Annotated in this window: 53 protein-coding genes and 1 tRNA gene (1 of these 54 only partly in view); 36 read left to right on the top strand and 18 right to left on the bottom strand. The window is 68.2% G+C overall.

Annotated elements, in window-relative coordinates; genetic code table 11:
- The 5 genes in view from ACJH6H_RS17525 to ACJH6H_RS17505 are tightly spaced (at most 48 nt apart) and all read left to right on the top strand, a layout consistent with a single transcriptional unit that may run on beyond the window.
- Positions 1-4,364: the 3' portion of an amino acid adenylation domain-containing protein gene (locus ACJH6H_RS17525; RefSeq protein WP_406775445.1), read on the top strand. The gene continues 730 nt to the left of window position 1, outside the view; only the last 4,364 of its 5,094 coding nucleotides appear in the window; its start codon lies beyond the left edge, outside the window; its stop codon occupies positions 4,362-4,364.
- The gene (locus tag ACJH6H_RS17520; RefSeq protein ID WP_212812254.1) at positions 4,361-8,722 is read left to right on the top strand and encodes a non-ribosomal peptide synthetase; all 4,362 of its coding nucleotides are present in this window, start codon (positions 4,361-4,363) and stop codon (positions 8,720-8,722) included. Before ACJH6H_RS17525 ends, ACJH6H_RS17520 begins: the two co-directional genes overlap by 4 nt.
- On the top strand, positions 8,719-10,011 hold the full coding sequence (mbtG, locus tag ACJH6H_RS17515) for a SidA/IucD/PvdA family monooxygenase (RefSeq protein ID WP_212812253.1): 1,293 nt from the start codon (positions 8,719-8,721) through the stop codon (positions 10,009-10,011). Before ACJH6H_RS17520 ends, mbtG begins: the two co-directional genes overlap by 4 nt.
- The gene (locus tag ACJH6H_RS17510) at positions 9,989-10,201 is read left to right on the top strand and encodes an MbtH family protein (RefSeq protein ID WP_020102099.1); all 213 of its coding nucleotides are present in this window, start codon (positions 9,989-9,991) and stop codon (positions 10,199-10,201) included. The genes mbtG and ACJH6H_RS17510 overlap by 23 nt, the downstream gene beginning before the upstream one ends.
- 48 nt (positions 10,202-10,249) lie before the next feature.
- A complete protein-coding gene (locus ACJH6H_RS17505) occupies positions 10,250-10,537 on the top strand; it encodes a hypothetical protein (RefSeq protein ID WP_406775444.1) in 288 nt (95 codons plus the stop codon).
- Between the two features lie 7 nt (positions 10,538-10,544).
- On the opposite strand, the gene ACJH6H_RS17500 is transcribed toward ACJH6H_RS17505, so the two are convergent.
- Positions 10,545-10,874 carry a type II toxin-antitoxin system VapB family antitoxin gene (locus ACJH6H_RS17500; RefSeq protein WP_064860908.1) on the bottom strand — a complete coding sequence of 110 codons (330 nt, stop codon included), beginning with the start codon at positions 10,872-10,874 and terminating at the stop codon, positions 10,545-10,547.
- Between the two features lie 190 nt (positions 10,875-11,064).
- On the opposite strand from ACJH6H_RS17500, the gene hrcA reads away from it, so the two are divergent.
- From hrcA to ACJH6H_RS17485, 3 genes are read left to right on the top strand one after another with little or no spacing between them, the layout of a single operon-like run.
- Positions 11,065-12,096, top strand: a complete 1,032-nt coding sequence (gene hrcA, locus ACJH6H_RS17495) for a heat-inducible transcriptional repressor HrcA (protein WP_212812251.1) — start codon at positions 11,065-11,067, stop codon at positions 12,094-12,096.
- A gap of 41 nt (positions 12,097-12,137) precedes the next feature.
- On the top strand, positions 12,138-13,289 hold the full coding sequence (gene dnaJ / locus ACJH6H_RS17490; RefSeq protein ID WP_212812250.1) for a molecular chaperone DnaJ: 1,152 nt from the start codon (positions 12,138-12,140) through the stop codon (positions 13,287-13,289).
- A 15-nt stretch (positions 13,290-13,304) separates the two neighbouring features.
- Positions 13,305-14,060, top strand: a complete 756-nt coding sequence (locus ACJH6H_RS17485; protein WP_406775443.1) for a 16S rRNA (uracil(1498)-N(3))-methyltransferase — start codon at positions 13,305-13,307, stop codon at positions 14,058-14,060.
- Positions 14,061-14,120: 60 nt separating this feature from the next.
- On the opposite strand, the gene ACJH6H_RS17480 is transcribed toward ACJH6H_RS17485, so the two are convergent.
- The 3 genes from ACJH6H_RS17480 to ACJH6H_RS17470 are packed head-to-tail and all read right to left on the bottom strand — an operon-like array spanning position 14,121 to position 16,715.
- Positions 14,121-14,711: a hypothetical protein gene (locus tag ACJH6H_RS17480; RefSeq protein ID WP_406775442.1), complete on the bottom strand. Its 591-nt coding sequence runs from the start codon at positions 14,709-14,711 to the stop codon at positions 14,121-14,123.
- A gap of 3 nt (positions 14,712-14,714) precedes the next feature.
- On the bottom strand, positions 14,715-15,029 hold the full coding sequence (locus ACJH6H_RS17475; protein ID WP_064980653.1) for an ESX-1 secretion-associated protein: 315 nt from the start codon (positions 15,027-15,029) through the stop codon (positions 14,715-14,717).
- 30 nt (positions 15,030-15,059) lie between these two features.
- Entirely contained in the window at positions 15,060-16,715 is a 1,656-nt protein-coding gene (locus ACJH6H_RS17470) for an EspA/EspE family type VII secretion system effector (protein ID WP_406775441.1), read from the bottom strand.
- A gap of 273 nt (positions 16,716-16,988) precedes the next feature.
- Here ACJH6H_RS17470 and ACJH6H_RS17465 point away from each other — a divergent pair, with 273 nt between their 5' ends.
- From ACJH6H_RS17465 to era, 5 genes are all read left to right on the top strand, one after another.
- On the top strand, positions 16,989-17,204 hold the full coding sequence (locus ACJH6H_RS17465) for a hypothetical protein (protein ID WP_029105369.1): 216 nt from the start codon (positions 16,989-16,991) through the stop codon (positions 17,202-17,204).
- Positions 17,205-17,354: 150 nt separating this feature from the next.
- Positions 17,355-18,416 carry a PhoH family protein gene (locus tag ACJH6H_RS17460; protein WP_212812246.1) on the top strand — a complete coding sequence of 354 codons (1,062 nt, stop codon included), beginning with the start codon at positions 17,355-17,357 and terminating at the stop codon, positions 18,414-18,416.
- Between the two features lie 4 nt (positions 18,417-18,420).
- Positions 18,421-18,957 (top strand): rRNA maturation RNase YbeY, encoded by a 537-nt coding sequence (ybeY, locus tag ACJH6H_RS17455; RefSeq protein WP_020102089.1) that lies wholly within the window; start codon positions 18,421-18,423, stop codon positions 18,955-18,957.
- On the top strand, positions 18,954-20,294 hold the full coding sequence (locus ACJH6H_RS17450; RefSeq protein ID WP_212812245.1) for a hemolysin family protein: 1,341 nt from the start codon (positions 18,954-18,956) through the stop codon (positions 20,292-20,294). Before ybeY ends, ACJH6H_RS17450 begins: the two co-directional genes overlap by 4 nt.
- Positions 20,287-21,201: a GTPase Era gene (era, locus tag ACJH6H_RS17445; protein WP_212812244.1), complete on the top strand. Its 915-nt coding sequence runs from the start codon at positions 20,287-20,289 to the stop codon at positions 21,199-21,201. The genes ACJH6H_RS17450 and era overlap by 8 nt, the downstream gene beginning before the upstream one ends.
- Before the next feature lie 171 nt (positions 21,202-21,372).
- Here the strand turns inward: era and ACJH6H_RS17440 are convergent, their stop codons facing one another.
- Complete coding sequence (locus ACJH6H_RS17440) at positions 21,373-22,809, bottom strand: amidase (RefSeq protein ID WP_406775440.1); 1,437 nt, start codon at positions 22,807-22,809, stop codon at positions 21,373-21,375.
- 80 nt (positions 22,810-22,889) lie between these two features.
- Between ACJH6H_RS17440 and recO the strand changes: the two genes are divergently transcribed.
- Genes recO through ACJH6H_RS17420 form a run of 4 tightly spaced genes read left to right on the top strand, consistent with a single transcriptional unit; the run spans position 22,890 to position 25,415 of the window.
- Positions 22,890-23,735, top strand: a complete 846-nt coding sequence (gene recO / locus ACJH6H_RS17435) for a DNA repair protein RecO (RefSeq protein WP_406775439.1) — start codon at positions 22,890-22,892, stop codon at positions 23,733-23,735.
- The gene (locus ACJH6H_RS17430; protein ID WP_406775438.1) at positions 23,680-24,564 is read left to right on the top strand and encodes a decaprenyl diphosphate synthase; all 885 of its coding nucleotides are present in this window, start codon (positions 23,680-23,682) and stop codon (positions 24,562-24,564) included. Before recO ends, ACJH6H_RS17430 begins: the two co-directional genes overlap by 56 nt.
- Before the next feature lie 25 nt (positions 24,565-24,589).
- A complete protein-coding gene (locus ACJH6H_RS17425; RefSeq protein WP_133427302.1) occupies positions 24,590-25,003 on the top strand; it encodes a hypothetical protein in 414 nt (137 codons plus the stop codon).
- Positions 25,004-25,010: 7 nt separating this feature from the next.
- A complete protein-coding gene (locus ACJH6H_RS17420) occupies positions 25,011-25,415 on the top strand; it encodes an NUDIX domain-containing protein (protein WP_138248463.1) in 405 nt (134 codons plus the stop codon).
- A gap of 3 nt (positions 25,416-25,418) precedes the next feature.
- Here ACJH6H_RS17420 and ACJH6H_RS17415 read toward each other — a convergent pair whose 3' ends face one another.
- Positions 25,419-25,814: a Fur family transcriptional regulator gene (locus ACJH6H_RS17415; RefSeq protein ID WP_064860170.1), complete on the bottom strand. Its 396-nt coding sequence runs from the start codon at positions 25,812-25,814 to the stop codon at positions 25,419-25,421.
- Entirely contained in the window at positions 25,811-26,167 is a 357-nt protein-coding gene (locus tag ACJH6H_RS17410) for a metalloregulator ArsR/SmtB family transcription factor (protein ID WP_061006768.1), read from the bottom strand. Before ACJH6H_RS17410 ends, ACJH6H_RS17415 begins: the two co-directional genes overlap by 4 nt.
- A 149-nt stretch (positions 26,168-26,316) precedes the next feature.
- Between ACJH6H_RS17410 and ACJH6H_RS17405 the strand changes: the two genes are divergently transcribed.
- From ACJH6H_RS17405 to ACJH6H_RS17390, 4 genes are all read left to right on the top strand, one after another.
- On the top strand, positions 26,317-27,702 hold the full coding sequence (locus ACJH6H_RS17405) for a glycine--tRNA ligase (RefSeq protein WP_061006767.1): 1,386 nt from the start codon (positions 26,317-26,319) through the stop codon (positions 27,700-27,702).
- 150 nt (positions 27,703-27,852) lie between these two features.
- Complete coding sequence (locus ACJH6H_RS17400) at positions 27,853-29,052, top strand: EspA/EspE family type VII secretion system effector (RefSeq protein WP_406775437.1); 1,200 nt, start codon at positions 27,853-27,855, stop codon at positions 29,050-29,052.
- A gap of 83 nt (positions 29,053-29,135) precedes the next feature.
- On the top strand, positions 29,136-29,486 hold the full coding sequence (locus ACJH6H_RS17395) for a hypothetical protein (protein ID WP_234880586.1): 351 nt from the start codon (positions 29,136-29,138) through the stop codon (positions 29,484-29,486).
- A 69-nt stretch (positions 29,487-29,555) separates the two neighbouring features.
- The gene (locus ACJH6H_RS17390; RefSeq protein ID WP_406775436.1) at positions 29,556-30,395 is read left to right on the top strand and encodes an SDR family oxidoreductase; all 840 of its coding nucleotides are present in this window, start codon (positions 29,556-29,558) and stop codon (positions 30,393-30,395) included.
- A gap of 7 nt (positions 30,396-30,402) precedes the next feature.
- Here ACJH6H_RS17390 and ACJH6H_RS17385 read toward each other — a convergent pair whose 3' ends face one another.
- Positions 30,403-32,361 carry a TPM domain-containing protein gene (locus ACJH6H_RS17385; protein WP_406775435.1) on the bottom strand — a complete coding sequence of 653 codons (1,959 nt, stop codon included), beginning with the start codon at positions 32,359-32,361 and terminating at the stop codon, positions 30,403-30,405.
- A gap of 63 nt (positions 32,362-32,424) precedes the next feature.
- Here ACJH6H_RS17385 and ACJH6H_RS17380 point away from each other — a divergent pair, with 63 nt between their 5' ends.
- The 3 genes from ACJH6H_RS17380 (at position 32,425) to ACJH6H_RS17370 (ending at position 35,970) form a co-directional block, all read left to right on the top strand.
- Positions 32,425-33,693 (top strand): deoxyguanosinetriphosphate triphosphohydrolase, encoded by a 1,269-nt coding sequence (locus ACJH6H_RS17380; protein WP_346414413.1) that lies wholly within the window; start codon positions 32,425-32,427, stop codon positions 33,691-33,693.
- A gap of 25 nt (positions 33,694-33,718) precedes the next feature.
- The gene (dnaG, locus tag ACJH6H_RS17375; RefSeq protein ID WP_212812230.1) at positions 33,719-35,608 is read left to right on the top strand and encodes a DNA primase; all 1,890 of its coding nucleotides are present in this window, start codon (positions 33,719-33,721) and stop codon (positions 35,606-35,608) included.
- An 80-nt stretch (positions 35,609-35,688) separates the two neighbouring features.
- Entirely contained in the window at positions 35,689-35,970 is a 282-nt protein-coding gene (locus ACJH6H_RS17370; RefSeq protein ID WP_212812229.1) for a hypothetical protein, read from the top strand.
- A gap of 38 nt (positions 35,971-36,008) precedes the next feature.
- Here the strand turns inward: ACJH6H_RS17370 and ACJH6H_RS17365 are convergent, their stop codons facing one another.
- Positions 36,009-36,251, bottom strand: a complete 243-nt coding sequence (locus ACJH6H_RS17365) for a hypothetical protein (protein ID WP_212812228.1) — start codon at positions 36,249-36,251, stop codon at positions 36,009-36,011.
- A 158-nt stretch (positions 36,252-36,409) separates the two neighbouring features.
- Here ACJH6H_RS17365 and ACJH6H_RS17360 point away from each other — a divergent pair.
- From ACJH6H_RS17360 to ACJH6H_RS17350, 3 genes are all read left to right on the top strand, one after another.
- Positions 36,410-36,482: transfer RNA gene (locus ACJH6H_RS17360), tRNA-Asn, on the top strand.
- Between the two features lie 182 nt (positions 36,483-36,664).
- A complete protein-coding gene (locus tag ACJH6H_RS17355; RefSeq protein WP_133427281.1) occupies positions 36,665-36,895 on the top strand; it encodes a hypothetical protein in 231 nt (76 codons plus the stop codon).
- 176 nt (positions 36,896-37,071) lie between these two features.
- Positions 37,072-37,923: a DUF2382 domain-containing protein gene (locus ACJH6H_RS17350; RefSeq protein ID WP_406775434.1), complete on the top strand. Its 852-nt coding sequence runs from the start codon at positions 37,072-37,074 to the stop codon at positions 37,921-37,923.
- 5 nt (positions 37,924-37,928) lie between these two features.
- Here the strand turns inward: ACJH6H_RS17350 and ACJH6H_RS17345 are convergent, their stop codons facing one another.
- The 3 genes from ACJH6H_RS17345 to ACJH6H_RS17335 form a co-directional block, all read right to left on the bottom strand.
- Positions 37,929-38,399: a GNAT family N-acetyltransferase gene (locus ACJH6H_RS17345; RefSeq protein ID WP_406775433.1), complete on the bottom strand. Its 471-nt coding sequence runs from the start codon at positions 38,397-38,399 to the stop codon at positions 37,929-37,931.
- A gap of 30 nt (positions 38,400-38,429) precedes the next feature.
- Entirely contained in the window at positions 38,430-38,825 is a 396-nt protein-coding gene (locus ACJH6H_RS17340; protein WP_406775432.1) for a hypothetical protein, read from the bottom strand.
- A gap of 87 nt (positions 38,826-38,912) precedes the next feature.
- Entirely contained in the window at positions 38,913-40,568 is a 1,656-nt protein-coding gene (locus tag ACJH6H_RS17335; RefSeq protein WP_406775431.1) for a cellulase family glycosylhydrolase, read from the bottom strand.
- 257 nt (positions 40,569-40,825) lie between these two features.
- Between ACJH6H_RS17335 and ACJH6H_RS17330 the strand changes: the two genes are divergently transcribed.
- Complete coding sequence (locus ACJH6H_RS17330; RefSeq protein ID WP_406775430.1) at positions 40,826-41,326, top strand: LppP/LprE family lipoprotein; 501 nt, start codon at positions 40,826-40,828, stop codon at positions 41,324-41,326.
- Between the two features lie 3 nt (positions 41,327-41,329).
- On the opposite strand, the gene ACJH6H_RS17325 is transcribed toward ACJH6H_RS17330, so the two are convergent.
- The gene (locus ACJH6H_RS17325) at positions 41,330-41,773 is read right to left on the bottom strand and encodes a MarR family winged helix-turn-helix transcriptional regulator (RefSeq protein ID WP_212812223.1); all 444 of its coding nucleotides are present in this window, start codon (positions 41,771-41,773) and stop codon (positions 41,330-41,332) included.
- A 100-nt stretch (positions 41,774-41,873) separates the two neighbouring features.
- On the opposite strand from ACJH6H_RS17325, the gene ACJH6H_RS17320 reads away from it, so the two are divergent.
- Positions 41,874-43,901: an ATP-binding cassette domain-containing protein gene (locus tag ACJH6H_RS17320; protein ID WP_318985292.1), complete on the top strand. Its 2,028-nt coding sequence runs from the start codon at positions 41,874-41,876 to the stop codon at positions 43,899-43,901.
- Positions 43,898-44,734 (top strand): CbiQ family ECF transporter T component, encoded by an 837-nt coding sequence (locus tag ACJH6H_RS17315; protein ID WP_406775429.1) that lies wholly within the window; start codon positions 43,898-43,900, stop codon positions 44,732-44,734. Before ACJH6H_RS17320 ends, ACJH6H_RS17315 begins: the two co-directional genes overlap by 4 nt.
- Here the strand turns inward: ACJH6H_RS17315 and ACJH6H_RS17310 are convergent.
- From ACJH6H_RS17310 to ACJH6H_RS17300, 3 genes are read right to left on the bottom strand one after another with little or no spacing between them, the layout of a single operon-like run.
- Positions 44,731-46,053, bottom strand: a complete 1,323-nt coding sequence (locus tag ACJH6H_RS17310; protein ID WP_406775428.1) for an ABC transporter substrate-binding protein — start codon at positions 46,051-46,053, stop codon at positions 44,731-44,733. The two genes, ACJH6H_RS17315 and ACJH6H_RS17310, sit on opposite strands and share 4 nt — an antisense overlap.
- On the bottom strand, positions 46,050-46,862 hold the full coding sequence (locus tag ACJH6H_RS17305; RefSeq protein ID WP_212812219.1) for a carbohydrate ABC transporter permease: 813 nt from the start codon (positions 46,860-46,862) through the stop codon (positions 46,050-46,052). Before ACJH6H_RS17305 ends, ACJH6H_RS17310 begins: the two co-directional genes overlap by 4 nt.
- Positions 46,849-47,721 carry a carbohydrate ABC transporter permease gene (locus ACJH6H_RS17300; protein WP_406775427.1) on the bottom strand — a complete coding sequence of 291 codons (873 nt, stop codon included), beginning with the start codon at positions 47,719-47,721 and terminating at the stop codon, positions 46,849-46,851. Before ACJH6H_RS17300 ends, ACJH6H_RS17305 begins: the two co-directional genes overlap by 14 nt.
- A gap of 38 nt (positions 47,722-47,759) precedes the next feature.
- Here ACJH6H_RS17300 and ACJH6H_RS17295 point away from each other — a divergent pair, with 38 nt between their 5' ends.
- The 3 genes from ACJH6H_RS17295 (at position 47,760) to ACJH6H_RS17285 (ending at position 51,748) form a co-directional block, all read left to right on the top strand.
- A complete protein-coding gene (locus ACJH6H_RS17295) occupies positions 47,760-49,277 on the top strand; it encodes a TldD/PmbA family protein (RefSeq protein ID WP_406775426.1) in 1,518 nt (505 codons plus the stop codon).
- Positions 49,277-50,647 carry a metallopeptidase TldD-related protein gene (locus tag ACJH6H_RS17290; RefSeq protein WP_406775425.1) on the top strand — a complete coding sequence of 457 codons (1,371 nt, stop codon included), beginning with the start codon at positions 49,277-49,279 and terminating at the stop codon, positions 50,645-50,647. The genes ACJH6H_RS17295 and ACJH6H_RS17290 overlap by 1 nt, the downstream gene beginning before the upstream one ends.
- Positions 50,648-50,770: 123 nt before the next feature.
- Entirely contained in the window at positions 50,771-51,748 is a 978-nt protein-coding gene (locus ACJH6H_RS17285; protein ID WP_406775424.1) for a hypothetical protein, read from the top strand.
- 137 nt (positions 51,749-51,885) lie between these two features.
- Here the strand turns inward: ACJH6H_RS17285 and ACJH6H_RS17280 are convergent, their stop codons facing one another.
- Positions 51,886-52,911 (bottom strand): threonine aldolase family protein, encoded by a 1,026-nt coding sequence (locus tag ACJH6H_RS17280; RefSeq protein WP_406775423.1) that lies wholly within the window; start codon positions 52,909-52,911, stop codon positions 51,886-51,888.
- Between the two features lie 14 nt (positions 52,912-52,925).
- Here ACJH6H_RS17280 and ACJH6H_RS17275 point away from each other — a divergent pair, with 14 nt between their 5' ends.
- Positions 52,926-53,768 (top strand): carboxymuconolactone decarboxylase family protein, encoded by an 843-nt coding sequence (locus tag ACJH6H_RS17275; RefSeq protein ID WP_406775455.1) that lies wholly within the window; start codon positions 52,926-52,928, stop codon positions 53,766-53,768.
- Between the two features lie 118 nt (positions 53,769-53,886).
- Positions 53,887-55,284: a DUF222 domain-containing protein gene (locus ACJH6H_RS17270; RefSeq protein WP_406775422.1), complete on the top strand. Its 1,398-nt coding sequence runs from the start codon at positions 53,887-53,889 to the stop codon at positions 55,282-55,284.
- 79 nt (positions 55,285-55,363) lie between these two features.
- On the opposite strand, the gene ACJH6H_RS17265 is transcribed toward ACJH6H_RS17270, so the two are convergent.
- The gene (locus ACJH6H_RS17265; protein ID WP_406775421.1) at positions 55,364-56,167 is read right to left on the bottom strand and encodes an acyl-CoA thioesterase; all 804 of its coding nucleotides are present in this window, start codon (positions 56,165-56,167) and stop codon (positions 55,364-55,366) included.
- Positions 56,168-56,290: 123 nt separating this feature from the next.
- On the opposite strand from ACJH6H_RS17265, the gene ACJH6H_RS17260 reads away from it, so the two are divergent.
- Positions 56,291-56,773, top strand: a complete 483-nt coding sequence (locus tag ACJH6H_RS17260; RefSeq protein ID WP_406775420.1) for a hypothetical protein — start codon at positions 56,291-56,293, stop codon at positions 56,771-56,773.
- Positions 56,774-56,985 lie beyond the last annotated feature (212 nt).

The following is a 56,985-nucleotide window of genomic DNA, read 5'->3' as shown; positions in this document are numbered from 1 at the left end:
CGCACGGCTCCCTCGTGCCGACCGGTCACCGCTCGCAGCGGGTCACCCGGCGCATCGACGCCGACACCGTGGCCCGGATTTCCGAGCTGGCGCGCCAGACGGGCTCCACCCCCTACACCGTGCTGCTGGCGGCGTTCGGGACCTTGCTGCACCGCTACACCCACGCCGACGACGTCCTGGTCGCCACGCCGGTCCTCAACCGCAGCGGTGGCACCGAGGAGGCGCTGGGGTACTACGGCAACACCGTGGCGCTGCGGCTGCGCCCCGACGCCCGGCAGAGCTTCGGGGAGTTCGTCAGCCATGCCAAGGACACCACCCAGGGGGCCTTCGCCCATCAGCAGATCAACCTGGATCGCGTGGTACGCGAGCTGAACCCGGACCGCCGGCACGGTGTGGAGCGGTTGGCCCGGGTCTCCTTCGGCGCCCGCGAGGCCGACGGCCGGGGCTTCTGCCCGTCCGGGATCACCTGCCGCCGGGCCGAGTACCGGGGTCACCAGACCCAGTTGCCGCTGGGCTTCATGGTGGAATTCGACGACGCCGGGGCAATCGTCGAGGCGGAGTACCTGACCGAGATCCTCGACGCCACACTGGCCGACCAGATGCTGCGGCACTACGCGGTGCTGCTGGAATCCGCGCTGACCGACCCGGGCCGGGCCCTCGCCGAGCTGGACCTGATGGACGAGCACGACGCCGACTGGCTGCGCCGGATGGCCACCGGCGAGCAGTTCAGCACCCCGGACACGACGCTGGCCGCGCTGATCGAAGCCCAGGCCGAACGCACCCCGGACTCGGTCGCCGTCGCGTACGAGGGCCGGTACTACACCTACCGCGAGCTCAACGCCGAGGCGAACCGGTTGGCACACTGGCTGATCGGGCAGGGCATCGGTACCGAGGACCGCGTCGCGGTGCTGCTGGAGAAGTCGCCCGAGCTGGTGATCACGGCGCTGGCCATCGTCAAGGCCGGCGGTGTGTACCTGCCGGTCGACCCGACCTATCCCGAGGACCGGCTGTCGTTCATCCTGAGCGACGGTGACCCGAAACTGGTCATCCGCGAGCCGATCACCGACCTCGACGGCCTGCGGGACGACAACCCGACCGATGCCGATCGGATTCGGCCGCTCACGGCGGCCAACACCGCCTACCTGATCTACACGTCAGGTTCGACGGGGCTGCCCAAGGGCGTGCCGGTGCCGCACCGTCCGGTCGCCGAGTACTTCGTGTGGTTCGTCGACGAGTACCAGATCGACGCCGACGAACGCCTGCTGCAGGTGGCCTCGCCGAGCTTCGACGTGTCCATCGCCGAGGTGTTCGGCATGCTGGCCTGCGGTGCGCGCCTGGTCATTCCGCGCCCGGGCGGGCTCAACGACATCGGGTACCTGACCGAACTGCTGCGCACCGAAGGCATCACCTCGATGCACTTCGTGCCGTCGCTGCTGGGGCTGTTCCTGTCCCTGCCCGGCGTCAACGAATGGCGCAGCCTCAAGCGGGTGCCGATCGGCGGCGAAGCGCTGCCGGGCGAGGTCGCCGACAAATTCCACGCCACGTTCGACGCGCTGCTGCACAACTTCTACGGGCCGACCGAGACCGTCATCAACGCCAGCCGGTACCGCGTCGAGGGCACGCAGGGCACGCGCATCGTGCCGATCGGCAAGCCGAAGATCAACACGCAGATGCACCTGCTGGACGACGCGTTGCGCCCCGTCCCGGTCGGCGTCATCGGTGAGATCTACATCGGCGGAACCCATGTCGCGCACGGTTACCACCAGCGCCCCGGCCTGACCGCCGAGCGTTTCGTCGCCGACCCGTTCACCCCGGGCGGTCGGCTGTACCGCTCCGGCGACCTGGCCCGGCTCAATGCCGACGGTGACATCGAGTTCGTCGGCCGCGCCGACGAGCAGGTCAAGATCCGCGGCTTCCGCATCGAACTCGGTGAGATCGCCGCCGCCATCGCGGTGGATCCCAGCGTCGGCCAGGCGGTCGTCGTGGCGAGCGATCTCCCCGGGCTGGGCAAGAGCCTCGTCGGCTATCTCACCCCGGCCGAGCGCGGCGACCTGGAATCGGTCGACGTGCCACGGATCAAGGCGCGGGTGGCGGCAGCGCTGCCCGAATACATGGTGCCGGCCGGGTACGTCGTGCTCGACGAAATCCCGATCACCGCGCACGGCAAGATCGACCGCCGCGCGCTGCCTGATCCGGACATCCAGTCCCGCACCGCATTCCGGGAACTGACGACCGACACCGAGCGGAAGGTTGCCGAGCTGTTCGCCGACCTGCTCGGCGTCGAGCAGGTCGGTGCCGACGACTCCTTCTTCGAACTCGGCGGACACTCGCTGCTGGCCACCAAGCTGGTCGCGGCGATCCGGGCGCGGTGCAACGCCGACATCGGGGTGCGTGAGGTGTTCGAGTTGGGCACCGTGGCCGAGATCGCCGCGCGGGTCGACACCGGCGCGCCGCGCAACCGGCCGCCGCTGCTCGCCATCGAGCACACCGGCCCGCGCCAGATGTCGGCATCGCAGCTGCGCCAATGGTTCCAGTACCGCATCGACGGTCCCGGACCGGTCAACAACATCCCGTTCGCGGCCCGGATCACCGGACCATGTGACGTCGACGCCTTCGTCGCGGCGCTCGGTGACCTGGTCGAGCGGCACGAGGTGCTGCGCACCACGTACACCGAAATCGACGGCGTGCCATACCAGGTCGTGAACGACCCGGCGCCGCTGCCGGTGCGCCGCGCGCGCGGCGCCGACGAGGAGTGGCTGCAGGCCGAACTCGACGCGGAACGTCGCTACGTGTTCGACCTGGAAGCTCAGTGGCCGATCCGGGCTGCGGTGCTGTCCATCCCCGGGCAGCACGTGTTGTCGATCATGGTGCACCACATCGCCGCCGACCACTGGTCGGCCGGCGTGCTGTTCACCGACCTGGTCACCGCCTACCGGACGCGCCTCGAGCAGCGGGCGCCCGAGTTCGCGCCGCTGCCGGTGCAGTACTCGGATTACGCGGCCTGGCAGGCCACCCTGCTGGCCGACGAGTCGGGAACGCTCGCCGCGCAACGGGACTACTGGCGCAGCCAGCTGGCCGAACCGCCCGCCGACCCGGGTCTGCGTCCCGATTTCACGCGGCCACCGGTGCTCTCGGGTGAGGGCGCGTCGGTGCCGTTCGTCGTCGACCCAGAGGTGCGGACCAAGCTGACCGCGCTGACCCGAGAACTCGGTATCACCGACTTCATGCTGCTGCAGTCCGCGGTGGCGGTGGCGCTCGCGAAATCGGGTGAGGGGCTGGATATTCCGCTCGGCACCCCGGTGGCCGGGCGTACCGAGGCCGAACTCGACGCACTGGTCGGCTTCTTCATCAACATCCTGGTCCTGCGCAACGACCTGAGCGGGGATCCGACACTGCGCGAGATTCTGGTCCGGTCCCGAGACACCGCACTGGCCGCCTACGCGCACCAGGACCTGCCGTTCGATCACGTCGTCGACGCGGTGAGCCCGGCCCGGTCGCTGTCACGCAACCCGCTGTTCGGTGTCGTCGTGCACGTGCGCGAGGACCTGCCCACCGACCACGTCATCGATTCCCGGGCCGACGGCGACACCACGTTCACCGCGCTCGAGCCGACGTTCGACGTGGCGCACGCGGACCTGTCGGTGAATTTCTTTGCCACCCAGGACAGTTACCGTGGCCACCTGATCTACCGCACCGATCTGTACACGGCGGAGACCGCGCAGCGGCTCGCCGACCGGTTGGTCCGGGTGATCACGGGCATCGCCGAGGACGCCGATCAGCGGCTGCGGGACCTGCGGGTCGACGAAGCCGTCCGAGGCAACGACGGGGTGCAGGTGCTCGATGAGTGGCAGCAGCCCGTGGGCGTCGGCGTGGTGGGCGACATCTACCAGGAGTCGGCACCCACCGGCGAACGCGGCAGGTGGCTGGCCGACGGACAGCTCGAGCGCATCGAGGCCGTCCAGTTGCGCGCCGTGCGCACCGGGTCGGCGGTGGCAGAGCCCGCGCGTACCGACACCGAACGCGCCCTCATCACCCTGCTGACCGAGGTGCTCGACGCCGAAGGCGAGATCGGCCGGGGCGACGACTATTTCAGCCTGGGCGGCGACAGCATCAAGGCGGTCCAGCTGGCGGCGCGGGGCCGCGACGCGGGCATGAAGCTGACGGCCCGCATGGTCTTCGAGTACCCGACGGTGCACGAGCTGGCCGCGGCGATCGACGCCCGGTCGTCGGCGGAAACCCAAGGGGCACCAGGTGAGGACCGCGAACACGCGCCGATGACGGTCTCGGGCCTGTCGGCCGACGAACTCGCCGAGCTGACCGCATCGTTCGCGTCATCGTGGAACGCACCGCAGGAGCCGCAGTGACAACGGTGCAGCCGGCGCCGGTCATCGAGGACGTCCTGGCGCTCAGCCCGCTGCAGCAGGGGCTGTACTCGATGGCGCAACTCGATCAGGCGGACGACCCGTATCTGATCGCGATGTCCGCCGACATCGACGGCGACGTGGATGCGGCGCTGCTGCGGGACTGCGCGGCCGCATTGCTGGTGCGTCACCCCAACCTGCGGGCCAGCTTCGTGCAGGCCGGAGCCCGCACGGTGCAGGTGATCCCGAGTGCGGTCGACCTGCCGTGGCGGCAGCTGACCGCCGCGTCGCCCGATGCCGCCGATGACCTCGAAGCGCAGGAACGGCGCCGGCCCTTCAGCCTGGAGCGCGGCCCGGCGATCCGGTTCCTGCTCATCGAAATGCCGCAGCAGCGTTGGCGTTTCGCGGTCGTCGCGCACCACATCGTCATCGACGGGTGGTCGCTGCCGTTGTTCGTCGGTGAACTGCTCGCGCTGTATGCCGCCGGCGGCGACATCTCCGTGCTGCCTGCCGCGCCACGCCCGTACCGCGACTACATCGGCTGGCTCGCGGCCCGTGACCCCGAGGCCAGCCGCGGGCTGTGGCGGCAACACCTGGCCGGGCTCGACGGCCCCACGATGCTGGCTCCGGCCCTCGGCTCCGGTGAACTCGGCGACGACCTGCCGCACACCACCGAGATCAAGGCACCCCGAGACGAGACGCACCGTCTGGTCGAGGCCGCGCGGGCCCGCGGTGTCACGCTCAACACCCTCACCCAGATGGCCTGGGCGGCAATCCTGTCGGTGCTCACTGACCGCCGCGACGTCGTCTTCGGCGTCACGGTCTCGGGCCGGCCGGGCGAGCTCGCCGGCGTCGAGACCATGGTCGGTCTCTTCATCAACACCGTGCCGCTGCGAGTTCGCCTGGACCCGCAGCGCCGCGTCGGCGAGCAGTGCCTGGCCCTGCAGCGGGACGCCGCCGAGCTGCGCGAGCACAGCTACCTGTCGCACACCGAACTGCGCTCGCTCGGCGGTGTCGGCGAACTGTTCGACAGCCTCCTGGTCTATGAGAACTTCCCGCCGGGCGGCCTCGTCGGCAGTGGCGAATTCGACGTCCGCGGAGCCACATTCCGGCCCCGGGCACTGCAGAGCCTGGCGCACTTCCCGGTCACTGTCGCAGCGCACCTGACCGATGGCGAACTGACCGTCCTGGTCGAGACGAAAGACGGTGCCACCGGGCTCGTGCCACCGGAGAGCCTCGGCCGGCAGGTGCTCGCGGTGATGCAGCGCCTCGTCGACGGTTGGGACCGCCCGTTGCGCGACGTCGGTATCCATCTCGCCGCGCCCACGGTGGCAGCACATCCCGCCAGTACCGAAACCGGTGGCATCCATGAGAAGTTCACCACTACCGCGCGCAGCAAGCCGGGTTCGGTGGCACTGAGCTATGACGGCGGCGCGCTGACCTTCCGCGGTCTCGACGAGGCGTCCGACCGCGTCGCCACCGAACTGCGGCGCCGCGGCGTCGAGACCGAGACGCCGGTGCCGGTGCTGTTGCGCCGGGGACCCGACTACGTGGTGGCGATGCTCGGCGTGCTCAAGGCCGGTGGGTTGGTCGTGCCGCTGGATCCGTCGATGCCCGCCGACCGGATCGAGGAGATCCTCGGCCAGACCAATGCGTCGGTGGTCGTGGACGACGCCCTGCTGGCGGCTGCGGGCAACCACCCCGCCGGCGAATTCACGCCGCTGCCAATACATCCCGGCCAGGGCGCCTACATCGTGTTCACGTCGGGTACCACCGGCAAGCCCAAGGGCGTCATCGGTACCCATGACGCGGTGCTGGCCTATGCCGCAGACCATGCCGCCCGGGTGCTGCGGCCCGCGGTGGCGAAAGCCGGTCGGCCACTTCGGGTTGCGCACGCCTGGTCGTTCACGTTCGACGCGGCCTGGCAGCCGCTGGCCGCGCTGCTGGACGGCCACGGTCTGCACATCGTCGGTGACGAGGTGCAGCGTGATGCCGAGGCACTGGTGGCGACCATCGGGCAGTACGGCGTCGACCTGATCGACACCACACCGTCGATGTTCACGCAGCTGCAGGCCGAAGGTCTCCTGACGACGGTGCCGCTGACCGCGCTGGCGCTGGGCGGCGAAGCCGTCGACCCGAACGCGTGGGCGGCCATCCGCAACGAGTGCGACCGCACCGGCATGTCGGCCTACAACTGTTACGGCCCAACCGAAACCACGGTCGAAGCCGTCGTGGCCGCATTCACCGAGCACGGCACCCCCTCGATCGGGCACCCGACCACAGCGACGCGCGCCTACGTCCTCGACGCCTGGCTGCGCCCGGTGCCGGACGGCGTCACCGGTGAGCTCTACCTGGCCGGTGGACAGCTCACGCGCGGCTATCTGGGCCGCGCCGCCGAGACCGCCGCGCGATTCGTCGCCGACCCATTCGTGGCCGGCGCGCGGATGTACCGCACCGGCGACGTGGTGCGCCGCGACCCCGGCACCGGTGGCCTGCAATTCCAGGGGCGGTCCGACGATCAGGTGAAGATTCGCGGATTCCGGGTGGAACCCGGTGAGGTCGCCGCGGTCCTGCACGCGCACCCGGGTGTGCGGCATGCGCACGTCACCGTCCGGCGGCACGGCAGCGGGCCGCGGTTGGTCGCGTACGTCGCCGGGGCGGCAGGGGCCACCGAGTTGCGGCGCATGCTGGCGGCCCGGCTGCCCAGATACCTGGTGCCGCACCACATCATCGCCGTGGACGAGATTCCGCTGACGGTCAACGGCAAAGTGGACGACGCGGCACTGGCCGCGATCGATGCTGCCGCCGGCACCGGGCAGGCGGCGGCGCCGGCGACCGCAACGGAACTGGCCGTGGCCGAGTTGTTCGCCGACGTGCTGGAGGTGGCCGATCCGGCCGGACTCGACGTCACCGCCGATTTCCTCGATCTGGGGCTCGACAGCATCGTCGCGCTGTCGGTGGTCCAGGCCGCGCGCCGCCGCGGCCTGGCGCTGCGTGCGCGGATGATGCTGGACTGCAGCAGCATTCGCGAACTGGCCGACGAACTGGACGCCGAGGACGAATTGGCCGCGACGGCGGTCGAGGAGGCGGGCCCGGTACCCGTGCTGCCCAACGTGCATTGGCTGTATCAGTACGGCGACGGCCGCCGCCTGGCCCAGACCCAGGCGGTGCGGCTACCGGATGCCATCACCGCCGAGCACCTGACCACGTTGCTGCACAGCGTCATTGCCGCGCACCCGGCCCTGCGAAGCCGCTTGGACCGGGCCACCATGACTCTGGTCGACCATCCGGTGGGCGACGTCCTGTCCGAGGTCACCGTCGACGGTGACGTCGTGGCCGCGGTGGCCGAGCAGACCGATCTCGCGGTCGAACGCCTCGATCCCGAGCAGGGGCGCCTGCTGCAGGCGGTGCTGCTGAACACCACGTCCAGCGGCAAGGTGCTGGTCCTCAGTGCTCACGTGCTGGCTGTCGACCCGGCATCCTGGCGAATTGTGCTCGGCGAGTTGGAGAATGGCTGGCACGCGCTGGCCTCCGGTGCCCGGCCCGCAGTCATCCGCGAGCACACCAGCTACCGGGCCTGGTCACGGCTGGTCGCCGAACGGGCGCAGCGCCTCGACACCGTGGACTTCTGGGAGGCACAGGTCGCCGGCCCGGATCCCGCGCTCGGCCGTCGCCGCGTGCAGCCCGAGACCGACTGTGCCGCAGACGTGGTGGTCGCCATGTCGATCATCGACACCGACCTGACGGCGCGCGTACTGGGGGCCGGCCGGCCGGTCACCGATCTGCTGGCCGCGGCGACCGCGCGCACCATCACCCGGTGGCGGCAGCGTCGCGGCCAGGACACCCCGGCGCCGCTGGTGGCGCTGGAGACCCATGGCCGCGCGGACACCGTCGTCGCCGGTGCTGACGTCGACACCGGCGACACCGTCGGACTGTTCAGCGCCATCTACCCGGTGCGTATCAGTTCCGAAGCGCCACAACAGGTCAGCGCCGAGATCGCCGCGGTCCCCGGCCACGGCATCGACTTCGGGCTGCTGCGGTATCTGCGCGCGGACACCGCGGAGCGGTTGGCGGCCTACCCGGAACCACAGGTGCTGCTGAACTATCTGGGCCGGGTACACCTCGGGGCGAGTGGGGCCGCACTGCAGCTCGACGGTGCGCTCCTGGCCGGTGCGTCACCGGTGCCCGAACCGAACTACGCGGTGCACCACGACCTGACCCTCCTGGCGGGAATCATCGACCATGACGGCACCGCGGCGCTCGGTGTCCAATGGCGCACGGTGCCAGACATTTTCAGCGCAGACGACATTGCCGAATTGCAACAGCTGTGGGAATCACAGCTCAGGGAAGTGATGAAATGACCGACACCCGAAATACCCTGGCCGTCATCGGCGCCGGCGCCAAGGCGGTCGCCGTGGCCGCCAAGGCCGCCGAGCTGCGGGCCATGGGCGTGGACGCGCCCGACGTCATCGCGGTGGAGCGCCTGGGCGTCGGCGCCAACTGGCAGGCCGCAGGCGGCTGGACCGACGGCCGGCACCGGCTGGGCACCGGCCCGGAAAAAGACGTCGGCTTCCCGTACCGGTCGGCGCTCGTGCCGCGCCGCAACGTCGAACTCGACGAACGGATGATGCGGCACAGCTGGCAGTCGTACCTGATCTCGACGGGACAGTTCGCCGAGTGGATCGACCGCGGCCGGCCCGCACCCACCCACCGGCGCTGGAGCCAGTACCTGGCGTGGGTCGCGGAAAGCGTTGCCATGCAGGTGGTCACGGGTGAGGTCACGAAGCTGTCGGTCGACGGCGACCAGTGGGTGCTGCACTGCCGCGATCAGCAGGTGCGCGCCGACGGCGTGATGATCACCGGGCCGGGACAGGCCGAGCGGTCCATCCTGCCGGGGCATCCGCGGGTGCTGTCGATCGCTCAGTTCTGGCACCGCGTCGCCCAGGACGAGCGCATCAACGCCGAGCGGGTCGCCGTCATCGGCGGTGGGGAAACCGCCGCCACCATGCTCGACGAGCTGTTCTCGCACCGGGTTTCGACCATCACGGTGATCTCCCCGGGTGTCACGCTGTTCACCCGCGGCGAGGGCTACTTCGAGAACACCCTGTTCTCCGACCCCACGGGCTGGGCCGGGCTCAGCATCTCCGAGCGCCGAGATGCCATGGCCCGCACCGACCGTGGCGTGTTCTCCGCCCGCGTCCAGGACTCACTGCTGGCCGACGACCGCATCCGGCACCTGCGCGGCCGCGTCGCCCATGCCGTGCCCCGCGAAGACCGGATCCGGTTGACCCTGCAGACCGAACGCGACTCCGGCTGCCTGGAGACGGTGCACGGCTTCGACCTGGTGATCGACGGTTCCGGCGCCGATTCGATGTGGTTCGCCCCGCTGTTGAGCCAGGACGCGTTGGACGTGCTGGAGCTCGGTATCGGTGCGCCGCTGTCGGCCGACTCCCTGCAGCGTTCCATCGGCTACGACCTCGCCGTCAGCGGCGTCACACCGAAGTTGTTCCTGCCCAGCCTGTCCTGGCTCACGCAGGGCCCCGGATTCCCCAACCTCAGCTGCCTCGGTCTGCTCAGCGACCGCGTGCTGGGGGCCGAATATGCCACACCATCCGTGAGGAGAAGCGATGAGCAGCAATCCGTTCGATGACGAGAACGGCGCGTTCTACGTCCTGATCAACGACGAAGAGCAGCACAGCCTGTGGCCGGTGTTCGCCGACGTGCCCGCCGGCTGGCGGGTCGTGTTCGGTGAGAGCACGCGCGCCGACTGCCTGGCCTACGTCGAAGAGACCTGGACCGACATCCGGCCGAAGACGCTGCGGGAGACCCTGGCCGGCTGAGCCCGGGTAAAGTCGCGGAAGCCAGAGCTGACCAGGGGGAGTGCAGCAATGACGTATCCGGATCCGCGATATCCGCAGCGGCCGCCGCCGGGGCCGTATCCCGCACCACCGGCCTACCCGCAGCCCTACGGCTACCAGCAGCAACCGCCCGAGCCGAAGACCAATGGCAACTCCGCGGGCTGGCACGCCGCGAGCATCGCGATGGCCACGTTGTTCCGTGGCACCTACCGGCTGGGTGGCGACGCCCGCAGCCGCGTCGTCACAGCGCTGATGTGCCTGGGCATCGGGCTCGTCGCGCTTTTGCTCGTGGTGCTGGTCGGCACGTACCTGCGTTAGCGCGCGCTCATTCGCCGGCCGGCGAAAGCTGCTGCGACAGCGGCACATCCATGTCGTACACCCTTGCGTGCAGCACCACCCGGTTCCGCAGCGCCGACCGCACCGCACGGTGCAGGCCGTCTTCCAGGTAGATGGTGCCCTGCCAGCGCACGGCGTGCGGGAACAGATCGCCGTAGAACGTCGAATCCTCGGACAGCAGCCGGTCCAGGGCGAGCACCGTCGTCGTGGTGACGATTTCGTCGAGACGCAACTGGCGCGGCGGAATCTGGGCCCATTCGCGGTAGCTCAGCCCATGCTCCGGGTAGGGCTTTCCGTCGCGTACCCCTTTGAAAATCATGAGTAGATCACTCTGCAAAGCTCCCCGTGAGCCGAGCGGGTCCGCGGTGACAGCGTCGGCATACAGGTGACCCTAGCGGGTCGACTCGGCGTTTGCCGAGGCATCCGACCACCAGATGCTGCCGAATGACGTCTGTCGACCGCCCGAATCCATCGTCACCGTAAAATGGCGGTGAAACTGGAGGTGACGAATGGGTAGTGCCGACGACCGTCGCTTTGAAGTGCTGCGTGCCATCGTTGCCGACTTCGTCTCCACGAAGGAGCCCATCGGCTCCAAGACGCTTGTCGAGCGCCACAACCTCGGCGTTTCGAGCGCCACGGTGCGCAACGACATGGCTGTGCTGGAGGCGGAGGGCTACATCACGCAGCCGCACACCAGCTCGGGCCGGGTGCCCACCGAGAAGGGCTATCGCGAGTTCGTCGACCGGATCGACGACGTCAAGCCGCTGTCGTCCAGCGAGCGCCGGGCCATCCTGAGTTTCCTCGAATCCGGCGTCGACCTGGACGACGTGCTGCGCCGTGCGGTGCGCCTGCTCGCGCAGCTCACCCGGCAGGTCGCCATCGTGCAGTACCCCACCCTGTCGCGCTCCACGGTGCGCCACCTCGAGGTCGTGGCGCTCACCCCGGCCCGGCTGTTGCTGGTGGTCATCACCGATACCGGACGCGTCGACCAGCGCGTCGTCGAGCTCGGCGACGCCATCGGTGAGCACGAGCTGTCGCAGCTGCGGGAGCGGCTCGGCGCGGCCCTGGAAGGCAAGCTGTTGTCGGCCGCGTCGGTCGCGGTGGCCGACCTGGCATCGCAGATGGACGGTCACGGCGGCCTGGGCGACGCGGTGGGCCGCGCGGCGACGGTCTTGGTCGAGACGCTGGTCGAGCACCAGGAGGAGCGGCTGTTGCTCGGCGGCACCGCCAACCTGACGCGCAACACCGCCGATTTCGGCGGGTCCCTGCGGTCGGTGCTGGAGGCGCTGGAGGAGCAGGTCGTGGTCCTGCGGTTGCTGGCCGCCCAACAGGAGGCAGGTAAAGTCACGGTACGCATCGGCCACGAAACCGAGGCCGAGCAGATGGCTGGGACGTCCGTCGTGAGCACCGCCTACGGCAGTTTGGGCAAGGTTTACGGCGGCATGGGCGTGGTGGGGCCCACCCGGATGGACTATCCGGGCACCATCGCCAACGTCGCGGCTGTCGCCCGGTACATAGGCGAGGTACTGGGCACCCGATGAGGGTGCCCAGCAGTTCGAGAGATTAGGCAAGGTTCTTAGGCGTGGCACGCGATTACTACGGCCTGCTCGGCGTGAGCAAGGGCGCCAGCGACTCGGAGATCAAGAAGGCCTACCGCAGGCTGGCCCGGGAGCTGCACCCCGACGTCAACCCCGACGAGGGCGCACAGCAGCGGTTCGCCGAGATCAGCACCGCCTACGAGGTCCTCAGCGACCCGGAGAAGCGGCGCATCGTCGACCTCGGCGGTGATCCCATGGAGAGCGGCGGCGGCGGCGGCGGTGCCGGTGGCTTCGCCGGTTTCGGTGGCCTCGGCGACGTGTTCGAGGCCTTCTTCGGTGGCGGCGCGTCCGCGCGCGGTCCGATCGGCCGCGTGCGCCCGGGCTCGGACTCGCTGCTGCGCCTGCGGCTGAACCTCGAGGAGTGCGCGACGGGCGTCACCAAGCAGGTCACCGTCGACACCGCGGTGCTGTGCGACCTGTGCCAGGGCAAGGGCACGCACGGCAATTCGCAGCCCGCCCGCTGTGATACCTGCCACGGCCAAGGCGAGGTGCAGACGGTCCAGCGCTCGCTGCTCGGCAACGTCATGACGTCGCGCCCTTGTCCCGTGTGCGGCGGTGTCGGCGAGGTCATCCCCGACCCGTGTCACCGCTGCGGCGGCGACGGCCGGGTGCGCGCACGGCGCGACGTCAGCGTGAAGATTCCGGCCGGCGTCGGCGAGGGCATGCGGGTGCGCCTGGCGGCCCAGGGCGAGGTCGGCCCGGGCGGTGGCCCCGCCGGCGACCTGTACGTCGAAGTCCACGAGCAGCCCCATGAACTGTTCCTGCGCGACGGCGACGACCTGCACTGCACCGTCTCGGTGCCGATGGTCGACGCCGCGCTGGGCACCACCGTCACCGTCGACGCCATCCTCGATGGGCCCACCGAGATCACCATCGCGCCGGGTACCCAGCCCGGTTCGATCACCACGCTGCGCGGCCACGGTATGCCGCACCTGCGGTCCGGGGTCCGCGGCAACCTGCACGCGCACATCGACGTCGTGGTGCCGACGCGGCTCGACAACCGTGACCTCGAACTGCTGCGCAAGTTCAAGGAGCAGCGGTCCCGCGACGTCACCGAGGTGCGCTCGACGCAGGCCGTCGCCGGCGGCGGGGGCGGCCTGTTCAGCCGCCTGCGCGAAACCTTCAGTGGCCGTTAGCCTTCGGGGCTATTGGTGAGCCGGGCGCTGTTCTACGTCGACGCGGTACCGGAGGTCGGCGGTCTCGCCGTCGTCGACGGCGACGAGGGCTTCCACGCGGCGACGGTGCGACGCATCCGTCCGGGCGAGGAACTCGACCTGTCCGACGGTGCCGGGGCGCTGGCGCACTGCGTCATCGAAGACGCCGTGAAGGGCCGGTTGACAGCACGGGTGCTGTCGATCACCGACGTCCCGGCCGCGGTGCCGGCGGTGACGGTGGTGCAGGCCCTGCCCAAGTCCGAACGCTCCGAGCTGGCCATCGAATTGGCCACCGAGGCCGGTGCCGACGCGTTCGTCGCGTGGCAGTCCGAGCGCTGCGTCGCGCGCTGGGACGGTACGGCCAAGGTGGAGAAGGGTCTACGGCGCTGGAGTGCGGTGGCCCGGTCGGCGGCGCGGCAGTCCCGTCGCCCGTACGTACCTTCGGTCAGTGGCCCGGTGTCGACGGCTGAGTTGGTCGCGTCGATCGGCGAGGGCAGCGCCGGGACGGGTCACGTCACGCTCGTGTTGCACGAATCCGCGGAAGTTCCTGTGCGCGAGGTGGTTTCGGCAGCCACCGAGGCGGTGACGCTGATCGTGGGTCCGGAAGGCGGCATCACCGACGGCGAGGTGGCGGCGTTGGTGGACGCCGGCGCCGTCGCCGTTCGGCTGGGGCCGTCGGTGTTGCGCACGTCGACCGCGGCCGCGGTTGCCTTGGGTGCCCTGGGTGTGCTGACGCCGCGCTGGCAGGTCTAGAACCAGCGCGGCCGGTCACGGCGGGCGAACCTCTCAGTCGCCCAACCATGTTCGGGCCGGCTATCGATGCTCACCGCGCAGGTATGCCGCCTCTGCCTCGGCGACCGCGTCGTCGGCCTGTCGCGGTGTCGGCAGGTCGGGCGCGTTCATCTCGATGATGGTCTCGACGCGCTCTTCGTCGAGCCCTTCGGCCGCGAGGACGCCTTCGATGAGTGCCCGTTGCACCGCACGGCCCTTCATGTTCGCGAGCTTCGCGGTCGCCAGGATGCTGCGGGCGAGTTCGGCCTCGGGCATCGAGGCCGCCTTGGGCGCCAGCTTGATCCGCTGGATCGACCCGGCGATGGACGCCTCGGCCGTGACGTTTCCGGCGGGATCGGAGACCGCGAACACCACCACCCGGGGTGCGTCGTCGTCCGGCGTTTCGTCGTCGGCGTCGTCCACCGCGCCACCGACATTGGGCGCCATGGCGTCCGCATAGGAGCCCGCCGTCTCGTCGTCGTACGTCTCGTGATCCGACGTCACCAGGTGGTCGAGACCCGAATCGCCCGGGTCCGGGTCGTCACTGCCGTCGGTGGTGAAGTAGTCGAGCGAGCTCTCGGGTTCGGCGAGATGCTCGTCGTCGTCGTGGTCGTCCCAAGAATGGTCTGACATCGATCAGATCTGCATCTGCTTGCCGAGGTTGGAACCTTCCTGCGCATCCGTCTGGTCGTATTGCGCCGCGGCCTTGTTCAGGTTCGAGGCCAGGTTGCGCGACTTGTTCATCATCTGCTCGCAGGCGGCCTTGCGCGCGTTGTTCGCAGCACTCAGTGCCGATTGCGTCGACATGCACAGCGGCCCGTGGGTCGCGAGCACCTTGACCTCGACGTAGGACGTGGTGTTGCCGGCGGCGCTGAACGTCGCGGCCGCATCGGTCTGCTTGGTGGAGAGCGCCTGCAACTCTGAGGTCTCCACGGTGAGCTTGCCGCCCATGTGTTGCTCCTTTCGGGAAAGCCGGAAAAACTAGGTTTCGGTCGTGATGCGCGGGGGCGCAGTGGGATTCGACGGGTCCAGGCTCACGTGCACGGGGCCTTTGGCGGTGTCGGGATCGACGGCCACCTCGACGTGGTGCGCGCCGTCGTCGAACGACACCTGGATGGGCGCCCGTCCCGCGGGCGACTCCGTCCCGGCTGCCGCGCCCGGCGGATTCGCTTCCGCGGGTTGGGCATTGGGGTCGGCGGCCGGATCGTCCGGCTTGCCGTCGCCGTCTTTGTCTTCGCCGAGCGCGTTGGGGTCCTGTGCGTTCGGATCCTGCTTGCCCTGCTGGGCGGCCTGGGCCGCCTGCGCCGCGGTCTGTGCCGCCTGGCCGGCCAGGCCGGCGAGGGTGCCGAGGAGACCGCCGCCTCCGCTGCCGGAGCCACCGCCGCCCATCTGCGGCAGCGACGGCATACCGCCCATACCGGACCCGGCGCCGGTGCCGGCACCCGATGCCGCTGGGGCGGACGGCATCTCGGGTACCTCGGGCATCTTCGGCATGCTCGGGGTGCCGCCGCCGGCGCCCGAACCGCCACCGGAGCCTGAGCCGCCACCGGAGCCTGAGCCGCCGCCGGAACCTGAACCGCCACCGGTGCCCGTCGGGCTGCCGGTGCCGGGCGGGTTGCCCGTGGGCGGACCGGACGGCGTGCCCGTTCCCGGCCGCCCGGGCTGGTTGGGATTGCCCGGCGCGTTCGGGTCGGCATTGCCGAAATCGGGTCCGTCGCCCGGCTTCTTCGCGGGCGGCGGCATGGTGCTCAGTGGCGGAGCGTGCGAGGCGCTCTGGTACATGCTCGTCGCCTGGCTCAATTGCGCCGCGTTGCTCGATGACTGCGCCATCATGTTGTTCATCGTCACGGCCGAAGCCGCGGCGGCGACGGCGACGGATGCGGCCTGCAGCGCGAGCGACTCGGGGGCGCCGATGACCGTCGCCTCCAGGGCCAGACAGACGGGGATCATCGCGCCCAGGCAGGTGGCGATGTTGTCCATCTGCTGGCGGCCCGCGTCGACCTGTTCGGCTTCGGCGCTCAGGATCTGCACGACGAAATTGTCGGCCTGCAGCAGCTGTTCGGCGCTGCCGATCTGTTCGGCGTTCCGGTTGGAGTAGGCCGTGGAGGACGTGCCTTGCCACACGGTCGGATAGGCGCTGCTGAGTCCGTCGCCGGCGGCCTGGAAGAGTTCGGCGCCGTCGGAGAACGATTCCCCGGTGTCCGGATCGCCGATGCCGAAACCGAGCCCCGCGAGGTCCAGGGCCCACAAGCCGCCCTCGATGATGGGCGTGCCGGCGGCCGCGGGCATCAGCATCTTGGCGATGTCGCCGGCATCGCTGATGAGCCCGACGGCGCCCATCGGATCGCCTTCCATCAGCTTCTTGACGTTGTCGGCGATGTCCGAGGCGGTGTCCAGGACGTCGTTGGCCTTGTCGAGGATGTCGTTGATCTTCTCGCCGAGGCTCGGGCTGTCACCGCCGTCGTGGTCACGCCGGTGCGAGTTGCCGTCGTGATCGTCGTGGCGCCGCGGGTTGTGGTCGTTGCGGTCGTTGTGGTTCGGCCGGGGGATGCGCACGGTGGGCTCGTCGTCGTGGCGCGGATGGCGGTTGCTCGGCGAATTGTGCGAACCGCCGTGATGACCGCGACCCCTACCCATGCAGAACCCTCCCCGATTCCTCATCGCCCCGGCGGACCCTCGCCGGTGAATCGAGCGTAACAGCGGCCGGCGCCCCTCCAATGCGCTAATTCCGAACTCCGCGACGTGGCCTTCCGGGCCAATCCTGTGGCCTGGGTTACAGCAATTCCTGCCAGTAAACACTAATTTCCTGCCAGCGGAATTAATCCTTTGACCTGCCTGTTTACATGGATGTCACAGCGGCTCGGGCCGCCAGGGGACAAAGACGGACAGAAGACGCGAAGGGAACACTCCATGAAGAATTTCGGAATTGCAGCAGTTATCGCCGGTGCATTGGCCGCCGGTGCCATGGGGTTCGCCGTTCCCGCCGTAGCCGCCACCGGACCGGCCCCGACAGGGGTGCAGGCAACTGTGGTGCCGACGGGAGTTGATCACCTGAACTGGCTGGACGACGTGCACCAGGGCGCCAAGTCGCCCAAGGTCGACACCAACGTCCACCAGAGCCGGTAATCGGCGACCCAACTACTACGCAACCCGCGGGCGGTACCGAAAGGTGCCGCCCGCGGCTTGCGTGACCAGCCAACTCGTTGGGCGTGCCTTCGGCCCGGCGGTAGAATGTGCTCCTCAGCTCGACACCAGAAAGCAGGCATCGAAAACCACGTGACGCCCCGCGATACGAACGCCGCCGCGTCGCGCTCCCCGGAGCTCGACCCGTCGGTTCGAAGCAGCATCACTGTTCCGCCTGATCTTGTCGTGGGCCTGCTCGGCTCGGCCGACGAGAATCTGCGAGCTCTCGAGAACCTGCTCGCGGCCGACATCCACGTCCGCGGCAATTCGCTCTCGATATCCGGCTCGCCCGCCGACGTGGCGAAGGCCGAGCGCGTGGTCAGTGAGCTCATCACCATTGCCGCCGGCGGGCAGACACTGACCCCGGACGTCGTGCGCCGCAGCGTCGGCATGCTCGACGGCGCCGACGCCGAGTCGCCGGCACAGGTGCTGACGCTCGACATCCTGTCGCGCCGCGGCAAGACCATCCGGCCCAAGACGCTCAACCAGAAGCGCTACGTCGACGCCATCGATGCCCACACCATCGTCTTCGGCATCGGCCCCGCCGGCACCGGCAAGACCTACCTGGCAATGGCCAAGGCCGTCAGCGCTTTACAGACCAAACAGGTCAGCCGGATCATCCTGACGCGTCCCGCCGTCGAAGCGGGCGAGCGCCTCGGCTTCCTGCCGGGCACGCTCAACGAGAAGATAGACCCGTATCTGCGGCCGCTGTACGACGCGCTGCACGACATGATGGACGCCGAGATGATCCCGAAGCTGATGGCAGCCGGGGTGATCGAGGTCGCGCCGCTGGCATACATGCGCGGCCGTACGTTGAACGACGCCTTCATCATCCTCGACGAGGCGCAGAACACGACCGCCGAACAGATGAAGATGTTCCTGACCCGCTTGGGTTTCGGTTCGAAGATCGTCGTCACCGGTGACGTCACACAGGTCGACCTGCCCGGCGGATCGAAGTCGGGTCTGCGGTCGGCCATCGAGGTCCTGGACGGTATCGACGACATCCACATCGCTGAGCTCACGAGTGCAGACGTGGTGCGCCACAAGCTGGTTTCGGAGATCGTCGACGCATACGAAGCGGCGGAAGCCAAAGTGAGCGAGCACGGTCTGGCCAACCGCGCGCACCGTCGAGCCACCGGCCGGACGAGGCGGTGACGCAGTGACGGTCGAGGTTTCCAACGAGTCGGGAATCGACGTATCCGAAGACGAGCTGATCAGCGTCGCGCGGTTCGTCATCTCCAAGATGGACGTCAACCCCGCCGCTGAACTCTCGATGGTCCTGGTGGACCAGTCGGCCATGGCCGATCTCCACATGCGCTGGATGGACCTGCCGGGCCCCACCGACGTGATGAGCTTCCCGATGGACGAGCTCGAGCCCGGCGGCCGGCCGGATGCGCCCGAGCCCGGGCCGTCGATGCTCGGGGACATCGTGCTGTGTCCCGAGTTCGCCGCGAATCAGGCTGAGGCCGCCGGACATTCACTGGGTCACGAGCTGGCGCTGTTGACCGTGCACGGCGTGCTGCACCTGCTGGGCTACGACCACGCCGAGCCGGACGAGGAAAAAGAAATGTTCGACCTGCAGCGTCAGCTGCTCGAGGAGTGGGTCGCCGACCAGGTGCACGCCTACCACAAGGATCGGCAGACCGAGAAAGACCGCCGGCTGCTGGACAAGTCGCGGTACTTCGACGAACCGTGACCGGGTTGACGCCGTTGATCGGCGCCATAGTGCTCGTCGTGATCGGCGGGGTGTTCGCGGCGATCGATGCCGCCATCAACACCGTCTCGATCGCCCGGGTCGACGAGCTGATCCGCGATGAGCGGCCCGGTGCGGTGCGGCTGGCCAAGATCGTCCGGAACCGGCCGCAGTACGTCAATCTCGTTGTGCTGCTGCGGGTTGTCTGCGAGGCTTCGGCGACCGTCCTGCTGGTCGACTACCTCGACGAGCTGATGACGCGCGGGTGGGCCCTGGTGTCCGCCGCGGCCATCATGGTTGTCGTCAGCTTCGTCGCCATCGGTGTCGGCCCCCGCACCGTGGGGCGGCAGAACGCCTATTCCATCTCGCTGCTGTCGGCGCTTCCGCTGCAGGTGATCGCGGTGCTGCTGACCCCGATCAGCCGGCTGCTGGTGCTCATCGGTAACGCCCTGACGCCGGGGCGGGGTTTCCGCAACGGACCCTTCGCCTCGGAAATCGAACTGCTCGAGGTCGTCGACCTCGCGCAGCAGCGGGGTGTCGTGGCCGCCGAAGAGCGGCGAATGATCAAGTCCGTCTTCGAACTCGGTGACACCCCGGCACGCGAGGTCATGGTGCCCCGCACCGAGATGGTGTGGATCGAGAGCGACAAGTCGGCCGGGCAGGCGACCTCGCTGGCGGTCCGCAGCGGACACTCCCGCATCCCGGTGATCGGGGAGAACGTCGACGACGTCGTCGGCGTCGTCTATCTCAAAGACCTTGTGGAGCAGACCTACAACTCCACCAACGGCGGTCGCGAGACCAAGGTGGCCGCGGTGATGCGTCCCGCGGTGTTCATGCCGGACTCCAAACCGCTCGACGAGCTGCTCAACGAGATGCAGCGCACCCGCAACCACATGGCGTTGCTGGTCGACGAGTACGGCGCGATCGCCGGCCTGGTGTCCATCGAGGACGTGCTCGAGGAGATCGTCGGTGAGATCGCCGACGAATACGACACCGACGAGGTGCTGCCGGTAGAAGAACTGGGCGACAACCGGTTTCGGGTGTCGGCGCGGCTACCGCTGGAGGACCTGGCCGAACTGTGTGGCTTCGAGGTCGACGGCGACCTGGACGTGGACACCGTCGGCGGGCTCCTGGCGCACGAACTGGGGCGCGTGCCGCTGCCGGGCGCCGAGGTCCGGGTGTCGTTCCCGTCGCATCGATCGCAGTACCCGGCGACCCTCCAGCTGCGGGCCGAGGGCGGCCGGGACCATCGCGGCCGGGTCCGGATCGGCACCGTCCTGGTGACGCCGGTCGAGCCGGAACGCACTGATGACGTGGAAGAAGGAGAACCCGATGAGTGACGAATTCCGTTCCGGCTTCGTCTGTTTGGTCGGCCGGCCGAACACCGGCAAGTCGACGCTGACCAACGCGCTCGTCGGCACCAAGGTCGCGATCACGTCGAATCGCCCGCAGACCACGCGGCACACCATCCGCGGCATCGTGCACCGCGAGGACTTCCAGATCATCCTGGTGGACACGCCCGGTCTGCACCGGCCGCGCACGCTGCTCGGCCAGCGGCTCAACGAACTGGTCAAGGACACGTATTCCGAGGTCGACATCATCTGCCTGTGCATCCCGGCGGACGAGGCCATCGGGCCCGGCGACCGCTGGATCTACCAGCAGATCCGTGCTGTCGCACCGCGAACCACGCTGCTGGTGGTCGTTACCAAGACCGACAAGGTGCCGCGCGACAAGGTGGCCGCGCAGCTGCTGGCGGTCAGTGAGCTCACCGAGGGCAAGGCCGAGATCGTGCCGGTGTCCGCGGTGGCCGGCGAACAGGTCGACGTCCTGATCGACGTGCTGGCCGGCAAGCTGCCGCCGGGGCCGGCGTTCTACCCGGACGGCGAACTGACCGACGAACCCGAGGAAGTGCTCATCGCCGAGCTCATCCGCGAAGCCGCGCTGGAAGGCGTCCGCGACGAACTGCCGCACTCATTGGCGGTGGTCATCGAGGAGTTCACCGAGCGCGAAGGCCGCACCCCCGAGCAGGGCGAGATGTGCGACATCCACGCCATCATCTACGTCGAGCGCGACAGCCAGAAGGGCATCGTGATCGGCAAGGGCGGCTCCCGCTTGCGTGAGGTCGGGACGGCGGCGCGGACGCAGATCGAGAAGCTGCTCGGCACCAAGGTGTACCTGAACCTGCGGGTCAAGATCGCCAAGAACTGGCAGCGTGACCCGAAACAGCTTGGCAAGCTGGGCTTTTAATCACCCGCGAGCGGCCGTGTCTGTACGCGACACGCGGGTCTTGGTGTGCCGTCCGCGCACGCTCGCGGCCGGCGAGCGCGACGATAGTGCTCGGTTCACGCGGCGTGTCGCGGGCAGACACGCACGCTCGCGGAAAATGAATGGACAGGGCCTCGGGGCAATGGCCAGGGCCTAGGGCTGAGTCCACCAGTTGTCGGGCTGCTTGGTGGCCCAGCCGGTGATCGCCTCCAGGCTGGCGGCTAGCGAGATCAGGAGCAGCTCGCTGCCTTCCGGGCCCATGAGCTGCACACCGATGGGCAGCCCGTCGGCGGTGAAGCCGGCCGGGATGTTGATCGACGGCCAGCCGAGTGCGTTCCACGGCCAGCACACCGGGCAGGCCGCGATGATCGCGCGGTCGGTGGCGGTGCTGCCCAGCCGGTCGAAGGCATCGATCAGCGGTGGCGGCTGCGCCGTGGTCGGCGCCAGCACGACGTCGACGAGGTTGAAAATCCAGCCGATGCGGCGCGCCAGCGTCTTCTCCCGCTGCCGTGCCTGCCGGAGGGCGTGTTCCGACATCAGCCATCCGGTCCGGATGTTGCTGCGGGTGCGCGGGTCCAATGCCACACCGGGTCCGACGCGGTCGCGCCATTCGGCGAGTCCGGAGGTGGAGCGGGCCAGGAAGTCCAGGGACAGCCGCAGCCCGTACTCGGGATCGGCCGGCCGGACCGTGTGTCCGAGCTCTTCCAGTTGTCCCGCAACGGTGTTCAGCGCGGCCCGGATCTCCGGATGCAACCGGGCCGGGAACAGCGTGAACGGAAACTTGGTCGACAACGCGACGCGCAGGGGCCCCGGCGCCCGGCCGACGGCCTCGGCCGCCGCGATGGGCGCCGGCTTGTGCAGATCACCGTCGACGTTGCCGGCGGCGGCGTCGAGAACCAGCGCCGCGTCGGCGACGGTGCGGGCCAGCACCCCGTTGACCGTGATGCCGTTGAAGGCCTCGGGCAGCGGCCAGGTGGAGATGCGTCCGCGCTGCGGTTTGATGCCGACCAGATGCGTCCATGCAGCGGGGATGCGGACGCTGCCCGCACCGTCGGATCCGATTGCGGCGGTGACCAATCCGGCTGCGACGGCCGCGGCGCTACCGCCCGACGACCCGCCCGGGGTGTGCGCGCGCGACCAGGGGTTGCGGGTGTGCCCGAAACCGGGCCCGCTGGTGAACGGCCACTGGCCGAGCTCGCAGGTGTTGGTCTTGCCGACGATCACCGCGCCGGCCGCCTTCAGCCGGCGCACCACCTCGGCATCCGCGGTGGCCGGTGGCACGTCGCCGTCGGTGCCGAACCGGGTGGGCACGCCCGCGACGTCGACGTCGTCCTTGATCGCGATGGGTACGCCGAGTAGCGGAAGATGTTGTCCGGCAGCGCGTTTGCGGTCTGCTTCGGCGGCGTCGGCGAGCGCCTGTTCGGTGAAGACCACCCGGAAGGCGTTCAGCTCGAGCTGACTGGCCGCGATGGCATCCAGCGACTGCCGCACGATCTGCTGTGACGTCACCGTGCCGCTCGCGAGGCGGTACAACTGCTGCGTCAGAGTCGGGAATCGGGACGGAGCGGATGGTTCGGGAAGGCTGGCCATGTCGATTTCGAGGATAGATTGACGACATCGCCCGGCGCTGCCTAACCCGAGTTGTCGGTGCGCGATGGGACAATCTCCCGATGCGGTTGTACCGGGATCGAGCGGTCGTGCTGCGCCAGCACAAGCTCGGCGAGGCCGACCGGATCGTCACGCTGCTCACCCGCGACCACGGGCTGGTCCGCGCGGTGGCCAAGGGCGTGCGGCGGACCCGCAGCAAGTTCGGCTCGCGGCTGGAGCCGTTCGCCCACATCGACGTGCAGCTGCATCCCGGCCGCAACCTCGACATCGTCACCCAGGTGGTGTCGCTCGACGCGTTCGCCGCCGACATCGTCAACGACTACGGCCGCTACACCTGCGGCTGCGCCATCCTGGAGACCGCCGAGCGGCTGGCCGGTGAGGAACGCAACCCCATGCCGGCGCTGCAGCGGCTCACCGTCGGCGCGCTGCGGGCCGTCGCGGACGGCAGCCGGTCCCGTGAACTGGTGCTCGACGCCTATCTGCTGCGGGCCATGGGGATCGCCGGCTGGGCGCCGGCCATCACCGAGTGCGCGCGTTGCGCCGCACCCGGTCCGCATCGCGCGTTCCATGTCGCGGCGGGCGGCAGCGTGTGCGTGCACTGCCGGCCGTCGGGGTCGGTCACCCCGCCGCAGGGTGTGCTGGATCTGATGGCCGCGCTGCACGACGGTGACTGGGAGTTTGCGAACGGCTCGCCGGCGGGGCATCGCAGCCAGGCCAGTGGGCTGGTGGCCGCGCACCTGCAGTGGCATCTGGAGCGCAAGCTGCGGACATTGCCGCTCGTGGAGCGAGCGTATAGACCCGATAGCGCACTCATCGAGCAGCGCGTAACCACGTTCAGGCAGGATATGGCCCATGGCACTCAACCGGGCGCGCAAGAACAGCTATCCGCAGCTGCCTCAGGCGCCTGACGACTATCCGGTTTTCCCGGACGTTTCGACCTGGCCGGTGGTCTTTCCGGAACTCCCACCGAACACCAACGGCCGCTTCGCGCGGCCGCCGCAGCATCCGTCCAAGGCCGTGGCGCCGCGGATTCCCGCCGACCAGGTACCCAACCACGTCGCCGTCGTCATGGACGGCAACGGCCGCTGGGCCACCCAGCGCGGGCTCGGACGTACCGAAGGCCACAAGATGGGTGAGGCGGTGCTGATCGACATCACTTGCGGAGCCATCGAACTGGGCATCAAACACCTTTCGGTGTATGCGTTCTCCACCGAGAACTGGAAGCGCAGCACCGAAGAAGTGCGGTTCCTGATGGGCTTCAACCGCGAGGTGGTGCGCCGCCGCCGGGAGAACCTCAACGCGATGGGCGTCAACATGCGCTGGGTCGGGTCCCGGCCGCGCATGTGGAGCAGCGTCATCAAGGAGTTCGACATCGCCGAGCAGATGACGGTCGGCAACGACGTCATCACCGTCAACTACTGCGTGAACTACGGCGGCCGCACGGAGATCGTCGAAGCTGCGCGTGAGCTCGCCGAGCAGGCGGTCGCGGGCAAGATCAACCCGAGCCGCATCTCCGAGGCGTCGGTGGCCAAGCACCTGCACCGCCCCGACATTCCCGACGTGGACCTGTTCATCCGCACCTCGGGCGAACAGCGCGCCAGCAACTTCATGCTGTGGCAGGCGGCGTACGCCGAGTACGTCTTCCAGGACAAGCTCTGGCCGGACTACGACCGCCGCGACCTGTGGGCCGCGTGCGAGGAATACGTCAACCGCAATCGTCGGTTTGGCAGAGCCTAATAATGTGCCTGAGTGGGAGGGCCTGATGTCGAACTTGCTGCAGCGGTTGGCAGCCGTGCTCGCCGATTCGGTGACCATCGTCGAAGAGAACGACGGTGCTCTCACCGTCGCGCACGACGGGACGGTGGCGTCGCTGCGCGTGGTGAACATCGGTGAGGGCCTCGACCTGGTCTCGCTGACCCAGCCGCTGGCGTGGGATATCAAGCTGGACAACAAGGTTCGCGACCGCGTGGCCGATCACGCGGGTCGTACCATGCTCGGCTCGGTGGTGCTGGTCGAGCGGGCCGGCGATCCGCGGTCCAACGGCGCCAAGAAGGTGGGCGACGTGATGCTGCGCTACAACTTCCCGGCCGCCGGACTCACCGACGACGCCTTGTCGACCCTGGTCATGCTGGTGCTGTCCACGGGTGTCGACGTGCGGGCCGACCTGACGTCGTGAGGCCGGCGTGACCGTCATCCGGATCGTCGCCGCGGTGGTGGCCGACGAGCGTGGGCACCTGCTGTTGGTCCGCAAGCGCGGGACAGCGGCGTTCATGCAGCCCGGCGGCAAGCTCGAGCCGGGGGAGTCGCCGGTCGACGCGCTGGCTCGTGAGATCCGCGAGGAACTCGGGGTCGGCATCACCGACGTGCGGGAGCTGGGTCACCACACCGCCATTGCGGCCAACGAACCCGGCCACACGGTTGACGCCGAGCTGTTCTTCGTGACGCTCGACGGTGTGCCGCAGATCGCCGCCGAGATCGAAGAGATGGCCTGGATCGACCCGCACGCACCCGGCGACATCGCGTTGGCGCCGCTGACGGCCGAGGCGGTGCTGGATTGGGCGCGGAGCCGGCCGGCTCTCGAGCCCTGAACCTCAGGCGCCGGTGCAGGCCGCGCACACCCCGAAAATCTCGATGGTGTGACTGACATCGGAAAAGCCATGTGCGGCAGCGGTTTCGGTGGCCCAGGCCTCGACCTCGGTACCGGCCACCTCGACCGTCGCGCCGCACTGCCGGCACACGAGGTGATGGTGATGGTGGGCCTGCGAGCAGCGCCGGTAGAGTGCCTCGCCGCTGTCGTTGCGCAGGCTGTCGACCTGTCCGGCCGCGGCCATCGACTGCAGGGTGCGGTACACGGTCGTCAGGCCGATGCCCTCGCCGCGGCGGCGCAGTTCGTCGTGCAGCTCCTGTGCGGACCGGAACTCTTCGACGTTGGTGAGCAGCGCCGCGATCGCGGTCCGCTGCTTGGTGGAGCGGGTGGGGGCGCTCACGGCCGTTCCTCCTCGACGTGGGCGATGGCGTCGACCACGATGTGCGCGAGGTGATGGTCGACCAGGCGGTACATCACCTCACGGCCGGCACGTTCACCGGCCACGACCCCGGCTGATTTGAGGATGCGCAGGTGCTGGCTGACCAGCGGCTGCGGAACGCCGAGGGCGTCGACGAGTTCGTGCACGCAGCGCTGCGACTCGCGCAGCTGCATCACGATGGCGATGCGGATGGGTGCGGCGAGGGCGCGCAGCAGGTCGCCGGCGGCGTCGAGCGTCTCCCGCGGCGGGGACGACGGAAACGGCGCACCGCTGTGCTGGTGGTCGAGCTCGTCATGCGTAGTGGTGGGTGGCACCCCGGCAACTCCCGGCTATTGGAAATAGTTTTCATTTAGCTTTCCATGCGCGCATACGCATGTCAAAGGTGGGTGCGGCATTGGCCGGTGAACGGGGCCTTTAGGCTGGACGGGTTGCATCCGACCTGACACAGGAGTGCTCGAACATCGTGGCGTCCATCATCGACACCGTTGCCAACCTGGCCAAACGCCGTGGTCTGGTCTTCCAGTCCGGCGAAATCTACGGCGGCACAAAGTCTGCGTGGGATTACGGGCCACTGGGTGTCGAGCTCAAGGAGAACATCAAGCGCCAGTGGTGGAAGTCCGTCGTCACGTCGCGCGACGACGTTGTCGGCCTGGACAGCGCGATCATCCTGCCCCGTCAGGTGTGGGTGGCCTCGGGCCACGTCGCGGTGTTCAACGACCCGCTGGTCGAGTGCCTGAACTGCCACAAGCGGCACCGTCAGGACCACATGCAGGAGGCCTACGCCCTGAAGAAGGGTCTGGACGACCCCGATGCCGTGCCGATGGACGAGATCGTCTGCCCGGACTGTGGCACCAAGGGCCAGTGGACCGAGCCGCGTGACTTCAACATGATGCTCAAGACCTACCTCGGTCCGATCGAGTCCGAGGAGGGCATGCACTACCTGCGCCCCGAGACCGCGCAGGGCATCTTCGTGAACTTCGCGAACGTGGTGACCACCGCGCGCAAGAAGCCGCCGTTCGGCATCGGCCAGATCGGCAAGAGCTTCCGCAACGAGATCACGCCGGGCAACTTCATCTTCCGCACGCGCGAGTTCGAGCAGATGGAGATGGAGTTCTTCGTCGAGCCGTCGACCGCGCCGGAGTGGCACAAGTACTGGATCGAGACGCGCTTCCAGTGGTACGTCGACCTCGGTATCAACCCCGAGAACCTGCGGCTCTACGAGCACCCGCTGGAGAAGCTGTCGCACTACAGTGCCGGCACCACCGACATCGAGTACAAGTTCGGCTTCGCCGGCAACCCGTGGGGTGAGCTGGAAGGTATCGCCAACCGCACCAACTTCGACCTCAGCACGCACGGCGAGCACTCGGGCGTCGACCTCTCGTTCTACGACCAGGCCACCGACACCCGCTTCGTGCCGTACGTCATCGAGCCGGCGGCCGGCCTGACCCGGTCGCTGATGGCGTTCCTGGTCGACTCGTACCACGAGGACGAGGCCCCCAACGCCAAGGGCGGTGTCGACAAGCGCACCGTGCTCAAGCTCGACCCGCGCCTCGCTCCGGTCAAGGCCGCGGTGCTGCCGCTGTCGCGTAACGCCGACCTGTCGCCGAAGGCCCGCGACCTGGCCGCCGAGTTGCGCAAGAACTGGAACGTCGAGTTCGACGACGCCGGCGCCATCGGCCGCCGCTACCGGCGCCAGGACGAGATCGGTACGCCGTACTGCATCACGGTCGACTTCGACTCGCTCGAGGACCACGCCGTGACGATCCGTGAGCGGGACGCCATGACGCAGGAGCGCGTCGCCATCGACGCCGTCAGCGACTACCTCGCGGTGCGCCTCAAGGGCTGCTGACGCTTCTGCCGAGCAGGCGAACTGCCCCTTTCCTGCGGGAGAGGGGCAGTTCTATTGGGGGACTGCGCGCGTGAAATTGCCGCCGGGAACGGGGCTCGGACTCAAATAGGCTTGTGAGCCAAGGGGTAAGGGACGCCGGAGGGGGCGACAGTGACGATTCTCGGCGCATTTCTGTCGACGTGGGACGACGCGCGCGCGACGTTCGGGGCCGGTACGCCGGTCGGTGGTGCCGAATTCGACATGAGCGACCAGTTCCACGAATTGCGCGGCACAGTGCTGTCTGCGGCGCCCGGTGGGGAGTGGTCGGGCACCGCGGCCGAGGCATACGACGATCGCAATCGCGCGCATGCCGGGGCCATCGGCAGGCTCGCCGAACTCGACCGGCGCCTCGGCGTCGAGGTCGACCGGTCGGCCGCCGTGGTGACGGCGGGCCGTCGCGACCTCGACTCCGTCAAGCAATGGGTGGTCGACGCGGCCGCCAGCGTGCCGCCCACCGCCGAGGGCGACCGTGCGTTGCTTCCCGTGGTGGCCAAAGGAACCGCTGAGATCGCCGACATCCTCAATCGGTCGAACGCGGATATGGATGCCATCGCGGCGCGCATCCGCGAGATCGGTTCGGGCTACGACGAAATCACCGGGCGGGACGGACACGATCCCGGCGATCCGAACGACAAGCCCGCCGACAAACACCCCGGAGACACCATTCCGGCGCCGCCGCCATGGGCGAAACACGATGGCGGGGCGGGGGATTGGGGCTCGCAGCCGTGGTACGCGCGGGGCGACGACGCCGCCTTCAAGGCGGCCATCGAGGCCGGGCTGCCGGTGATCGGCCTGAAATGGCCCCACGCGGCCGACCTCATGGACCATTACCTGGACAACACCGGGACGCCCTACAAGCTCGACGTGAACTCGATGATGAACGACATCCCGCAGATGCGGGCGCGCGCCGACGCCAAGGTCAACGACGAGGTCAACCGGATCGCTGCGGAGGCTGCGGCGACGGGACAGTACGGCCAACCGGTGGCGTTCCGGACCGGCTGGGACGGCTACTACATGGATGCCGAGGCCAATCCCGACTGGTACCACGCTGTCGGCGGCGTCGACATGTCGGTCGGTGGGGTGGTCACCGTCTACCCGCCGGATACTCCGGGCGGGCCGCCGCGCGTACACGTCGAATCGCAGGTGAACGTGGCGGATCAGTACAACTGGGACGAGGGCAAGGAGACCAAGGTGGGACCGATCACCATCACCGACAAGGACATGGGCGGCCTCCAGACCGCCGGCATGGCAAGGGAATTCGAGATCGCGGGAGCGTCGTCGGTCGCAACGTACGACGGGGTGCCCCGGTGATGCGGTACCTCGGCGTATTGGCCGCCGTCCTGGTGGTGTGTGCATTCTCCGCGTGTTCGACCGAGAAAAGAGGAGGCCCGAAGGTGTCTGCCGAGACGGCCGCGGCGTTCGGCGATGTGACGCTGCCGCAGGGTGCGCAGGTCCTTGCCACCGCCACCGATTCGGGCCGGGACACCCGCTACCGCCTGTCCCTGCGGCTGACCGACAGTCAGCTTCGCGACTTCCTGGCCCAGTTCTCGGAGCAGCCGCGGCCGTCCGAGGTTCCGAAGACCATCACGGTGCTCGCCGGACCGGCGCCGGCCACCGCGCCCAAGCCGCTTTTCCTGCAGGACAAGGTCACCACCAAGGACCACAAGGTGGTCAACCGCGAGATCGTCGTCGACGAACGCGGGCCCGACGAGGTGTACGTCCACCTGTCGCTGTACACCACGTAGCGCGCTGCTGAGCAGTCTCTCAGCACCCGTCGGCGATCCCGTCGCGCTCTCGGTATAGCGTGCAGAGGCATGACGCGCATTTCGGTGATCACCGGCGGTGCCGGTGGGATGGGCCTGGCGACGGCCAAGATCGTCGGTCGGGACCATATGGTGGTGCTGGCCGACGTGCATCAGGATCGTCTCGACGCCGCGGCGGCGGAAGTGACCGCTCTCAGGATCGCCGCCTTACCGGTCCACGCCGATGTCACCGACCGTGCCGCGGTGGACCAATTATTCGCCACCGCAACAGAGTTCGGCCCGATCGCGTCGGTGATCCACACCGCCGGCGTCAGTCCGAGCATGGGGCCGGCGGATTACGTGGCGCGCACCAATGCGGTCGGCACGGTGAACGTCAACGAGGCCTTCTACCGCTTCGCGGATGCGGGCGCGGCGATCGTCAATGTGGCGTCGATGGCGGCGCATCTGCTGCCCGAGGAGATCATCCCGACGGCCAAGTTCCCGCTGGCACTCACCGACGAGGCGGCGTTCCTGGCCGGGATCGAAGCGGCCTGCGGGTTCGCGCCCGAGGACCTGCGCTCGGGCATGGCCTACGGGGTGAGCAAGAACTTCGTCAAGTGGTACAGCAGTTCGCAGGCCGAACGCTTCAACGCCAAGGGGCTGCGCATCGTGTCGGTGTCACCGGGTTCGGTCGACACCGAGATGGGGCTACTCGAGGCAGACGCGGGCGCCGGCGCGATGGTCATGAACGCCGCCGTGCCGCGCTGGGGCAAAGCCGAGGAGATGGCCGAGCTGTTCGCGTTCTGCGTCAGTGACAAGGCCGGGTACCTCACGGGCACCGACATCCTGAACGACGGTGGGGTGGTGGCGTCGATGCGGGAACGCGCCCGCGTCGCGGCCGCCCAAGGCTAGAGCCGACCTAGAACCGGCCCCCACCGCCGGAGAACCCGCCGCCGGAACCGCCGAAACTCGTTGAACTCCAACCACCCCCGTGGCTGCCGCCGCCACTGCCGCCGCCGCGGATCATGCCCGACAGGATTCCGCCGATGATGATGCCGCCGATGTCGCCGGCGGTGCTCGTGCCGGTCCCGGCGTAGGCCTGGCGGGCGGCGCGGACGTCGTTGTCGGCCAGATTCTGGGCCTGGGCGGCCAGGGCGTCTGCGGCGTTGGCCTGTTCGATGGCCGCCGGCAGGTCGGTGGCCTGCGCCGCCTGTGCGGCTTCGAGGCGGCGCTGCGCCTCGGCCAGCCGGGTGCGGGCTTCGGAGCCGACGCTGCCGCGGCGGGTGTCGATGAAATCGGAGACGCCGCGCACGCGGGACTGCGCCGCCAGCAGTGCCTGACCGAACGACTGCCGCAGCCGGTTCATTGCGGCGGTTTCTTCGGAGATGGTCGCGAGGAGCTTGTCCAGCTGCGAATCGGCGGCGGTCAGTTGGGTGAATGCGCTCAGCGGATCGGCCGTGCCCGACGCCTGGGCGTTCGAAACCGCTTGCACCGCAGCGGTACGCGCGGCCGTCAGCTCGGGGTAGTGCGTGCCGGGCGGTACCGCTTCCGCGGCCTTGATGCCGTTCTGGATATCGGTGATCGCGGCGGGCAGGGCGCTGATCGCGTGGGTGATATCGGTCGCGGCACTGTCGACCGAATCCAGCAGGCGTTGTGCCTGACCCAACGCCGATTCGGCGGCGCGGATGGCGTTGACCAGGGCAGCCTGACTGTCGGCGGGCCTGCTGACCAAGCCGCGCGCGGCGGTGATGTTCTGGTCGGCGAACGTCAGCCGCTCTCTGGCGCCGTCCACGTTGCCGGCCACCGAGGCCAGCGCGGATTCCGTGAACTGGCCGTGCAGCCCGTTGAGGGTCTGCTGGGCCGGCTCGATGCGCGCTGTCAGGGCCACCATCTGCTGCGTGAGGGCCTCGAGCCGCGTCGGGGCGTTGATCACCAGGTCGCGAAGCTGATGGAAGGCGGTGCGCCGGTCCTCGAGTTCTCGGTCGGCGCGGGCCGCCGCGAGGACGACCTGCGTCAGCAGTTCCCGGCGCTGTTGCGGCGTCTCGGGCACTGCGTCGTCGAGCCGCTGGCGCACGCTGAACGCTTGCGCCATGGCGGCTTTCGCGTTCTGCACCGCGGTGGTGAACGGCGCGGTGTCGCGCTCGCCGAATTCGCCGACGGCCAGGGCCAGCTCGTTGTCGCTGGTGCGCACGGCGTTGTCGACCTCGACGAGGATCGACTTGGACAGGTCCTCCAAGGTCTCCGGCGACATCTTCGCGAGGACGGCGGGATCGGTGGCGTCGGCCTGCTGCGCGGCGTTGAGGTCGGCCTGCCGGCGCTGCCGACGCCGCCGCCGGGCCCACCAGATGAGCCCGGCGAACGCGACGCCGATGACCGCAAGCGCAATCACCAGCCCGACCCAGTTGAACGGCGCAGACGAGGCCCCCCGAAGTCCGTCGGCTGCCGCGACGGCCGCGCCCGCCCAGTCGCCGTCGTGCAGCTTGGCCTCGACGACCTCCTGGCGCAGGCGGTCGACGTCCACATCGCCCGTCGCGGCCTCGGGGACCAGGAGCGCGTAGGCACGATCCTTGATCGCCACGGCAAGGATGGCGTCGTGGTTGCCCAGAAAGCTTTTGCGCCAGGTGCTTTCTGCCCAGTCGCGGGGACTGGACCCGGAGAAGGTGTCGACATAGACGACCCACAACCGGGTACCGCGCTTGTCGTACAGCTGCTGCACCGCGCCGGAGACCTGGCTGTGTTGTTGCGCGTTGAGCGCACCGGCCTCGTCGGTGACGTAGTCCGGGAGCCGCATGGGTGGTTCAGCGCACGCGACCGGGGCCAGCAGCGTTCCCACCAACAGGACCGAAATCATCAGCCAGAGCACTCGCACGATGCGCATGTCGCTCAATGTAGTGACAGGGTATGTGGTAGGCGGACGCGCCCGGGCTGGCAGACTTCGGCCGTGGGCATTGCAAGCGACGGATACAGCGACTTCGACCGGCAGCGGCTGGTCGGGGAGGGCACGAAGAGCGCCACGCTGCCCGGCACAGATTCCGGCCACCGTACGGATTTCGCGCGGGACCGGGCCCGTGTGCTGCACAGCGCCGCGCTCCGCCGGCTCGCCGACAAGACACAGGTGGTCGGACCCCGGCAGGGCGAGACCCCGCGCACCCGGCTCACCCACTCGCTCGAAGTGGCGCAGATCGGACGCCACATGGCGGTGGGTCTGGGCTGTGATCCCGACCTGGTCGACCTCGCCGGTCTGGCCCACGACATCGGCCACCCGCCCTACGGCCACAACGGCGAACGCGCGCTCGACGAGATCGCCAAGCCGTTCGGCGGGTTCGAGGGCAATGCCCAGAACTTCCGCATCCTGACCCGGCTCGAACCGAAAACGCTTGACAGCGAAGGGCGTTCGGCCGGACTGAACCTGACCCGGGCCGCACTGGACGCCGTGATCAAATACCCGTGGTTCCGTGAGGACCGCGTGAAGTTCGGCTTCTATGACGACGACGCGGCGGCCGCCGCCTGGGTGCGGGAGGGCGCGCCCGCCGAGCGGCTGTGCCTGGAAGCCCAGGTCATGGACTGGGCCGACGACGTCGCGTACTCCGTGCACGACGTCGAGGACGGCATCATCTCGGGCCGTATCGACTTGCGCGTCCTCGCCGACGCCGACGCCGCCGACACCCTGGCCAAACTGGGTGCCCGGTCGCATCCGACGGTGACGCACGACGACATGCTGGCCGCCGCCGCGCGGTTGTCGCAGCTGCCCGTCGTCACCGCCGTCGGCAAGTACGACGGTTCGGTCGCGACGTCGGTGGCGCTCAAGCGGCTCACCAGTGAGTTGGTCGGCCGGTTCGCCAATGCCGCGGTCACCGAGACCAAGAAGCAGGCGGGCCGCGCGACGATGCGCCGTTTCGACGCCGAGCTCGCGGTGCCGACCCTGGTCCGGGCCGAGGTGGCGGTGCTCAAGATGCTGGCCCTGCAGTTCATCATGTCCGACCACCAGCACCTGCAGATTCAGGCCGACCAGCGCACCATGGTCCGCGAGGTCGCGCTGTCGCTGTGGGGCCAGGCCCCGGCGAGTCTCGACCCGCAGTTCGCCGCCGAGTTCGCCCTCGCCGACGACGACGGGGCCCGGCTGCGGGTGGTCGTCGACCAGATCGCGTCGTACACGGAGACCCGGCTGGAACGCGTGCACGAGGCGCGCTCGCCGCGGCCGCTGGACTGAATCCCGCGCCGCCTACACTGGGCGCGTGGCCGGCCGGATTCCTGATCGCGATATCGCGGCCATTCGTGAACGCACCCGCATCGAGGACATCGTCGGCGAGCACGTGCAGTTGCGGCGCGCGGGCGCCGACTCGCTCAAAGGCCTGTGCCCGTTCCACGACGAGAAGTCGCCGTCGTTCCATGTGCGGCCCAACCACGGGCTGTTCCACTGCTTCGGCTGCGCCGAGGGCGGCGACGTCTACGCGTTCGTGCAGAAGATCGAGCACGTCACCTTCGTAGAAGCCGTGGAGCTGCTGGCCGACCGGCTGAACTACACCATCAGTTACGAGGGGTCGTCGACCACCAACGTGCAGCGCGACAAGGGCAGCCGCAGCCGCCTGCTCGCCGCCAACGCCGCCGCGCAGGAGTTCTACGCCGAGGCGTTGCAGTCGGCAGAAGCCGCCGCCGCCCGCCAGTACCTGATCGACCGGAACTTCGATGCCGACGCCGCCAAGCGTTTCGGCTGCGGATTCGCCCCGTCGGGCTGGGACACCCTGACAAAACACCTGCTGCGCAAGGGATTCACCTTCAAGGAGCTGGAGGCCGCCGGGTTGTCCCGGGAGGGTCGCCGCGGCCCCATGGACCGCTTCCACCGCCGGCTGCTGTGGCCCATCCGGGGCGCGACGGGTGAGGTGATCGGGTTCGGCGCCCGCCGCCTGTTCGACGACGACCACATGGAAGCCAAGTACGTCAACACGCCGGAAACGGTGCTGTACAAGAAGTCCCACGTGTTGTTCGGCCTCGACCTGGCCAAGCGTGACATCGCCAAGGGCCATCAGGCCGTCGTCGTCGAGGGCTACACCGACGTCATGGCCATGCACCTTGCCGGGGTGACCACCGCGGTCGCATCGTGCGGCACGGCCTTCGGCGACGAGCACCTGTCGATGCTGCGGCGCCTGATGATGGACGACAACTTCTTTCGCGGCGAGCTGATCTACGTGTTCGACGGTGACGCCGCCGGACGCGCCGCCGCCGTGAAAGCCTTTGAGGGCGAACAGAATCTGACTGGCCAGTCGTTCGTGGCGGTCGCCTCCGACGGCATGGATCCGTGCGATCTGCGGCTCAAGTCCGGTGACGGTGCGCTGCGGGATCTAGTGGCGCGCCGAACCCCGTTGTTCGAGTTCGTGATTCGCACCGCGCTCGAAGAGCACGACCTGGACAGCGCGGAGGGCCGCGTGGCGGCGCTGCGCCGGTGTGTGCCGCTGACGGCCCGGATCAAGGACCCCACCCTGCGTGACGAGTACGCCCGCCAGCTCGCCGGCTGGGTCGGTTGGGACGACGTGGCACAGGTGATCGCGCGGGTGCGCGAGACCGCCAAGTCGGGCCCGGTGGCGTCGAAGCGGGACGCGCGGCGTCCGGCGGCGCCGGCGGCCCCGGCCGCGGCAGTGGGGCGCCCGAACCCGAAGGACCCGACGCTGTGGCCGCAGCGCGAGGCACTCAAGTCGGCTCTGCAGTACCCGGCGATGGCCGGCCCGGTGTTCGACGGGCTGCCGGTCGACAGCTTCACCCATCCCGGGTACGCCGCCGTCCGGCAGGCGATCACCGCGGCAGGCGGGACATCGTCGGGCCTGGGCGGTGCGGAATGGATCGAGGCGGTCCGGGCGGCCGAGCCGTCGGCCGCGAACCTGATCAACGAACTGTCGGTCGAGGCCTTCCAGGCCGAAGAGGACAAGCTGCCGCGGTACATCGCGAGCGTGCTGGCCCGCTTGCAGGAGGTCTGGGTCGGCCGCGAGATCGCCGAGCTGAAGTCGAAACTGCAGCGCATGTCGCCCGTCGAGCAGAGCGACGAGTACCACGCCCTGTTCGGCGACCTCGTCGCCATGGAGCAGTACCGGCGCAGCCTGCTGCAGCAGGCCAGCGGCGACGATCTCAGCTGAGGGCTTTCGTCTGCTGTAACGCGGGGACGCAGTCTGCGCGATATGGTGGGGCAGAACCGACCCCAGGGGAGAGGCCAATCATGACCTTCGGAGCAACCCGGCTCTTCGCCGCAGCAGCGCTCGTGGCCACCGCAGTGGCCGCCCCCGTCGTCGTTGCGCTCAGCAGCGCCCCGTCATCGCAGACGACGGCCGACGGTGGCTGCCTCGCCTGGTTCGGTAACAAGGAAGACGGCTACTGCATGGGCCGTTCCAACGGCCAGCCCGTGAACGTGGGCACGCCGTGGGGCGTCTGGGGACCGCAGGGCGGCATCAGCAGCGGCCCGCTGCTGCCGGGCCAGAGCTGGAACCAGCCGCTCGGCTGACGCCGCCCGCACCGATAACCGCCCGATTGTCGGTCGGGTCAGTCGTGAACCGACTCCGGATGCAGCACAGCGGTCTGTGAGTCGATAGCCGTCAACCGCACCATGTTCGGGTCCGGTGACACCTTGTCGGCCAGCTTGCGCCGCCCGGCATCCAGCATCGCCTTGGTCATCGGGCTCTCGGTGATGGCGCGGTATGTGCCGGCGATCTGCTCGTAACGGCGACGGCCTGCTTTGGCTCCCAGAACATAGCCAACGGCCATGACGGCGACGGCTCGGATCACTGGACCCCTCCCTGATGACGGTGCGTGGCTCCATCCTGCCTCACGATCGCCGATGCGTCTGGCCCGACCGGCAGCTACCAGCCGATTCAAAGATCCGCGCAGTCATGCGCTAGAGTCATGCCTCGGTTCAGGGACACGCGCCCAGGGCCTGAGCACAATCCCCTGTAGCTCAATTGGCAGAGCTCCCGACTGTTAATCGGGCGGTTATTGGTTCGAGTCCAATCGGGGGAGCAACGGTGACCAGCACGGAAGTGCTGGTCATTTTGCATTCCGGGGCTACTGCGTCGGCCTCGCCTCGGGCCCTGCGCCGAGCGTGCGGCCTGACGTGATTTTTCTGGCGCGTGACCTCGAAAAGACCCACGCTCGGTGCGCGCCCGGAGTTTGGTGCCCACGCTCACGGGTACCCGCAAGGCATGAACGAATCGCGTACCTCGGTCGGCGCCATGGTGCCGGGCCTGGTGACCATCGCCACGAGTTTCGTGGCCCTGGTCGTCGGAGCCGTCGCGATGGTGGCCGGATATCTGACGTTCGGCGCAGTGGCGATGATCGTTTCGCTTGCCGCTGCGACCTTCGGCGCCGTGTGGTTGCTGTCGGGCATGCTGCTCAGTGAGCACCATCCGCACCTCCACGGCCGGCACGTCTGAGCCGCCGGCAGATCCCAAAAGCACTCGAGAAAAAGGCGTTTGAGCGCCTTTTCGGTGTGGTGTTGCCGCGTGCGGCAACCGGGACCGACCGAGATCGCCGTCAACACGCCCACGTGGGCCCGAACGGGTCTGCGGCGCAATGGGAAATAGGAGTACGGACGAAAGGGAGCGAATCTATGACGAACGTTTTGGAACAGATCAAGGGAGCGACCGCTTACGACCCGTCTGGCGAGAAGATCGGCAAGATCCACGAGCTCTATCTGGACGCACAGAGCAGGCAGCCCAAGTGGGCATCCGTTCACACCGGCCTCTTCGGTATTTCGGAGTCGCTGGTCCCGCTGGCGGGCGCGCGCCCCGACGGCGACGATTCGGTGCAGGTGGCCGTGGCGAAGAGCGCCGTCAAGAACGCCCCGCACGTGGACATCCGTGACCGGATCAGCCCGGCCGACGAAGCCACCCTGATGCAGTACTACGGCATGCGGTCCGATCGGCCGGCCACCCCGCAGCCTGGGCAGCGACCCGCGCCGCAGCCCGGCCCCGAGACCCCGCCGTCCAATGGCGGCAAGCACCTGCGCGGAGCGGCACCGGCCCTTGGCGGCATCGGCGGCACCTCGGCGAACACGTCGGCCCACGCCTCCCAGGCGTCGCCCACTGCTCAGACCGGGCCGGAGATGATCCGTTCGGAGGAGCACCTGCAGGTGGGCACCGAGCGCGCGACGTCGGGTACGGCCCGCCTCAACAAGCATGTGGTGACCGAGCAACAGACCGTCCAGGTGCCCGTCACCCACGAAGAGGTGCGCGTGGAGCGCGCCGCCATCACCGACCCGTCCCATGCCCGTGACAACCGGATCGCCGACGACCAGCGCGAAGTGACGCTGCACGAGGACAAGGTCGTCGTGAGCAAGGAATCGGTTCCTGTCGAACGGGTTCGACTCGCAGTCGACGAGGTCACCGAGAACAAGCAGATCACCGAGAACGTGCGCCGCGAAGAGATCAACGCGGAAGGCGTGCACCGCCGTCAGCGCTGACCATCTCAGTCGAGCGGAGCCGACGGGGCGGGGCCCAGATGCAAGATCGGAAACGGTCGCCCGTCGCCGTCGGTCTCCGACCGGCTCAGGGTGACGAAGCCGTGACGCTGGTAGAACCCGACAGCTTGTGGATTCTGCTCGTTCACATCGACCAGCAGCCCCGGATTCTTGGCCCGCGCGTCGGCCAGCAGGACCGAGCCCGCGCCACGACCACGGTGCTGGTGGTCGATGAACAACATCTCCAGGTTGCCACCGGCAACACCCGAGAAGCCGACCGGCACACCGTCGGAATCCGCGACCGTGAGGTCGACCATCTTCAGGTACTCCTCGGCCAGCCGCCGCTCGTAGAAATCGATGTCGCCGGCAGTCAGGAAGTCATGCGTCGCTTCGACCGCACTACGCCAGATCCGTAGGAGCTCCGGCCATTCCGCGGGTCCGTGGCATGGCCGGAGTACGAAGTCTTGCGTTGTGGTCACGTTCTCAGCGTAAAGACACGCCGGGTCGCCTCACCAAGCCAGGACGTGATCCGGGCCGGAATTCGGTTCTTCGTCGGCCGCCGGGGGAGTCAGCAGGTCGCCCCAATGCTTCAGAGCGATTCGCATCGCGTCGGGTCGAGACCCTCCCGCCAGCCGCAGCGAATGGCCACCGGACAGTTCGACCAGGGCCTCGGCCAGGACGTACGGCGACATGTCGGAATCGTGGGCGACGCCGATCAATTCGACGGCCGCATCCTGCCACCGCCGTCGCTGCAGGCCGACCAGAACGCCGACGGCAAGGGCCAGTACGCGACGTTGCGCCTTGCTGCCCGCGGCCGGCCAGGTGCCGCCGCCGTAGAGACCGGCGACGCCTCCAGGCAAATCACCGTCATACTCCGGTGGCCCACTACCGACCGTGATCGACATGGCCATTGTTTACCCGCGCGACAGTGCCGCGAAACGCACAGCTATCCGGAGCGGTGCCGGCGCACCGCCCCGGATGACTGGATGACGTTACTTCTTCGTGGTGTTCTTCGGTGCGGTGTTCTTCGGGCCGGAGTTCGTCGGCGCCGACTTCGCCTTCGGGCTCTGTTTCGGTGTCGTTGCCTTCGAGGACGCCGCCGGTGCTGCGGTATCGGCGGTTGTCGTCGAGGTGGTCGCTGACGCTGTGGGCGCCAACGCCTTTGGCGTGGCCGGGGCCGTTGGCGCGGCCGGCGCCGATATGGGTGCGGCCGGCGTCGCGGGAGCTGCCGGTGTGGCGGGGGTGGCCCGTGTTGCCGGGGTGGCCCGTGTCGCCGGAGTGGTGGCGGTGGCCGGGACTGCCGGCGTGGCTGCGATAGCTGCAGTGGCCGGGGTGGCCGCAGCGGCAGGCGTCGCCGGGACGGCAGTGACGGGCGTGGTGGCCGCGGCTATCGGGCCGGCGATCACGGGCACCGCCGCCGGGTCGGTCGCTGCCGAGGTCGTGCTCGTCGTCTTCAGCGCTGCCGCAGGATCACCGGAGGCAGTGCGCATCGTCGAAACCGATGGATCGGCGACGGGATCGGCGGTGGCGCTCAGTGTCGAAACCGACGGGTCGGCAAGGGATCTGGTGGCGCTGAGTGTCGTGAGAGCCATCATGGGGCTCGAGATGGTCGCCGGGTCCGGCGCGCCGATCGGCGTCTGCGGATGCGTCGCCGTCCACTGGGCGATGACGTTCGCCGCGGGCTTGGGCGTCCAATCCGTCTGGAAGACACCGAGAGTGTCCTGGTCGCTCGTGCTGGCGGTGTTCCGGTCGCGGGTGGTGTAGATGAACATCGGCCCGGTGTAGTCGAAGCTGCTCCACGAGTTCAGGAAGTTGGAGATGAACGCTGCCTGGGTGTTGTTGTCGACGACCGAGGTCGGCTCTCCGTACTCGGTGGCCCAGATCTGCTTGCTGCCGTCGCCGGCCGCGACCATTTCCTGATGGATCGTCGCGAGCTGGTTGATCGGCGCGATCGGCCCGTACGGCGTGCCGTTCCCGAAGGGCACCTGGTACTGGTACGGGTGGAACGAGAGCGCGTCGAAATACCCTTGGGCTCCGTTGTCGTACATGCCCTGGACGTATGAGGCCGCGTTGATGGCCAGGCCAGGGGTATCGGTGACCCAACCGACCACGCCGCCGATCACCGTCGCGTTGGGGTCAGCGGCCTTGATCGCCGGATATGCCGCCTGCAGCAGCCGGGTGTACGCCGCGGGATCGGGTGTCGGGTACCAGGAGGGTGCCGCGTTGGGCTCGTTCCACACTTCGTAGGCCGACACCTTGCCCGCGTAGCGCTCCGCCACTGCGCTGACGAATTGCGCGTACTGAGTGTTGTCGGCCGGCGGCGCGGCCACGGCCGGATAGCCGGGCTGCACTGCCCACGCCGGCGTCGCGTTGAGCACGCCGAGGATGCCCATGTTGCGTTCGGCGGCAGCGTTCACCAGGGTGTCGACGGTGCTCCAGTTCCAATAGCCCGGTGCGGGCTCGATGTTGTTCCACGGGAGCAGGATCCGCACGTTCTGCACGCCGAGGGACTGCATCTCGTCGAGTGTCTTGTTGATGTCGGCAGTCGACATCCCGATGATGTCCGAATCGGCGAAACCCACCGTCGTGTTCGATTCGGTGATCGCCGCGGACAGCAAATAGGGCACCGGTCCAGGACCGGTGCCCACGCTCGCAAAAATCAGACCTGCAACCCCAACGGGCAATGCCGCCGAGATTGCCACTCTCACACCGGTCTTGATCACCGGCCGTTGCTGTTGACCTCGCTTCTGTCTGTGCCACATCGAAATTCCCCTAATCACAATTGATTTCGCTCCCGGCTAACCCCGCCGGGGCGTCAAAGACAAGGTTTGGGTGCCCCGTGCAAACTGTGGGCAAACCAGGTTCCTGTCAAAAAGCTTGGTGCGCTTGGCCGTAGGCTGGCCGCATGCGGTCCTCCGGCTACCTCTCGGCGTTCGTCCTGCTCTCGGCATCTGCCCTGCTCACCGCGGGATGTGGGTGGAGTCCGAAAGGTCCCGACCCGATGCCGCAGGCTGACAAATGCACACCCGCCGACGGGCCGGCGCAGAACGTCGTGACCGCAGCCATCTACGCGCTGCCGGCGCCGCCGTCGGGCAAGTGGACCCAGATGGGCAGTGGCCACACCGCGAACTGCGCGTTGTACTGGGTGCAGGTGGGGCAGAACAATTCGACGCCGGACAGCCTGCAGCAGGTGGTGTTCTTCAACAAGAACACGATGATCGGCACGCCGACGCCCGACGCGCGGCCGTACATCACCGTGACCGCGAGCGCTCCGGACACCGCGACGGTGCAGTACCAATGGCAGCAGCCGAAGGATCAGCCGGGGATGCCGACCGGTATCGGCAGCGTGCGGTTCACCGTCGACGGTGGCGCGCTCAAGGCGCTGGACCCGATCCCCGGGCCGTGAGCGTCAGTGCGCGGCGAGCAGCCCGCGCATGATCTCGACGGCCGCGGCCAGGGTGTCCCGATCGGCGCTGTCGAGTTCCGCCAGGAACGGGTCGATGGCGTTGCCGCGGTCGGCGCGCACCTGCGCCAGCGTGGCGATGCCCTGCGGCGTGATGCTGATGAGGACGGCGCGGGCATCGTCGGGGTCGACGGTGCGGGACACCAGTCCGGCGTCCTCGAGGCGACGGACCTGGGTCGTCATCGTCGGTTGTGAACAGTGGTCGAGCGCGGCGAGATCGGAGATGCGCGCGCGGCCCTCGGCTTCGATGGTGGAGAGCAGGCGGGCCTGGGCGAAGGGCAGCGGGAGCCGGACGCGCTGATTGGCCAGGCGGTTGATGCGTGCGACGACGGCGAGCAGATCCGAGGCGAGGGTCGTTTCGGTCGCCGGTGCAACTGTCATGTTCAACATGGTTCCATAGATTCTCTATGTAGTCGAACCTGTCATCGAGAGTGGTGACGGTCACAACACCGTCGAGTTTACGCGTCTGCGCAGCTGGCAGAATTGTGCAATGACTGCTGCCGGCACCAGAGATAAGGCCGGTCCCCTCAATCCGGGCGAGTACGCCCAGGCCGCTGTGATGGCGGCACTGAGCGCGGCCACCGCCATCATCGCCGTCGTCGTCCCGTTCGCCGCGGGGCTCGGCATGCTGGGCACGGTCCCGATGGGACTGCTGGCCTACCGCTACCGGATTCGGGTGCTGGTCGCCGCGACCATCGCCGGCAGCACCATCGCGTTCCTCATCGCCGGCATGGGCGGTCTGATGACCGTGGTGTTCTGTGCCTACATCGGCGGACTGACCGGCATCGTCAAGCGCACGGGGCGCGGGATCGTCACGGTCCTGTGGGCGTCAGTGGTCGCGGGCGCCGCATTCGGCGCCTACGTCATCGGCATCCTGCTCGTGGTGGCGCGGCTGCGAGAGCTGATCTTCGCGTCGATGACCTCGAACATCCACGGCATCGCCAACGTCATCGCGGCGGTCCCGGGCGGGGAGCGCGCGGCCGAGGATCTGCGCACCGATTTCGCCGTGTTCCTGCACTACTGGCCGGTGCCGGTGATGATCTCCGTGATCATGCACATCATCGTCGTCACGCTGCTGGGCTGGTGGGCGCTGTCGCGGGTGCTGAAGCGGCTCTTCGGAATTCCCGATGTGCACAAGCTCGACACCGTCGAATCCACCGGCCTCGTCGCGCCGGTGCCGGCGCGCCTGCGCGATGTCCGATTCCGGTATCCGGGTACCGATCGCGATGCGCTCGGCCCGGTCAGCATGGACATCGACGCGGGTGAACATGTCGCCGTCACGGGCGCCAACGGATCGGGCAAGACCACCCTCATGCTGACGCTCGCCGGCCGTGCGCCGACTGCCGGCACCATCGACCGGCCGGGTGCGGTGGGGCTCGGCAAGGCCGGCGGCACCGCGGTCGTCATGCAGCATCCGGAGAGTCAGGTGCTCGGCACCCGCGTCGCCGACGATGTGGTGTGGGGTCTGCCGTCGGGGACGACGATCGACGTCGAAAAGCTGTTGGGCGAAGTCGGTTTGAGCGGCATGGCGGACCGGGACACCGGCGGGCTGTCCGGTGGTGAACTGCAGCGCCTCGCAGTCGCCGCCGCCCTGGCCCGCGAGCCGGCACTGCTGATCGCCGACGAAGTCACCAGCATGGTCGACCAGGAGGGCCGCGATGTGCTGCTCTCGGTGCTGTCCGACCTCACCCGTCACCACCGCACCTCGCTGGTGCACATCACGCACTACAACGACGAGGCCGACTCGGCTGACCGGGTCGTCCGGCTCGACGGCGCCAGTGACAACATCGAGATGGTCGCGACCGCACCGGTGCCGATCGTGTCCGCCGGCGTCGAACCCGACGGCCCGGCGGTGCTCGAGGTCCAGGGTGTGGGACACCAGTACGGCAGCGGGACGCCCTGGGAATCAACGGCATTGCGCGACATCAGCTTCACCGTCCACGAGGGCGAGGGTGTGCTGATCCACGGGCTCAACGGCTCCGGCAAGTCGACACTGGCCTGGATTCTGGCCGGCCTCACGGTGCCGACCACCGGCAGCTGTCTGCTCGACGGCAAGCCTGTTTCCGACCAGGTTGGCGCCGTGGCGATCTCGTTCCAGGCGGCGCGGCTGCAGTTGATGCGGTCCCGCGTCGGTGCCGAAATCGCCTCGGCTGCGGGCTTCTCGAAGCGCGACACCGTCCGGATCACCGAGGCGCTCGCGATGGTCGGGCTGGACCCCGAACTGGCCGACCGCCGCATCGATCAGCTCAGCGGCGGCCAGATGCGCCGGGTCGTGCTGGCGGGCTTGCTGTCTCGTCGTCCGCGGGCGCTGATCCTCGACGAGCCGCTGGCCGGCTTGGATGCGGCCAGCCAGCGCGGCCTGGTGACGTTGCTCGCTGAACTGCGCCGGACCACGGGGCTGACGGTAGTCGTCATCTCGCATGACTTCGCCGGGCTCGACGAGCTGTGCCCGCGCATCCTGCGGCTGCACCGCGGCGAACTCGTCGAGGCTCCGATCACTGCGGGAGGACGATCATGACGGCTCCCGCGACGCAGCGCCGTTCGATGGTGCTGTTGCGTCCCGTGCCGGGGACGTCGCCCATTCACGAACTGTGGGCCGGTACCAAGCTCATCGTGGTGGCGCTGATCGGCATTGTCCTGACGATGTACCCCGGCTGGGTGCCGATCGGCCTGGTCGCCCTGCTGGTGCTGTTCACGGCGTGGCTGGCCCACATCCCGCGCAGCGTGCTGCCGTCGGTACCGCGCTTGGTGTGGGTGCTGCTGTTGCTCGGTGGTGGAACGGCGGCCCTGGCCGGCGGCGAGCCGTTCCTCGACTTCGGGTCTGTGCATCTGGGAGTGGGTGGTCTGCTGAACTTCCTGCGGATCACCGTGCTGTCGATCGTGCTGCTGGGACTCGGCGGGCTGGTCTCGTGGACCACCAACGTCGCTGAAATCGCGCCCGCGGTGGCCACTTTGGGTCGGCCGCTGAAGTGGCTGCGCATCCCTGTCGACGAGTGGGCGGTCACGCTGGCCTTGGCGCTGCGCGCCTTCCCGATGTTGATCGACGAATACCGGGTGCTGTTCGCGGCCCGCCGGTTGCGGCCGAAGGTGCGGCCCGAGACGCGACGGGAGCGCAGCCGGCAGCGCCGCGCCGAGATCGTCGACCTGCTGGCGGCCGCCATCACGGTGGCGCTGCGCCGCGGCGATGAGATGGGCGACGCCATCACGGCGCGCGGTGGTGTGGGCCAGATCGTCGCCAGTCCGGCACGGCCGGGACGGGCCGATACGGTGGCGCTGCTGATGGTCGTCGCGATGTGCGCGTTGTCGCTGTGGGTCGAGGTGGCCACGCCGCTGGCCACCCACCGGCTTTAGCGATCAGAGGCGGCATTGGCTGCGCGCTGGGCATCGGCCAGGGTTGATGCGACCGGCGCGCGGCCCAGGAACATCTCGTCGAAAAATGGCCTGATGGCGAGGAACCCGGCCGGGAAGCCCGCGCCGCCGGGGGCCGGGAGACGGGGGCCGTCCAGCACCGAGAAGAACGGCTGCACGTCGACACCGCGCCGTTTCCAGTAGTCGAAGTAGACCGGCTGGGCAGCCAGTACGGCCGGCACTGCCGCCCCTTTGGTGCCCAGGAACGCATTTCCGTCGGCGCTGCCCATCCACTGCAGTACCGCGCGCACCGCATCGGGATGGCGGGTGGCCGAATTGGCCGCGGCGGCAATCCCGTTGGTGACGCTGACGCGGCCGTCCGGTCCGCTGGGCAGCATGGCCACACCCCACCGGAAGCGCGCCTGATCGGCGATGGCGGCCAGGTTGTAGGTGCCCGACTGGAACAGCGCCATGCGGCCCTGCAGGAACTGGTTGCGGGAGAAGTCGCCGTTGCCGTTGGTGTCGGCGGCAGAAGGGGAGACGTGGTCGGTGTTGATCAGCCGCACCAGGTACTCGAAAGCCTCCCGGGCTCCCGGATTGTCGAACGCGAACCGGTCACCGTCGCTGAATATCCCACCGGCCGAACCGATGTAGTTGAGATAGATACCCTGCAGATCGTTGGCGGCGTTGTAGCCCCACTGCCGTACCTGCTCGGGGTCGAATCCCGGTGTCCCGGCCTGGTTTCCGTGCCGATCCAGCGTCAGCCGGGCCAACAGCGGACGCAGCGTGTCATCGGCGCCGGGAGACCAGCGCACCGCATCCAGGTCGGCGGGCTCGACGCCGGCGGCCGCCAGCAGGTCGGCGTTGTAGTACACCGCGATGCCGCCGTCGGTCAGTTGCGGTACCGCCCACAGTGTCCCGTCGCGGGTGAACTGCTGATTCACCGACGGCTCCCACGCATCGGCGGCGCCGCGGCCCAACAACTTTCCGATGTCGAGCAGCCGGCCGGTGTCCGCGTAGCCGGCCAGGTAGGCGTTGGACAGCCAGAAGATGTCGTCGGCGCCGCCGCCGGCGACATCGGTGCGCAGCGAATCGAAGTACGACGCATAGGCGACGACGTCGACCCGGACCTCGATGCCCGGGTGCCGGCGGGCGAACTCCGCGAATGACGACCGGTACGCGGCTGCGACCTGCGCGTCCCACAGCCGCACCGTGACAACGGTTTTCCCGGTGTCCTGCGTCCGGCCCATCAGCACGGCGGCCACCAGCAGCACCGCCATGGTGGCGGCCAGCGCGATGACGAACCGGGTCGAGAACTTCATTTCAAGCCGGTGACGACGATCGAGCGGACGATGTGCCGGCCCAGCACGCTGAACAGCAGGATCAGCGGCACGATCGCGACGGTCGTCGCGGCGAGTACGACGGTCCACTGGGTGTCGAACTGGGATTGCAGCCCTGCGGTCGCGACGGTCAGCACCCGCCAGGACGAGCCGCTGGTGATCACCAGCGGCCACATGAAGCTGTTCCATTGCGAGACAACGGTGATCAGTCCGAGCGTGACGAGAATCGACCGGCTGGCTGGCAGCACCACGTGCACGATGACGTCCAGCGTGCCGGCACCGTCGATGCGGGCGGCGCGGATCAGGTCGGCCGGGATGGACCGGAAGTACTCGCGCAGCAGGAAGATCGCGTAGGGCGAGCCGAACATGAACGGCAGCACCAACGCCCAGAAGGTGTTACGCAGCCCGGCCTCGGCCATCATGAGGTACAGCGGCACGACCGTCACTGTCGCGGGCACCATCAGGGTCGCCAGGTACAGCCAGAACAGGGTGTCGCGTCCCGGAAAATCGAGCCGGGCGAAGGCGTACGCGGCCGTCACCGAGAAGGCCAGCTGGCCCAACAGGATCACCGCGGTCATCAAGGCGGTGACCAGTGCGGCCCGGCCGAAGCCGGCGTCGGACAGGGCGGTGTAGTTGGCCAGCGTCGGTGGATTCGGTAGGGACAGCGGCGATTCGGTGTTGAATTGGCGCGCCGAGGTGAACGACGTCAGCAGGCCCAGGCCGAACGGCACGAGGGTGATCGCAGCTGCGAGCACCAGCACCGTATAGATGAGTGCGTTACGTGAGGTCATAGGTGACCCGTCGGCGGAAGTAGATGTGCTGCACCAGCGTGATGCCGAGCAGCAGGACGAACAGGATGAGTGCCATCACGGCGGCGCGGCCCACGGCCGCCGAGCCGAAGGCCTCGGCATAGATGCGGTGGGCGATCAGGTCGGTGCGGCCCTCGGGGCCGCCACCCGTGAGCGCGTAGACGGTGTCGAAGACCTGCGCCGCGCTAACGACACCCGTCACCAGGACGAAGAAGAATGTCGGCCGCAGCATCGGCAGCGTGATGCGGCGGAACCGCTGCCAGGCGCTCGCCCCGTCGATGCGGGCCGCGTCGTGAACGTCGTTGGGGATGGCCAGGATTCCGGCGAGGAAGAACAGCGTCACATAGCCGACGTTGGTCCACACGGTCACCGCCGAAACCAGCGGCAGCGCCAGGGTGGGGTCGGTCAGCCATTCGATGCGGTGCCCGAGCACGGTGCTCACCGCGCCGTCGGTGGGGCTGAGAATCCATCGCCACAGCACCGCGATCGCCAAGGGCGAGCAGATCCAGGGCAGGACATAGAGCGTGCGGAAGAATCCGGTGCCCGGCAGTCCGCGGGCCAGCAGCATCGCGGCCGCCAGACCCAGCACCGTCTGGACCGGCACCACCAGTGCGACGAAACCCAGCGTCACCGCCAGCGAGCGGCGGAATGTCGGGTCGGTCAGCACGGCGTGCCAGTTGTCGAGTCCGACGAACCGGATGGGTCCGAGCAGGTCCCACCGCTGCAGGCTCAGCCAGCCGACGACCAGCATGGGGAGCAGCAGGAACATCACCACGCCGAACAGGCTGGGGGCGAGCAGCGCATAGCCGGTAAGGGTGTCCCGAAACCTGCGGCGTGCCACCGGATCATTAAAGCGTGTGGTGCTACTACGGTGTAGCCGTGACTGCGCTGCGACGGGTTGACGCCGACTTCCTGGCCTTGCCGCGCCATTTGCTGGCCGAGGCCGCGGTGTCGGCCGCGCTGGCTGCCGGTGCGAGCTACGCCGACCTCCGGATTCACCGGATCACCACCGAACACATCCAGCTGCGTGACGGCGAGCTGGAATCCTCGGTGGTCAACCGGGAAATCGGGCTAGCGGTCCGGGTGATCGTGGACGGCACCTGGGGTTTCGCCTCGCATGCCGAGCTGAACCCCGAGGTCGCGGCCGAGACCGCCCGTCGCGCCGTGCAGGTCGCGGTGGCGCTGGCGCCGCTCAATGCCGAACGCATCGAGTTGGCTCCCGAACCGGTCTACACCGATGTGTCATGGGTGTCGCCGTACCGGATCGACCCGTTCGAGGTCACCGCTGCCGACAAGATCGCGCTACTGGGCGAGTACTCGGGGCGGTTGCTCGCGGCCGACGGCGTGGACCACGTGTCGGCGGGACTGCAGGCCGTGAAGGAGCAGGTGTTCTACGCCGATGCGTTCGGTTCGTCGATCACGCAACAACGGGTCCGGGTGCAGCCGACGATCGAGGCCGTCGCGGTGGATGCCGCAGCCGGTGCTTTCGAAACGATGCGCACACTGGCGCCGCCGACCGCGCGTGGTTGGGAAGCCGTCGCCGGTGACGAGGTCTGGGACTGGACAACCGAATTGGCGGAGCTGCCGACGCTGTTGGCCGAGAAGGTCAAGGCGCCCAGCGTGACGGCCGGCCCCACCGATCTGGTGATCGACCCGACCAACCTGTGGCTGACCATCCACGAATCCATCGGCCACGCCACCGAATACGACCGGGCCATCGGCTACGAAGCGGCCTACGCCGGTACGTCGTTCGCCACCCCGGACAAGCTGGGGACCATGCAGTACGGGTCACCGATCATGAACGTCACCGCCGACCGCACCGTCGAACACGGTTTGGCCACCATCGGATTCGACGACGAAGGCGTCCGCGCGCAGAGCTGGGACCTGGTGCGCGACGGTGTCTTCGTCGGCTATCAGCTGGACCGCGTGTTCGCGCCGAAACTCGGGGTCAGCCGGTCCAACGGCTGTTCGTACGCGGATTCGCCGCATCACGTGCCGATCCAGCGGATGGCCAACGTCTCGCTGCAGCCGGGCACTGACGACCTCAGCACCGATGATCTGATCAGCCGGGTCGAGAACGGCATCTACATCGTCGGCGACAAATCGTGGTCAATCGACATGCAGCGGTACAACTTCCAGTTCACCGGGCAGCGGTTCTTCAAGATCCGCGACGGCAAGCTGGACGGCCAGGTGCGCGACGTCGCCTACCAGGCCACCACCACCGACTTCTGGGGATCGATGGAAGCCGTTGGCGGAGAGTCGACCTGGCGACTCGGTGGCGCGTTCAACTGCGGCAAGGCCCAGCCCGGCCAGGTGGCGGCCGTCAGTCACGGCTGCCCGTCCGCGCTGTTCCGCGGAATCAATGTGCTCAACACGCGAACTGAATCGGGGCGTTGATGCTGACTGCACCGCAAGTTGTCGACCTGGTGCTGGCCGAGGCCACCCGCCGGGGTCGAGCCGACGAGACCATCGTGCTGGTGACCGACAGGTCCACCGCGTCACTGCGCTGGGCCCGCAACACCATGACCACCAACGGTGAGTCGGTGAGCCGCGAGACCACCGTCATTTCGATTGTCCGCCAAGGGGACAAGGCCCGGGTCGGCGTCGTGAAATCCAGTGAGGTCGATCCGTCGACCATCGCGGGCCTCGTCGCGGCGTCGCAGGACGCCGCGGAGGCGGCGCCCGAGGCGCGTGACAGCGCGCCGGCCCTGGCCGGCGTGGAGACCTCCGACGACTGGGACGCACCGTCGCCGTTGACCGGTGCCTCGGTGTTCGGGAACGTGGCCACGCGTCTGGTCGACGGCTTCCACCGCAGCGACGCGCTGTACGGGTTCGCGCGGCACGAACTCGACACCACGTACCTGGCCACCTCGGGTGGCATCCGGCGGCGGTTCACCCAGCCGACCGGCTCGGTGGAGATCAACGCCAAACGCGATGGCGCCAGCGCCTGGGCGGGCGTCAGCACCGCCGACTTCGTCGACGTGCCAGTCGATTCCATGCTCGATGACCTGTGCCTGCGCCTCGGCTGGGCCTCGCGGACCGTCGAGTTGCCCGCCGGTCGGTATGAGACGCTGATGCCGCCGTCGACCGTCGCGGACATGATGATCTACCTCGGCTGGAGCATGGATGGCCGTGGCGCGCAGGAGGGCCGGACCGCGCTGTCGGCGCCGGGCGGTACCCGGGTGGGGGAGAAGCTCACCGACCTCGGACTGACCCTGTACTCGGATCCCTTTGCGCCCGGGCTGGATTGCCTGCCGTTCGTGGCGACGTCGAGTTCGTCGGAGCGGGTGTCGGTGTTCGACAACGGCCTGGACATCGGTCGGGTCGACTGGATTCGCGACGGTGTCGTGAACGCGTTGGCGTATCCGCGTTCTGCCGCAGCCGAATTCGACGCGCCCGTGGCCGTGCCGGCCGACAATCTGCTGATGACCGGCGGCTCGGTGACTCTGTCCGACATGATCGCCGGCACCGAACGCGGCCTGCTGCTCACCACCCTGTGGTACATGCGTGAGGTCGATCCGACGGTGCTGCTGCTGACCGGTCTGACGCGCGACGGCGTCTACCTCGTCGAGGACGGGGAAGTGACGGCCGCGGTCAACAACTTCCGGTTCAACGAGAGTCCGCTGGACCTGCTGCGGCGCGCGACCGAGGCCGGCGTCAGCGAAACCACGCTGCCGCGCGAATGGGGCGACTGGGCCACCCGGGCCCAGATGCCGTCACTGCGGATTCCGGACTTCCACATGTCGTCGGTCAGTCAGGCGCAATAAGCCCACCGGGAACAACGCCGTGCTGACGAACTAGCTGCGGGGCGGGCCACGCGCCAACTATTGTTGTCGCAGCATGTCGGGCTGCTAATCCGGCAGCCCGAGCCCGGGGTGAGGCGGGGCGCAATGACAAACAGCGAATCATCATCCGATAACAGCGCGCCGATCAACTCGGCATTCGCTCAACTCGAATCAGGCAGGGCCAGCCTGGTCCAAGCGCTTACGAGGTACAGAATCGACGGCCAACAGCTCACGAAGGCAACGTTGGAGCGCCTCGAGTTGCTCAACACGCCGACAGCGAGCCCCGCGCGCACCCAGGCCGCGGAAGTCCTCGAATTCGAACTCGACCGCTTCGACCAAATATATGAGCCGCTCGCGGGCGATGTCGGGTACCTGTTCGGCGTACTGCAGAGCACCCTCAAGGACCTCGCGAGACGGATAGTGCAGACGGTGGAAGTCGAGGTCGAGGGCCCCGACAGCCCTCTCTACGCACTCATCGAGGCAGTCACAAAGATCAGGGATGCACTCGACGGCATCGGCGGTAGGGCAAATGAAGAAACCCTCGCTCAAATCGACGATGCGCTCGACCAAGGGCTCCCAGCTCGGGACCGCCTGCGGGAGGGACAGCAGGCCAGAGAAGCCCTCATGGCGAGCGCACTCGCCGCCACAAACGAGGTCGGCGCGACCGCCCTAGAAGCGGCTGACCTGCTACTAGCTCGGCTGAACCTCCTTGTGACGTTTCTGTTCGTCAGCGACCCGACGCCGAAGGGCTCCGACGCCAAGCCAGGCTGGTTCAAGCCAGTCGGAAAAGCGACAGCCACTGAAATAGCTTTGAAGACAACTGAAGAGCTCCTGAAGGCTGTTCCGGGCGTGGGCATCGCCGTGTCAATCCTCGCGATCGGCAAGGATGTACACGACCAACGCGAGCTGATCCGTGAGAAACGTGAACGTGTGCAAGAGAGAATAGACGCCTACCGCAAACCAAACGCGACGGACGACATGTCGATACTGGTGGCAGACTTCGAGGAAGACAACAACAAGATCGCTGAATTCCTTTTGCTTGTAGTCGATTTCGCAACCAAACTACAGTCAGGGTCTTCCTAGACAGGGTGGTTGTCCGACACCTCATCGCGCCAAGAGGCCAACGGCACCCGCCAATTGCTGTACGGCCGTCCTGTAACCCATCGCGACTCAACCACCAATCGGGCCGTTGCCGATTCCGGACTTCCACATGTCGTCGGTCAGTCAGGCGCAATAGCTTTCAGCGCCGCGGCGACGTCGTCGTCGGTGGTGGCCCATGAGCAGACGAACCGCACGATCGGCCTCAGCGGGTCGGGAGCGTGGACCGCGAACCGTTCCCGGACGCGCGCTGTGGTCGCGGCGTCGAGGATGACGAACACCTCGTTGGCCTCGGTCGGCGCCGCCAGTTGCAACCCTGCCTCCGCGAAACCGGCGCTCAATGTCGCCGCCATGCGGTTGGCGTGGGCCGCCGTCTGCAACCAGAGATCGTCGTGCAGCATGGCCTCGAACTGAGCCGAGATGAAGCGGTGCTTGCTGGCGAGATGGCCGATCTGCTTCTGTACGAAGCGAATTCCCTCGAAATGTGCGGGCCGGCGGATCAGTACCGCGTCACCGAACAGCATGCCGTTTTTCGTGCCGCCGACGGTGACGATGTCGGCGTCACCGATGGCTTCCTGTGGAGTGATGCCAAGGGCGGCAATGGCATTGGCGACTCGCGAGCCGTCCACGTGGACCAGCAGGTCGTGCTGGTGGGCGTAGTCGATGAACTCCGTCAGCGCGGCGGGCGACCAGACGCGGCCGTTCTCGGTCGACTGGGTGATGGTGACGATGCGCGGCTGCGAGTGGTGCACCTCGCCGCGGCGCGCAATGTGTCGATCGAGTTCCTTCGGTGAGATCAGGCCGTCATCGCTCGGTAGCGGGGTCAGTTGTGCCGCGGCGATTCGTACCGGCCCACCGGCTTCGTCGAGCAACGAGTGCGCGATATCGCTGCACAGAATTTCCTGCCAGGGCCGTACTGCCGAAGCCAGCGCGATGATGTTGGCCGCGGTGCCGGTCAGTGCGAACAGGACCTCGGCATCGGGGGCCCCGAAGGCCGCTCTGACGGCCTGCGCTGCGCGTTCGGTGCCCGGGTCGGTGCCGTACGAGCTCACCGGGCCCTGGTTGGCGGCGACGATCGCCTCCACCACCCGTGGGTGAGCACCAGCAGCGTTGTCGGAGGCGAATGCGGCCGAGACGGTCGAACTCATGCGTCGATCGTCTCATCGCGGCAATAATCCGGGGTGTGGAGGAGCTACTGACGTCCCTGATCGCACTGTCGCCGCCCGCCGATCGGCGGCTCAACGCGGCGATGCGGCAGACGTGTGCCGAGACCCTGGGCCTCGCGCCGTTGCCCTATGAAGCAGTGTTCGGGCCCGTGTCCGACGCCGAGCCGATGGTGGCTGAGTTCGCCGAGCAGTTCAGCACCGACGTGTCGGTGATTTCCGTGGCTCAGCGCGGAGAGCTCACTGCAGCGCTGGGCCCCAACAGTTTTCGCATCGTGGCGTTGATGTACGTCGCGGACTTCGTGCCGCGAGTGCGGGCCGGATTTGCGGCGCTCGGGCTGCCGCCGATCGCCGATCCCGACGGCTGGGACCACGACACTGACCCGGTGGACCTGCTGTTGAACCGCTTCGCAAGTTCGGTGGGGGCGCGTCGCGAACTCGATCCGGTGATGACCGAAGTGGTGCGACTGCGCGGCGCGGCCGCGCACAACTGCCGGCTGTGCAAGTCGCTGCGCGAGGGCACAGCATTGGATGCCGGCGGCAATGAGTCGCTGTACTCGGAGATCGAGCTGTACGAGTCGTCGACGCTGCTCGACGAGAGGCAGAAAGCCGTGCTGCGCTACGTCGACGCCTTGGTGTGGACGCCGTCGCGGATACCGGCCGACGTTGCCGCGGGCGTACGGGCGCACTTCTCCGACGCGGAGGCCACCGAGATCACCCTCGACGTGATGCGCAACGGCATCAACAAGATTGCCGTCGCGTTGGGTGGAGACGCGCCGCGAGTCAGTGAAGGCACCGAGCGCTATCTGCTCGGAGCCGACGGGCAGCCGGTGTTCTCCTAGGCGTTCTTCGGGAGCTCTCTGAAAAACTTTGGTCACTTTGTTTGCGCTGGTCACAGTGGGTAACTAGCGTCACATTCCCGGCGGCTTCTTGTCAGTGGTTCGAACTAGTGTTCGATGTATGGGATTGACCGATCCAGCCGTTGTCGAGGAGGCGTACGCCGCCTACGAGGCGGCGCACGCGCGGCTCGCGTCCCTGGATCACACCGGTCTGGACGTGGCGACGTTGTTGGCGTTGAAGTCCCGCCGCGAGAGGTTGAGGTGCGCGGCCGAGGCGGTCGATCACCGGATCTTGGTTGCGGCGCAGTCTCAGGTCACGGCCCGAGAACTAGGCGCGAAAAACTGGGCCGAGGTGCTGCGTATCCGGCTGCGCCTGGACACCACCGAAGCCAACCGCCAGGTCCGCGACGCCCAGCATTTGGCGCCCCGCACCGGGCTGACCGGCGAACCGTTGCCGCCGCTGTGGGAGTTCGTCGCCGCGGCCCAGGCCGACGGCGTGATCAACACCGAGCACGTGAAAGTGATCGGCCAGTTCATCAACAAACTCCCCGGCTGGATCGACCCCACCACCAGCGGGCAGTTCGAACAGTCCCTGGTTGCTGGGGCGCGGCACCAGAGCCCGGAAGAACTGCGCGCCGCCGCTGAGGCGCTGCTGTACCTGCTCGATCAGGACGGACCCCTGCCCGATGACGCCGAACGCGCCCGCAAACGCAGCTTCCGCATCGGTAAACAACAACCCGACGGCATGTCCAAAGTGGACGGCTGGCTCGACCCCGAAGCACGCGCCACCCTCGAAGCAGTCCACGACAAACTCGGCGCCTCCGGCATGTGCAACCCCGCCGACCCCACACCCTGCCAATCCGGCACCCCCACCCAGGCCCAGATCGACAACGACACCCGCAGCACCGACCAACGCAACCACGACGCCCTCGCTGCCATGGGCCGCATCGCCCTCGGCACCGACCTCGGCGACCACAACGGCCTACCTGTGGCCATCGCGGCCACCTGCACCGTCGCCGACTTGGAGCGCGGCACCGGCCACGCACTGACCCTCACCGGCAGCCGGTTACCGATCCGCGATCTCATCCGCATGGCTGCCCGCGGCGCCGACCACTACCTCGTCGTCTTTGACGACCACACCGAACAACCGCTGTACCTGGGCCGAGCGCGTCGCACCGCCACCGTCGTCCAACGCTTCGCCCTGTTCGCCCGCGACCTGGGCTGCACCAAACCCCACTGCACCGCCCCCGCCTCCCGCTGCCAGGCCCATCACGTCGACACCGACTGGCGCGATGATGGCCCCACCGACATCACCAACCTCGCCCTGGCCTGCGGGACCGACAACCGCCTCGCCGACACCGGCGGCTGGCACACCACCATGGCGGGCGGCCGCGCCCACTGGACCCCACCACCACTACTGGACGTCGGCCAACCCCGAACCAACCACTACTGGCACCCCACGCTCTACCCAGCCGAGAGTGGTGACGATGACGGTGAAACAGACAGGCCCGCAAGCTAACTCGGCACCGCGCCACGGCATCCCATGCCGCGACGGCAGTGCCACGTGCGCCGTAACGAGTCGCTCGCCGGTGAGGACTTCAGCCCTTGAAGTACACGATCTGATGGGTGCTGGCGAGCAGCGCGCCGTCGCGAGCCCACACATGCGCACTCTGGTCGAAGTATCCGTCCGAGAAGCGATTTGCGTGCGCACTGCCCAATACGTAGTCCCCGCCGATGCTTTCGAGTTCCTGCCCATTGGCGTGGAAGTACGTGGTGAGTGAGATCGTGCCGGCCGGGAAGAATCCGCCGCGCCGCAGGAAAACCCGGGGATAGAAGATGTCGGACATCGCGGCCAGGGCGGCGAAGTCGAGGCCGCGCTGGTTGGCGTCCCGCACCCACAGCGTCGTCCGCGAGGACTCACTGGGCTCGGCATCCTCTGCCGGGAAAGGGTTTTCGACGAAACGCATGTCGTACTGGCTGACCCAAGGCAGGGGAGGGCCGCTGACTTCGAGCCCCTCCGGCCTGGGCGCACTCGGCATGCGTGACTCATCGTCCGACCAGGTGTCGCGGCGGATGCCGAAAACCATGGTGGCCGTGGTCTTGATGTCGCCGTCCTGGCTGAGTTCGGCGATCCAGTGCTGGTTCGTCCGGTTGGTGCGGGCGGGCTTCAGTGCGATATCGAACTCGCCGTCGGCGATGGGTGCCGCGAAGTTGACCGTGAGTGCCAGCGGTTCACCGATGCGGTCGGGCCGCAGCTCGACTGCATGCAGCAGCGTCGCCGCAGTGATGCCGCCGAAGGGGCCGACCATGTTCGCCCAGTCCGGGTGCGTCTGCCCACGCATGCGCGTGTCATCGACGGTCTGTAGTTCCAGGGCTTGGTCGAACGGATGAGAGTCGGTCACGCTCCACATGATGCCTGGTGGCAGTGCGGTCAAAGAGACGCATCCGCTCAGGGCCGATCAGATGCCCGTTTACACAGAGCCACGATGACAAACGGCGCTGTGCGCAGTCTCGATAGATAGGCGGTGAATTCGCAGAGGAGATCAGTGATGGCTATCCAACACAGCCGCATACAGGTATCGCGTGTCGTGGACGCGAGTGCAGATCTCGTGTTCGCGTTTCTGACCACGCCGGACAACCATGTTGTGCTCGATACGAGCGGCATGATCCTCAGTGCGGCCGACCATCGCCCCTTCAGCGAATTGGGTGCGGTGTTCGTGATGAACATGCGTGCGGGCAACCGCGTCGAGAACCACGTCATCTGTTACGAGCCCGACCGTGCTGTCGGATGGGCCCCCGCCGAACCCGGCCAGGAACCTGCGGGTCACACCTGGATATGGCGGCTCACGCCGATCGGACCGGAGCGGACACTTGTCACTGAGACATACGACTGGTCGGCATTCCGACACACCGACATGCTGGAGCACCTGCCGGTCATCGGCCGCGCGCAGATGGAAGAGTCGACGGAGCGGCTGGCGGAAGCGCTCTGCCGGCGTGGCGGCTCTTAGACCGCAACGCCGATGGCAGCCCATGGGGTGCCCGCCCGTGGCGCCATGCGAACATGGTGGCCGCGATCTTCGCGATGGGGCGGTAGCTCAGTTGGTTAGAGCCGGGGACTCATAATCCCTTGGTCGCGGGTTCGAGAGGAATTGTCAATACCTGTGGATCGGCTTGTTTCAGGCGACCTCCGTTCCAGTTGATTCGGTCGGTGCCGAGTCCG

The sequence above is a fragment of the Mycobacterium sp. SMC-21 genome, from assembly GCF_045310825.1.
Classification (GTDB): domain Bacteria; phylum Actinomycetota; class Actinomycetes; order Mycobacteriales; family Mycobacteriaceae; genus Mycobacterium.
This window is presented reverse-complemented; position numbering and strand designations above follow the sequence as displayed.

What these genes read in the sequence shown, in the direction of transcription:
- ACJH6H_RS17385 (WP_406775435.1), bottom strand. Translation starts at nt 32,361, where the DNA reads ATGCGCATCGTGCGAGTGCTCTGGCTGATGATTTCGGTCCTGTTGGTG.
- ACJH6H_RS17430 (WP_406775438.1), top strand. Translation starts at nt 23,680, where the DNA reads ATGGCACTCAACCGGGCGCGCAAGAACAGCTATCCGCAGCTGCCTCAG.
- ACJH6H_RS17425 (WP_133427302.1), top strand. Translation starts at nt 24,590, where the DNA reads ATGTCGAACTTGCTGCAGCGGTTGGCAGCCGTGCTCGCCGATTCGGTG.
- ACJH6H_RS17475 (WP_064980653.1), bottom strand. Translation starts at nt 15,029, where the DNA reads ATGGGCGGCAAGCTCACCGTGGAGACCTCAGAGTTGCAGGCGCTCTCC.
- ACJH6H_RS17330 (WP_406775430.1), top strand. Translation starts at nt 40,826, where the DNA reads ATGCGGTCCTCCGGCTACCTCTCGGCGTTCGTCCTGCTCTCGGCATCT.
- recO (WP_406775439.1), top strand. Translation starts at nt 22,890, where the DNA reads ATGCGGTTGTACCGGGATCGAGCGGTCGTGCTGCGCCAGCACAAGCTC.
- ACJH6H_RS17370 (WP_212812229.1), top strand. Translation starts at nt 35,689, where the DNA reads ATGACCTTCGGAGCAACCCGGCTCTTCGCCGCAGCAGCGCTCGTGGCC.
- ACJH6H_RS17470 (WP_406775441.1), bottom strand. Translation starts at nt 16,715, where the DNA reads ATGGGTAGGGGTCGCGGTCATCACGGCGGTTCGCACAATTCGCCGAGC.
- ACJH6H_RS17505 (WP_406775444.1), top strand. Translation starts at nt 10,250, where the DNA reads ATGACGTATCCGGATCCGCGATATCCGCAGCGGCCGCCGCCGGGGCCG.
- ACJH6H_RS17350 (WP_406775434.1), top strand. Translation starts at nt 37,072, where the DNA reads ATGACGAACGTTTTGGAACAGATCAAGGGAGCGACCGCTTACGACCCG.
- ACJH6H_RS17390 (WP_406775436.1), top strand. Translation starts at nt 29,556, where the DNA reads ATGACGCGCATTTCGGTGATCACCGGCGGTGCCGGTGGGATGGGCCTG.
- ACJH6H_RS17325 (WP_212812223.1), bottom strand. Translation starts at nt 41,773, where the DNA reads ATGTTGAACATGACAGTTGCACCGGCGACCGAAACGACCCTCGCCTCG.
- ACJH6H_RS17310 (WP_406775428.1), bottom strand. Translation starts at nt 46,053, where the DNA reads ATGAAGTTCTCGACCCGGTTCGTCATCGCGCTGGCCGCCACCATGGCG.
- hrcA (WP_212812251.1), top strand. Translation starts at nt 11,065, where the DNA reads ATGGGTAGTGCCGACGACCGTCGCTTTGAAGTGCTGCGTGCCATCGTT.
- ACJH6H_RS17355 (WP_133427281.1), top strand. Translation starts at nt 36,665, where the DNA reads ATGAACGAATCGCGTACCTCGGTCGGCGCCATGGTGCCGGGCCTGGTG.
- ACJH6H_RS17480 (WP_406775442.1), bottom strand. Translation starts at nt 14,711, where the DNA reads ATGTCAGACCATTCTTGGGACGACCACGACGACGACGAGCATCTCGCC.
- ACJH6H_RS17510 (WP_020102099.1), top strand. Translation starts at nt 9,989, where the DNA reads ATGAGCAGCAATCCGTTCGATGACGAGAACGGCGCGTTCTACGTCCTG.
- ACJH6H_RS17500 (WP_064860908.1), bottom strand. Translation starts at nt 10,874, where the DNA reads ATGATTTTCAAAGGGGTACGCGACGGAAAGCCCTACCCGGAGCATGGG.
- ACJH6H_RS17320 (WP_318985292.1), top strand. Translation starts at nt 41,874, where the DNA reads ATGACTGCTGCCGGCACCAGAGATAAGGCCGGTCCCCTCAATCCGGGC.
- ACJH6H_RS17280 (WP_406775423.1), bottom strand. Translation starts at nt 52,911, where the DNA reads ATGAGTTCGACCGTCTCGGCCGCATTCGCCTCCGACAACGCTGCTGGT.
- ACJH6H_RS17290 (WP_406775425.1), top strand. Translation starts at nt 49,277, where the DNA reads ATGCTGACTGCACCGCAAGTTGTCGACCTGGTGCTGGCCGAGGCCACC.
- ACJH6H_RS17270 (WP_406775422.1), top strand. Translation starts at nt 53,887, where the DNA reads ATGGGATTGACCGATCCAGCCGTTGTCGAGGAGGCGTACGCCGCCTAC.
- ACJH6H_RS17465 (WP_029105369.1), top strand. Translation starts at nt 16,989, where the DNA reads ATGAAGAATTTCGGAATTGCAGCAGTTATCGCCGGTGCATTGGCCGCC.
- ACJH6H_RS17315 (WP_406775429.1), top strand. Translation starts at nt 43,898, where the DNA reads ATGACGGCTCCCGCGACGCAGCGCCGTTCGATGGTGCTGTTGCGTCCC.
- mbtG (WP_212812253.1), top strand. Translation starts at nt 8,719, where the DNA reads ATGACCGACACCCGAAATACCCTGGCCGTCATCGGCGCCGGCGCCAAG.
- ACJH6H_RS17305 (WP_212812219.1), bottom strand. Translation starts at nt 46,862, where the DNA reads ATGACCTCACGTAACGCACTCATCTATACGGTGCTGGTGCTCGCAGCT.
- era (WP_212812244.1), top strand. Translation starts at nt 20,287, where the DNA reads ATGAGTGACGAATTCCGTTCCGGCTTCGTCTGTTTGGTCGGCCGGCCG.
- ACJH6H_RS17440 (WP_406775440.1), bottom strand. Translation starts at nt 22,809, where the DNA reads ATGGCCAGCCTTCCCGAACCATCCGCTCCGTCCCGATTCCCGACTCTG.
- ACJH6H_RS17285 (WP_406775424.1), top strand. Translation starts at nt 50,771, where the DNA reads ATGACAAACAGCGAATCATCATCCGATAACAGCGCGCCGATCAACTCG.
- ACJH6H_RS17340 (WP_406775432.1), bottom strand. Translation starts at nt 38,825, where the DNA reads ATGTCGATCACGGTCGGTAGTGGGCCACCGGAGTATGACGGTGATTTG.